The 56,463-nt window shown below is 54.5% G+C and carries 49 protein-coding genes and 2 tRNA genes; 27 read left to right on the top strand and 24 right to left on the bottom strand.

The features are described from left to right. The 4 genes from B2310_RS12690 to B2310_RS12675 form a co-directional block, all read left to right on the top strand. Positions 1-746, top strand: a 746-nt coding sequence (locus tag B2310_RS12690) for a hypothetical protein (RefSeq protein WP_290732212.1), incomplete at its 5' end; no start/stop codon positions are given. An 11-nt stretch (positions 747-757) separates the two neighbouring features. After that, positions 758-952, top strand: coding sequence for a hypothetical protein (locus tag B2310_RS12685; RefSeq protein ID WP_073056062.1), 195 nt, complete (start codon positions 758-760; stop codon positions 950-952). A gap of 26 nt (positions 953-978) precedes the next feature. Continuing rightward, positions 979-1,659 carry an HAD family hydrolase gene (locus B2310_RS12680; protein ID WP_290732206.1) on the top strand — a complete coding sequence of 227 codons (681 nt, stop codon included), beginning with the start codon at positions 979-981 and terminating at the stop codon, positions 1,657-1,659. 62 nt (positions 1,660-1,721) lie between these two features. Continuing rightward, on the top strand, positions 1,722-2,978 hold the full coding sequence (locus B2310_RS12675; RefSeq protein ID WP_290732204.1) for a tyrosine-protein phosphatase: 1,257 nt from the start codon (positions 1,722-1,724) through the stop codon (positions 2,976-2,978). 2 nt (positions 2,979-2,980) lie between these two features. Here the strand turns inward: B2310_RS12675 and B2310_RS12670 are convergent, their stop codons facing one another. After that, positions 2,981-3,805, bottom strand: coding sequence for a hypothetical protein (locus tag B2310_RS12670; protein ID WP_290732202.1), 825 nt, complete (start codon positions 3,803-3,805; stop codon positions 2,981-2,983). Positions 3,806-4,304: 499 nt separating this feature from the next. Between B2310_RS12670 and B2310_RS12665 the strand changes: the two genes are divergently transcribed. Together B2310_RS12665 and B2310_RS12660 are read left to right on the top strand one after the other, a co-directional pair. After that, the gene (locus B2310_RS12665) at positions 4,305-5,039 is read left to right on the top strand and encodes a hypothetical protein (RefSeq protein ID WP_290724158.1); all 735 of its coding nucleotides are present in this window, start codon (positions 4,305-4,307) and stop codon (positions 5,037-5,039) included. 98 nt (positions 5,040-5,137) lie between these two features. Beyond that, positions 5,138-5,211 (top strand) — tRNA-Pro (locus B2310_RS12660). A gap of 51 nt (positions 5,212-5,262) precedes the next feature. Here B2310_RS12660 and B2310_RS12655 read toward each other — a convergent pair. Together B2310_RS12655 and B2310_RS12650 are read right to left on the bottom strand one after the other, a co-directional pair. Continuing rightward, positions 5,263-6,990 (bottom strand): sensor domain-containing diguanylate cyclase, encoded by a 1,728-nt coding sequence (locus B2310_RS12655; protein WP_290732198.1) that lies wholly within the window; start codon positions 6,988-6,990, stop codon positions 5,263-5,265. Between the two features lie 24 nt (positions 6,991-7,014). After that, positions 7,015-8,514, bottom strand: a complete 1,500-nt coding sequence (locus B2310_RS12650) for an extracellular solute-binding protein (RefSeq protein ID WP_290732195.1) — start codon at positions 8,512-8,514, stop codon at positions 7,015-7,017. Between the two features lie 99 nt (positions 8,515-8,613). Here B2310_RS12650 and B2310_RS12645 point away from each other — a divergent pair, with 99 nt between their 5' ends. From B2310_RS12645 to B2310_RS12615, 7 genes are all read left to right on the top strand, one after another. After that, positions 8,614-9,024 carry an NUDIX domain-containing protein gene (locus B2310_RS12645; RefSeq protein ID WP_173380918.1) on the top strand — a complete coding sequence of 137 codons (411 nt, stop codon included), beginning with the start codon at positions 8,614-8,616 and terminating at the stop codon, positions 9,022-9,024. A gap of 70 nt (positions 9,025-9,094) precedes the next feature. Next, on the top strand, positions 9,095-9,532 hold the full coding sequence (locus B2310_RS12640) for a DUF3332 family protein (protein WP_173364955.1): 438 nt from the start codon (positions 9,095-9,097) through the stop codon (positions 9,530-9,532). A 143-nt stretch (positions 9,533-9,675) separates the two neighbouring features. Next, positions 9,676-10,383 carry a tetratricopeptide repeat protein gene (locus B2310_RS12635; RefSeq protein ID WP_290732190.1) on the top strand — a complete coding sequence of 236 codons (708 nt, stop codon included), beginning with the start codon at positions 9,676-9,678 and terminating at the stop codon, positions 10,381-10,383. Further along, positions 10,380-11,507, top strand: coding sequence for a serine/threonine protein kinase (locus B2310_RS12630; RefSeq protein ID WP_290732187.1), 1,128 nt, complete (start codon positions 10,380-10,382; stop codon positions 11,505-11,507). Before B2310_RS12635 ends, B2310_RS12630 begins: the two co-directional genes overlap by 4 nt. Before the next feature lie 13 nt (positions 11,508-11,520). Beyond that, positions 11,521-12,975 (top strand): sigma-54 interaction domain-containing protein, encoded by a 1,455-nt coding sequence (locus tag B2310_RS12625; RefSeq protein WP_290724145.1) that lies wholly within the window; start codon positions 11,521-11,523, stop codon positions 12,973-12,975. Between the two features lie 165 nt (positions 12,976-13,140). Next, positions 13,141-13,584: a hypothetical protein gene (locus B2310_RS12620; protein ID WP_290732184.1), complete on the top strand. Its 444-nt coding sequence runs from the start codon at positions 13,141-13,143 to the stop codon at positions 13,582-13,584. Continuing rightward, on the top strand, positions 13,581-14,891 hold the full coding sequence (locus B2310_RS12615) for a hypothetical protein (RefSeq protein WP_173380922.1): 1,311 nt from the start codon (positions 13,581-13,583) through the stop codon (positions 14,889-14,891). Before B2310_RS12620 ends, B2310_RS12615 begins: the two co-directional genes overlap by 4 nt. A gap of 62 nt (positions 14,892-14,953) precedes the next feature. On the opposite strand, the gene B2310_RS12610 is transcribed toward B2310_RS12615, so the two are convergent. Continuing rightward, positions 14,954-15,026: transfer RNA gene (locus B2310_RS12610), tRNA-Ala, on the bottom strand. A gap of 101 nt (positions 15,027-15,127) precedes the next feature. Beyond that, on the bottom strand, positions 15,128-18,526 hold the full coding sequence (locus tag B2310_RS12605; protein WP_290732179.1) for an MFS transporter: 3,399 nt from the start codon (positions 18,524-18,526) through the stop codon (positions 15,128-15,130). Between the two features lie 220 nt (positions 18,527-18,746). Here B2310_RS12605 and B2310_RS12600 point away from each other — a divergent pair, with 220 nt between their 5' ends. The 5 genes from B2310_RS12600 (at position 18,747) to B2310_RS12580 (ending at position 29,063) form a co-directional block, all read left to right on the top strand. Continuing rightward, positions 18,747-19,790: a T9SS type A sorting domain-containing protein gene (locus B2310_RS12600; protein ID WP_290732177.1), complete on the top strand. Its 1,044-nt coding sequence runs from the start codon at positions 18,747-18,749 to the stop codon at positions 19,788-19,790. Positions 19,791-19,940: 150 nt separating this feature from the next. Then, positions 19,941-20,726 carry a hypothetical protein gene (locus B2310_RS12595; RefSeq protein WP_290732174.1) on the top strand — a complete coding sequence of 262 codons (786 nt, stop codon included), beginning with the start codon at positions 19,941-19,943 and terminating at the stop codon, positions 20,724-20,726. A gap of 73 nt (positions 20,727-20,799) precedes the next feature. Beyond that, entirely contained in the window at positions 20,800-26,112 is a 5,313-nt protein-coding gene (uvrA, locus tag B2310_RS12590) for an excinuclease ABC subunit UvrA (RefSeq protein WP_290732172.1), read from the top strand. Between the two features lie 90 nt (positions 26,113-26,202). After that, positions 26,203-28,482, top strand: a complete 2,280-nt coding sequence (locus B2310_RS12585) for a formylglycine-generating enzyme family protein (RefSeq protein ID WP_290732169.1) — start codon at positions 26,203-26,205, stop codon at positions 28,480-28,482. Then, positions 28,482-29,063, top strand: coding sequence for a hypothetical protein (locus B2310_RS12580; protein WP_173364944.1), 582 nt, complete (start codon positions 28,482-28,484; stop codon positions 29,061-29,063). The genes B2310_RS12585 and B2310_RS12580 overlap by 1 nt, the downstream gene beginning before the upstream one ends. Positions 29,064-29,177: 114 nt before the next feature. On the opposite strand, the gene ychF is transcribed toward B2310_RS12580, so the two are convergent. The 4 genes from ychF to B2310_RS12560 form a co-directional block, all read right to left on the bottom strand. Beyond that, positions 29,178-30,275, bottom strand: a complete 1,098-nt coding sequence (gene ychF, locus B2310_RS12575; RefSeq protein ID WP_073113791.1) for a redox-regulated ATPase YchF — start codon at positions 30,273-30,275, stop codon at positions 29,178-29,180. Positions 30,276-30,360: 85 nt separating this feature from the next. Next, on the bottom strand, positions 30,361-30,864 hold the full coding sequence (locus tag B2310_RS12570) for a hypothetical protein (protein ID WP_290732163.1): 504 nt from the start codon (positions 30,862-30,864) through the stop codon (positions 30,361-30,363). A 103-nt stretch (positions 30,865-30,967) separates the two neighbouring features. Continuing rightward, a complete protein-coding gene (locus tag B2310_RS12565; protein ID WP_290732160.1) occupies positions 30,968-32,527 on the bottom strand; it encodes a hypothetical protein in 1,560 nt (519 codons plus the stop codon). Beyond that, positions 32,527-33,351, bottom strand: a complete 825-nt coding sequence (locus B2310_RS12560; RefSeq protein ID WP_290732157.1) for a TIGR02147 family protein — start codon at positions 33,349-33,351, stop codon at positions 32,527-32,529. Before B2310_RS12560 ends, B2310_RS12565 begins: the two co-directional genes overlap by 1 nt. Positions 33,352-33,455: 104 nt before the next feature. Here B2310_RS12560 and B2310_RS12555 point away from each other — a divergent pair, with 104 nt between their 5' ends. The 7 genes from B2310_RS12555 to B2310_RS12525 are packed head-to-tail and all read left to right on the top strand — an operon-like array spanning position 33,456 to position 39,141. After that, a complete protein-coding gene (locus tag B2310_RS12555) occupies positions 33,456-34,412 on the top strand; it encodes a hypothetical protein (protein ID WP_290724127.1) in 957 nt (318 codons plus the stop codon). Then, positions 34,412-35,356, top strand: a complete 945-nt coding sequence (locus B2310_RS12550) for an asparaginase (protein ID WP_290732155.1) — start codon at positions 34,412-34,414, stop codon at positions 35,354-35,356. The genes B2310_RS12555 and B2310_RS12550 overlap by 1 nt, the downstream gene beginning before the upstream one ends. Positions 35,357-35,379: 23 nt before the next feature. Further along, positions 35,380-36,216 carry a hypothetical protein gene (locus B2310_RS12545; RefSeq protein WP_290724123.1) on the top strand — a complete coding sequence of 279 codons (837 nt, stop codon included), beginning with the start codon at positions 35,380-35,382 and terminating at the stop codon, positions 36,214-36,216. A 24-nt stretch (positions 36,217-36,240) separates the two neighbouring features. Further along, positions 36,241-37,092, top strand: a complete 852-nt coding sequence (gene asd, locus B2310_RS12540; RefSeq protein WP_173380934.1) for an archaetidylserine decarboxylase — start codon at positions 36,241-36,243, stop codon at positions 37,090-37,092. Continuing rightward, on the top strand, positions 37,092-37,916 hold the full coding sequence (locus tag B2310_RS12535) for a hypothetical protein (protein ID WP_290732152.1): 825 nt from the start codon (positions 37,092-37,094) through the stop codon (positions 37,914-37,916). Before asd ends, B2310_RS12535 begins: the two co-directional genes overlap by 1 nt. A 25-nt stretch (positions 37,917-37,941) precedes the next feature. Continuing rightward, positions 37,942-38,787, top strand: a complete 846-nt coding sequence (locus B2310_RS12530) for a hypothetical protein (RefSeq protein ID WP_290732149.1) — start codon at positions 37,942-37,944, stop codon at positions 38,785-38,787. A 21-nt stretch (positions 38,788-38,808) separates the two neighbouring features. Continuing rightward, positions 38,809-39,141 carry a GerW family sporulation protein gene (locus B2310_RS12525; protein WP_290724119.1) on the top strand — a complete coding sequence of 111 codons (333 nt, stop codon included), beginning with the start codon at positions 38,809-38,811 and terminating at the stop codon, positions 39,139-39,141. Positions 39,142-39,212: 71 nt separating this feature from the next. Here B2310_RS12525 and serC read toward each other — a convergent pair whose 3' ends face one another. The 11 genes from serC to B2310_RS12470 form a co-directional block, all read right to left on the bottom strand. After that, positions 39,213-40,319, bottom strand: a complete 1,107-nt coding sequence (serC, locus tag B2310_RS12520; protein ID WP_290732146.1) for a 3-phosphoserine/phosphohydroxythreonine transaminase — start codon at positions 40,317-40,319, stop codon at positions 39,213-39,215. A gap of 107 nt (positions 40,320-40,426) precedes the next feature. Next, positions 40,427-41,191, bottom strand: coding sequence for an EI24 domain-containing protein (locus B2310_RS12515; protein WP_290732143.1), 765 nt, complete (start codon positions 41,189-41,191; stop codon positions 40,427-40,429). Between the two features lie 63 nt (positions 41,192-41,254). After that, positions 41,255-41,779, bottom strand: coding sequence for a hypothetical protein (locus tag B2310_RS12510; protein ID WP_290724113.1), 525 nt, complete (start codon positions 41,777-41,779; stop codon positions 41,255-41,257). A 106-nt stretch (positions 41,780-41,885) separates the two neighbouring features. Further along, positions 41,886-42,194 (bottom strand): hypothetical protein, encoded by a 309-nt coding sequence (locus B2310_RS12505; protein ID WP_173380940.1) that lies wholly within the window; start codon positions 42,192-42,194, stop codon positions 41,886-41,888. 67 nt (positions 42,195-42,261) lie between these two features. After that, complete coding sequence (gene metF / locus B2310_RS12500; protein ID WP_173380941.1) at positions 42,262-43,149, bottom strand: methylenetetrahydrofolate reductase [NAD(P)H]; 888 nt, start codon at positions 43,147-43,149, stop codon at positions 42,262-42,264. 113 nt (positions 43,150-43,262) lie between these two features. Further along, positions 43,263-43,655, bottom strand: coding sequence for an ExbD/TolR family protein (locus B2310_RS12495; protein ID WP_290732140.1), 393 nt, complete (start codon positions 43,653-43,655; stop codon positions 43,263-43,265). Next, positions 43,656-44,237 (bottom strand): MotA/TolQ/ExbB proton channel family protein, encoded by a 582-nt coding sequence (locus B2310_RS12490; protein ID WP_290732137.1) that lies wholly within the window; start codon positions 44,235-44,237, stop codon positions 43,656-43,658. An 11-nt stretch (positions 44,238-44,248) separates the two neighbouring features. Continuing rightward, positions 44,249-44,959: an energy transducer TonB gene (locus B2310_RS12485; RefSeq protein WP_290732134.1), complete on the bottom strand. Its 711-nt coding sequence runs from the start codon at positions 44,957-44,959 to the stop codon at positions 44,249-44,251. A 9-nt stretch (positions 44,960-44,968) separates the two neighbouring features. Then, positions 44,969-46,180, bottom strand: coding sequence for a DUF1302 family protein (locus tag B2310_RS12480; RefSeq protein ID WP_290732131.1), 1,212 nt, complete (start codon positions 46,178-46,180; stop codon positions 44,969-44,971). Positions 46,181-46,182: 2 nt separating this feature from the next. Further along, the gene (locus tag B2310_RS12475; RefSeq protein WP_290724102.1) at positions 46,183-46,965 is read right to left on the bottom strand and encodes an outer membrane lipoprotein-sorting protein; all 783 of its coding nucleotides are present in this window, start codon (positions 46,963-46,965) and stop codon (positions 46,183-46,185) included. A 9-nt stretch (positions 46,966-46,974) separates the two neighbouring features. Continuing rightward, on the bottom strand, positions 46,975-49,350 hold the full coding sequence (locus B2310_RS12470) for an efflux RND transporter permease subunit (RefSeq protein WP_290732128.1): 2,376 nt from the start codon (positions 49,348-49,350) through the stop codon (positions 46,975-46,977). A gap of 158 nt (positions 49,351-49,508) precedes the next feature. Between B2310_RS12470 and B2310_RS12465 the strand changes: the two genes are divergently transcribed. Both B2310_RS12465 and feoB read left to right on the top strand, forming a co-directional pair. Then, positions 49,509-49,760: a FeoA family protein gene (locus tag B2310_RS12465; RefSeq protein ID WP_254794039.1), complete on the top strand. Its 252-nt coding sequence runs from the start codon at positions 49,509-49,511 to the stop codon at positions 49,758-49,760. 2 nt (positions 49,761-49,762) lie between these two features. Further along, complete coding sequence (gene feoB / locus B2310_RS12460; RefSeq protein WP_290732123.1) at positions 49,763-51,811, top strand: ferrous iron transport protein B; 2,049 nt, start codon at positions 49,763-49,765, stop codon at positions 51,809-51,811. An 8-nt stretch (positions 51,812-51,819) separates the two neighbouring features. Here the strand turns inward: feoB and B2310_RS12455 are convergent, their stop codons facing one another. From B2310_RS12455 to B2310_RS12440, 4 genes are all read right to left on the bottom strand, one after another. Then, the gene (locus B2310_RS12455; RefSeq protein ID WP_290732120.1) at positions 51,820-52,608 is read right to left on the bottom strand and encodes a ZIP family metal transporter; all 789 of its coding nucleotides are present in this window, start codon (positions 52,606-52,608) and stop codon (positions 51,820-51,822) included. Positions 52,609-52,621: 13 nt separating this feature from the next. After that, positions 52,622-53,296 carry an outer membrane beta-barrel protein gene (locus B2310_RS12450; RefSeq protein WP_290732117.1) on the bottom strand — a complete coding sequence of 225 codons (675 nt, stop codon included), beginning with the start codon at positions 53,294-53,296 and terminating at the stop codon, positions 52,622-52,624. A 205-nt stretch (positions 53,297-53,501) separates the two neighbouring features. Then, positions 53,502-55,856: an efflux RND transporter permease subunit gene (locus tag B2310_RS12445; protein ID WP_290732114.1), complete on the bottom strand. Its 2,355-nt coding sequence runs from the start codon at positions 55,854-55,856 to the stop codon at positions 53,502-53,504. 84 nt (positions 55,857-55,940) lie between these two features. Further along, positions 55,941-56,463 (bottom strand): tRNA lysidine(34) synthetase (locus tag B2310_RS12440; RefSeq protein WP_290732111.1); only part of this gene is annotated, 523 nt, incomplete at its 5' end.

The raw sequence follows: 56,463 nt of genomic DNA, 5'->3' as shown, positions 1-56,463 counted from the left end.
TTGGCGATGTCTATACGCATGCGCTCGACCTCGGCATTACCAAGCGCGACGACGGGTTCATCGGCATTCCCGGCAGGCCCGATACCTTGCTGCGGGCATACAACGCGAACCTCCCGACTATCGCCGAGAATATCGCCGGTTACAAGACGATGCTGACCTACGACGACCTGATTCCCGGAGGTAGCCAGAAGTGGACTGCGGAACGCTGGGTGGATGCGATTACCACGGCGCACCTGACCTATTATGTGCTGGACCAGGATAACGACTGTGGCTACTATTTCTATAAGGACAACAAGGCACTCGCGGATTCCATGAGCAAGGTCATCGGCTACAACTTTACCGTGACGCGTGCGGAACTGCAGACGGTTACGGCCGCCGACACCGCCGCAGGCGATGTTGCGACGAACACATTGAACATTACCGTCAAGAACACCGGCGTGGCGCCCTGTTTCTTCGATGTGTATCTAGTGGCGGAATTCGTCGATAGCACGGGAGCGTCCATCGCGCAGTTGGGCAAAACCATCCGCATTCCCAAGGGAACGTTCAAAGACGGCGCTTCGCAGCAGTTCTCGTTTGGTGGCGCGGTTCCGGCAGGCGAGAAAAATCTCGCGACGCAGCCTGGCGTTTCTGTAGCCCATTCCCTCTACGAAAGCGAAGATGCCTACAAGAGCGGCAAAAATCCCACCGTCCGCTTCGACAACGACGGCCTTCAAGGGAATAACAAGCTACTATTGATGTCCCGATAACGCGTAATTCAATGTCCCTTCTGCTAGCACTAATCTTCTTGGCGCTTTTCATCAGTGCGATTGTTCGCGGGCAGTTCTCTTACGGCAAGGCGGATTACAGTTTCCGGGAGCACCCGGTGCAGTTCGTAATCGTGCTTGTGTTCATCTTGGGCGTGTCGGCGCTTTGCTTTTACCGTTTTCTTGTGGAAATGGAATTCTTGCGGTAAAAAAGATTCCTAAATTTGGCTCCGCCATGCTTCACCACAAATCCCTGATTGTTTTTGACCTGGACGGCACGCTGTTCAACACCCTCGGCGACCTTGCTGTGGCGGTGAATTTTGCGCTGCGCCACTTTGGCCTGCCGGAACATGACGAGCAGCGCGTACGGACCTTTATCGGGAACGGCTCCATGAAGCTGATCGAGCGGAGCATGGGGGAGGCGGCCCTCCCGGAAAACATTGCCCGCACGGGCGTTACAGTCGAAATGGTTCACAAGGTCTATTCGGATTTTTACTGGGAACACTGCACCGAGCGCACGCTTCCGAATCCGGGCGTTGTCGAATTCCTGCGTAATACGACTGCCCGCGTGGCCATGCTTACCAACAAGCCGGAGCGTCCGACATTCAAGTTGCTGGAACATTTCCACCTTCGCGATCGCTTTGAATTCGTGCTCTGCGGCGACACCACGCCCGAACGCAAGCCTAGTCCCGCGGGCCTGTTGAAAATCATGGAATCCGCAGGGGTTTCTCCCGCCGAAACCGTGATGGTGGGCGATGACCAACCGGATATTCTTGCTGCCCGCAACGCCGGTGTCGACTGCGTTACGCTCCTCTGCGGGTTCGGAAAGCCGGTAAACTTGCTCCCGCTTGCCCCGGAGAATGTGGTCGAAAGCTACGCCGAAATGTGTGAATTACTTTGTTCTTTAACGCGTTGACGCTCTTGTTTTGGGGCGCGCCTTCGCACAGCCTTGTAAAAAATTGTATAGTTGTGCTTGGTATGCTCTATAAGTTTTTACGCCTCGTGACATTCGTATTGGTGATGGCTCTCGGCCTTGTCGCCTGTAGCAATTCTTATAGTTCCCTTGCCGATGTTTCGGAAGAAAATTCTTCGTCAGAAACCTTTTCGAGTTCATCGTTTGTAGTTTCGTCAAGTTCTTCAATAAAATTCTCGAGTTCTTCAGATGCCTCGGAAACCGTGTCGGTTGTTGCTCTGGTAACGGATACTTTCGAGGTGTTTGCCTTTGGGTCGTTGAATATCGATATTGTCGCGGATTCGTTCTTGACCAAGTTCGATTACGGGGACGTTGTTTCAGTAATGGTGCCTGGGTACGATACGCTGGACGTTCCCGTGGTTGCGAGCTATGGCGATGTGTTTCCGGGCGAATTCTTTTTGTATGTTTCCTCGGGACTGAATTATCTCAAGCTTGAAGCCCGTTATGGACAGATGGCGGAGGTCATTGGTCTCGGGCGTGGTGCAGAATTCCCGATAGAAGTTGCCATCCGGATGAAGGAGAAGGGCGGATATGCGGAACATTTGGGAAACTTGAACTCACTTGCAATTTCCTATTCCATTGAGGCGTATCCGGAGCTTTCCGTCGCGGACTTTGCGAATTTCAGGATGGTGCGTACGACGGGAATGGGCGAGGGTCGGCTTTACCGCTCGTCGAGCCCGGTGGACCCCTCGATTGGGCGCAACAAGTATGCGGATTCACTTGCGGCGGTCGCGGGAGTCAAGACCTTCGTGAATCTTGCTAATAGCGAGGAATATGCGGAATCGTACAACGGCTTTGCGCAGTCCTATTATGCGACGCGGAACATTGTTTACCTTGATGTGCTGCCGGGCTTTGCAAACACGCCGTTCAAGGAGGGCTTCGTGAAGGGGCTCCGTTACATGATAGAGCATGATAGCCCGTACCTGTGGCACTGCACGTACGGCATGGACCGCACCGGGTTCTCGATAGCCGTGCTAGAGGCCCTGATGGGAGCGACCGCCGAAGAAATCAAGGCAGATTACGTTGCAACGCACAGGAATTTCTATAGCGTGAGTGGCGGCAGGCAGGTTGCCTTGACCGCGAAGCAGGCGGAACTCATTCAGGCGATAATCGTGAGGCTCATGCGGAATGCGTATAAGGTGGAGGGAGTCGACATCTCCGATTTCGAGAATGCTGATTTGGCGGCCGCCACCGAGAAGTACCTGCTTTCGCTTGGCCTGGAACAGGCCGAAATTGATTCGCTCAGGGCGCGGCTGAAGTGAAACTACTTCAGGAATTTTCGAATGACGTTCCTTACATGTTTCGCGTTAAGCGGGGTGGTCGATGTTTCGAATGTTGCGATGAGTTTCTCGCCGAGCGTATAGCCGGATTTGTCGTAGAGTTCGATTTTTTTGACGGCGTTGGACGCGTATTCCGGATTGTCCATCAGTCCGAAGTGTTCCCATACAAGTTCCTTGCGGGAGCGAATGTTCAAGCAATAGAAATCCGGATGCAGTGTGCCCATGCCCTTGACTGTAAGTGGGAATTCGTACCGGAAGGGAATTCCTTCACTATCTAGAGAATCGGCGATGATGACCTCGGACTTCGACCGGACTCTCACGCCTCTTGAGGTATAAATTTCCGGAGTGTCTTCTGCGAAGGATTTTGCCTTGTATGGGAGGTTCCGCCAGAGTTCGGCGTATTTTGCATCGGGCAATATCGCCGGAGCGACTAGTCTCTTGCGGGCTGGATTTAGGGCGTTGTAGATGTCCTCAATCTCGGTGCCGTTGTATTTCTGGGCAAATTTTTCCAGCAATTCGATTTCACGTATGGTTGCCGATAGAATAGCCTTGTTATAATCCCTTTGGGCGACAGCCTGAACCTTGCGGAGTTCTTTTTCGGGAACGTAAACTCCGTTGAGGTTGCTGTTGCTTACAAGGTAAAAATGCGAATGGCCGCTCTTGCTTGTTGAAATTCTAAGCCGCCCTTTGGGTGCATTTCTTAGGGCCTTTTGTTTTTCGCTGCGGAGGGCTTGCAACTCCTGCAGGCGCGCGGCCATCTGGAGCGAAAGCGATTCCCTGGAAATCAGCTCGGGTATATGATAGTCCATTTTTTCCCCTCAGATTAATGGTGTTGGGTGTAATGTATAAAATATGGAGCCCGCAGACCAGTGGTTGGGCCGTTACCTGGAAAAATAGGACTAAACGGGGGTGAAATTGTGGTTTAGTCCTATTTCCGGGCGCTCCTCCCTCCATTTTCGTATGCAGAATCCCCGCAATCCTCTGATTTTTTGCTGAAAGAGGTTGAAAATTTTTTTGAAGTTGCAGGTTGGTAGGACTAAACGGGGGTGAAATTGTGGTTTAGTCCTACCGAGGTCGTCGCAGTCAAAGTGGCGATAGGACTAAATGGGCGAAAAGATGCCGTTTAGTCCTATTTTCAGCCCTCCGGCGGCTATTTTCAGCCCTCCGGCGGCTATTTTCGAGCCCCGTGGCTATTTCCAGACTCCTCGTGGCTATTTCGAAAGTCGCGTTCCCCTCCCAATCTCCACCCGCAAAAGCCTGCTTCTCCGCACGGGCAGCCCCTGCGTTGAATTTGCTATATTCTTGCCCATGACATCAAAGATTTTGAAATCCGCATTCATCGCGGCGCTCGCTTTTGCCGCAGCCTCCTTTGCCGACGAGGCCATCCGCTTTGTTCCCGAGGTTTACCCGATGGGCGAGGTTGCCCAGGGCGACCAGAAACACTACGTGCTGCAGGGCGCGAACACCACGGGTGCAGAGATTGTGCTCGAAAACGTGTTCGGACAGGGCATCGGCATGTCGAATTTCAAGTTCCCGCAGAAAATTGCCCCGAAAGCGGCTGTCACTATCGAATTCGACATGGATTTTGCCGGCATGGACGGAAAAATTGATCCGACGGTCGTACTGGTGACTGCGGGAGGCAAACCTTACACGGCAAAGCTCTCCGGCGTGGTGAAGGCTCCCGTGTTCTTCGGCGAGAAACTTTTCGATGCCGGTTTCTACAAGGCAGGCGAGAAGCGCGAGTGGACGTTTTACGTGTGGGAGACCGACAAGAAGGCCCGCCCTGACATAGAACTTTCGCCCGAATCGGCGAAGCAGTTCGCAATGAAGTCGAAACCCGTGATGCTCAATGTCGACAAGCTCGACAAGATCAAGGAAGGCGGCAAGGTTCCCGGAATCAAGGTGACTCTCTCGACGAAGGGGCTCACTCGCGAGGGCTGGGAATTAAAGCAGAAGAGCATCAGGAAGATTGTTTCATTCAAGAGCAAGAAGTATCCGAAGGCGACTCCGGAAGTGCTTATCGTGGGCTACTGGAACGAGTAGTCCGGCCCCGAATTGGCGATAATTTCGCTTTTTTCGCTGTTTTGCCTTGAAAAAATGCCGAGGTTTAACTAACTTTGGCATACTCTTACGAGAGACCTCGGGATGTAGCTCAGCCTGGTAGAGCGCTTGAATGGGGTTCAAGAGGTCGCTGATTCGAATTCAGTCATCCCGATGAAAAGCCCGCTAGTTTTGAACTGGCGGGCTTTTTTGTTGCTTTTTTGCTTTAGGCGTTTTGCTCGTGTTGCTTGGCGGCGTTTGCTGCGTCTTTTTCGGGTTGCCAGAGCACCACCCTGTTGCGGCCGCTCTCCTTGCCTTCGTACAGGGCCTTGTCTGCCATCTGGATGCTCTTGTCGGCGCCGAGGGCTGCGTCGAACTGCGCGACTCCGAGCGTGATGGTCACCTTGATGGAGAGTTTCCCGTATTCGACGGTCATGTTCTCTATTTTCTTGCGGAAGCGTTCGGCAACGATGGCCGCTCCGGCAAGGTCGGTCTCGGGAAGCAGCGTGAGGAATTCCTCGCCTCCGTAGCGCGCGATGACGTCGTACTTGCGGAGCATCCCGCGGATGGTGTGCGATACGGCTTTTAGCACTTCGTCGCCACAGGCGTGCCCGTAAGTGTCGTTCACCTCCTTGAAGTGGTCTATGTCGATAAAGATGAAGCAGAACGACTTGCGGGTTCTTGCCACGCGTCCTATTTCGTTGTCGATGGTTCGCAGCATGTCGCGCCGGTTCGGAAGCCCGGTGAGTTCGTCGGTCCTCGAAATCAGGTCGAGTTTCTTGTTCGCCTCTTCCAGTTCCTTGGTCCGGGCCTGGACCTCCTGTTCGAGCAGTTCGCGGTGAGCGTTCAGTTCGTGAATTTGGCGGTTGATGGTCCGGCTCATGTCGTTGAAATGCTTGGTGAGGATGCCGATTTCGTCTTGCCGGTTGCCGAGGTCGATGTCCTCGCTAGAAAGGTCGCCGTTCGCAATCTTGATGGTGTGGACGATGAGCTTTTTCATCGGGACGGCGAGTGTCCGGTACATCCAGAAGGCGATGAGCAAGATTGCGATGAAGCTTGCGGCGAGGATGATGAGGCTCGAAAGCCTGATGGATGTCACCTGCGCGTCGATTTCAGCCTTGGGTAGCAGAGAAAGAAGCCCGATGTCGTAGGTGGCGTCGTAGTGGTATGTCGAAAGGTAGGACTCGCCGTCCTTGAGCCTGAGGAACGTGGCTGTCGATATCTCGAAGGTCTTCGGGTCGAAAGCCTCGATTCCGAGCTCCGAAATCTTGTGGTGCCCGTCAAGCCAGGTTTCGAGGTCGGGATGGTAAAGGATTTCGCCCTGGCCGTTGATGGCGACGAAGTAGCCATTCTTGCCGACCTTGTTTTCGGCAAGTAGCTTCCAGAGCCTTTGCGCCGAGAAACTGGCGACGAGGCTGCCGTTTCCCTTGGCGGCATCGGCGACGACGGTCGCGAAGGCGCACTTGGGCTTCATGTTGTCGGGGTCGCGGTACCAGCGGGACACGTGGATGCGGTGCGGGGTGAGCTTCGAAAGATCGACAGGGTATTTGGCGACGGCGGTTGCGCCCACCATGGAATTGTCGCTGATGAGGCTGTCCTTGCGGTCGAACAGCGAAACGCGCTCGCCCGAAGTGAACAGCGGCGAGATGTTGTAGCTCTTGAGGTAGCCGGCCGATACAGTCGGATCCATGCTGCGGATTTCGGATGTCTTTGCGAGCAGCGAAAGCTGGTTGCCGAACTGCAGGAGTTCGTTGTGGACAACGGTCGCCATCTGCTGGAGCTGCACGTAGTTTGTCTCGAATGCGCCTGCGAGGGTCGATTGCATTTGCCTGCTCGAGGAAATGTAGGTGCCGCCAGTGATGATGAGCACCATCGCAAAAGTCAAGAGCAAGATGCTCTTGAGAATGATACTCTTCGAGAACTTGGTTACTTTCGCTGTCTTCGTCTTGCTCATAGGCCTAATCCATGCGGAAATCGGTTATTGCTTCCTTTTTCGCGTGTACGAGAACAGGAAACTGATGACCAGGACGAAAAAGAAAATGAACACCGTGGGATTGAATCCGCTTCCGTCTTTCGCGTCGTTCTTTGGGGATACCTGCTTTTTGCCGGCTTGCTTGGCCCTTTTCCAGATTTCCTGGAATTCGGCGAAAGTCATCGTTTTCGTGGGCGTGTAGCCTAGGCGGTTGTTGATGTTGTCGGTGTAGTCCTTGAATGTCTGGTAGAGCTTTTCCTCGGAGAAGAGGGCGGGAATCTCGAGCAGTTCCCACACGGCGCTGAACATGGAGACGAGCGCCTGCTCGATGTCGCCCCATTCGGGAATGGCGGTGTAGGTGCGACCGTTTTCGAGGAGGTGGACCAGTTCGCCGTAGGCTTCGTCGTCGGCCCAGGATTCTAGGACCGTCTTGGATGGGGGCAAAAACCCGATTTGCTTGGTGTAGGCATCGAGGTTTGCGTCATTGGTGAGGTACAGGAGTAGCTTGAGTGCGTTTGGATTGCTGTTCTTTGCCGGGATGGCGAGGTTCGATCCGCCGACAAAGCTGATGCTTCCGGCAGCTCCCTTCGGGATGGGGAATACGGTGACGCTGTCCGCTCCGATACGCGCATTCGAAAGGCCTCCCATGGAACCGTTGAACCGTGTCTGCATCACGATTTCGGCGGTGTTCACGATGAAGGCGAGTTCGCCGTTGTTGAACTGCTGGGCGATTTGAGCCGTGTTGAGTTGCAGTGTTTCGCTAGAGACTAGAGTGTCGAGGATGAAGTTCAGGTACTTGGCGATACCCTTCAGCGTGGGCTCGGTGAGGATGTTCGCCTGCCACTTGCCGTCGTTGTCTTTGGCGATGAAGTCTCCGCCTTCGCTCCAGACCCAGGGCGCGAAGTTGTGCGGAATGTTCCAGTCGCTCTTGCCGGGGAAGGCGTAGCCGCGGACCTTGGCTCCGTCTTCGAGCAGTTCCCTGCCCTGGTTCACCTTGGCGATCGCCGCAGAAAAGCCTTCGTAGGTGGCGATGTCATCTTTCCCGATGCCGTATTTCTTGAGGATCCGCTTGTTGGCGAGGACGGGGCGGATGTCGATGAACCAGGGAACGGAATAGATGGTGGTGTCGGCATCGATGTGCGTGGTGCCCCAGCTTGCCGCGACAAACCTGTCGGGCATAATCTTGCCCAGGTAAGGGTTGAGGGGCTTGATTTCGCCTCGGGAGGCAAAATAGGGAATCCACGAGGTGCCGAGCTGCAGCACGTCGGGCGCGCCCTTGCCTGTCTCGAGGGTGGATGCGATTCGGTTCCAGGCTTCGCCCCAGTCGAGAACCTGGACTTGGACGGGGATGTGCGTCTCCTCGGTGAACTTGGCGAGCTGCTGTTCCAGCTTTTCTTGCGGGGAGGCGCCGTTGGGCATGATCCATACCGAGAGTGTGTCGGTGGCAAAAGCGGCGGATGCGGAAAGAGCTGCCGCGATGGCGAGCGTCCTTGTGAAAAATGACATAAAAACTCCTTGACTGTACCCCAAAAAGACAAAAAAAGTGATTTTGAATAAAAGTCCTTTTCAAAATAACAAATAATTTGTATTTTCCTTGGCAAAAAATTGAAAAAAGGGGAGCAGATGCATGTTGCTTGTGGAATAGCCGTGTCCGGCGAAAATATCCTTATCTGTAAGAGGGTTCAAGGGGGGCCCTATGCGGGTCGCTGGGAGTTCCCGACTGCGGTTCTCGATGCCGGGGAGACCCTCGAAGAGAGCCTCGAAAGGTCGTTTTTTGAGCGACTTTCGCTGAATTTGGAAAAATTTGGCTGTTTGGGGGCCTTTGATTCGGTTTGCGCCCGGGGCGTCCGGGTGCACGCCTTTAGGGTAAAATGCCCCGATTTTTCCATGGTGCTTTCGGGCTACGATGATGCTAAATGGGTTCATATCAAGAAGTTGGAGCGTTTTCCGCTCATTCCGGACGCTGTGACGCTTGTCAAAGTGTTGCAAAAAAATATCGTATTTTTCCCGCAATAAGATGTTTTTTTAGTTATATTTTCCCATAGTCGTAAAAAACGATGAACTCAATCCTTAAGGAGTAAATAAAATGAAAAAAGGTATCGCTACCCTCATTTGCGCAAGCCTCATCACCCTCACCGGCTGCTATGGCAGCAACGCTTGCTTCGAAAAGCTTCACAAGTGGAACGGCACGCTTGGTAACAAGTGGCTCAATTCCATCGTTCACTTCATCCTCAACATCTTCGGTGTTTACTGGATTTGCTTGGGCCTCATCGACGGCCTCGTCCTCAACACTGTCGAATTCTGGACTGGCTCCAACCCGCTCGCTGCTGGTGACTCCTACTTCGAGCAGGATGCTCAGGGCAACTCCATCGCCGCTGTGAAGAACGCCGATGGCACGATGTCTGTCGAAGTGACCACCGCTGCTGGCGAAAAGGCTAACCTCACGCTCCAGCGCGACGAAAACGTCGTCCGCGCTCTCGACGCTGAAGGCAACCTCGTTGCTCAGTACGACATCGAAAAGTAATTCTACTTTGAAAATGTTTCGGAATCCCTGCCTTTTGCGGCGGGGATTTCTTTTTTTCTATGGAATTGCCGAAAAACTTTGTTTACGGGCGTTTTTTTTTAGAAAAATCGAAAAAATCCGAAATTTTAATGTATTTTGGGGGTATGACAGGGCGTTTTCTACAGTTGGGACGTCTGATTGCGGTATTGGCTATCGCAGTCTGTTTTTGTGCATGCGTCGAAGATGACGTGAAGCGCGGGAATGAGGCGCTCCGCATCGGCGACTATGACCGTGCCGTCCTGAACTTTTCGAAGGCGCTCGACGTGCAACCCGCCGACCGCGATGCCCGCTACGGCCTGGCCCTTGCGTACTACGCTATCGCCGAGGACAAGGAGAGGCTCAAGGGATCGACCCGCGACCTCTGGGAACGTACCGTGAACGAGTTCCGCATCCTCTCGAAGGTGGATAGCAGCGGCCGCATTGACGCCGCTTACTCGACGGGACTCTTCTACCTTGCCCGTGCGACCCTTGCCGAGGATTCCCGCACGAACGTGCTGCCGCTGTTGGACCATTCCATCCTGCTCGATACGGCGAACTACTTCAGCTATAACCTCAAGGCTCTGATTCTTGCAAACCAGGGCCGCGTGGAGGAAGCCAAAAAGATTTACGTTTACATCGTGACGAAGGAACCGAAATTCGCGTCTGCGTACCTGAACCTCGGAAATATCTACTGGGAAGAGCACGATGTGGAATCGGCCTGGGATATCTGGTCGATGGGGCACGAGGCCCTGCCTAAGGATGCCGCTCTTGCACGCTGGACGCGTGTCGCCGAGGATTCCCTCAAGGCCATGGTCCAATCCGGGGAACTATGAGCGTACTCGACGATGCTTGCGGATGCACCCTCCTGCACGAAGGCGGCGAGGCCCGGATTTACAAGTTTAATTCCGGCGGACGTTCTTTTGTCCTGAAGTGGTATGCGGAAGGCGTCCGCATCGACAGTCGCTCGGTCGAAGTCCTGCTGCGTGGCCGTTTCCCCGGTGCCTACAGGATTTTTGAATCGGGGGTGCGCGAGGGTCGAGCCTACCTGGTCTACGAATTTATCGAAGGCGCGGAATCGGATGCCGTCGCGCCGCTGCCGCCTGCGGTCGCGCTCTATTCCTTGCGGAAGGTGACGCGGACCCTTTCGGACCTTGCAAGGCAGGGTGTCCATCATGGCGACCTGAACCCCTCGAACGTGATTTTCGGTCGCGACGGCGAACCCGTCGTTATCGACTGCGGAATAGTCGGTCCCGGTGCTCCCGCCTTTGCCGCTCCGGAACGCTTTCAGGGGAAGCCCGCCACGGAAAAGAGCGACCTCTACAGCCTGGGCATGCTCCTGTATTGCTGGCTCGCGGGGGAACCGCTGCTTTCGGCGGAAAAATTCGACGCGTATGCGGCTGCCGCGAATTCTGCGGATGGTCTCGACCCGACGACTTTGCTTTATGCGAAGGGCGTGGGCGCAGAAACATTAGCGAGGCTCGAACCTCTGTGGAAGGGACTGCTCCGTTCTAGTCCCGAAGACCGCGTGGAAGATTTCGACGAACTCGACGAACTTCTCGAAATCGCTTTCGATGCCGAATGCGGCGGCGAGGTTGTCTGGAATTCTACCCGCAAGGCGTTCATGGCTTCGGTCGAATCAAAAATCGGAACGAATTGTTGCAATAGAGGTGAAACGTGCGATTTGCCTGTAGCGTTTGCCGTGACCAAACGCACAGGGCGTCGGCGAGTTGCGCTGCTTCTTGCTGCGATTGTTCTTATATTGTCTGTAATGGCTCTGTTCTTGCTGCTGTTGCCTGCGGGTAATTCCGTAGACGAAACGGGCAAGCGGATGCTTGAAAAGTCGAGGGCTCTTGAGACCGAGGTTCCGGAAGCGGAATCCCCGGAACCTTTCGAAAAGATGCCCGAGGCTGTCCTGGAATCCTTGCCGGTTCCGGGAACGAATGACGGCGAAGAATAAGGAAAGGATGTTTATGAAATCGGAATCGATGCTTGCAACAGAGAAAATGCTGGATGTGGTGAAGACGCTTCTCGACGAGGACAAGCCGGAAGAGCTCTTCCCGAAGATACTTTCGGTCGCGAAGGGTGTGCTGCATGCGGATGCCGGTGTCCTTGATATCGCCGGCGATTCTCCGCTCCACTTCTCGAATCCGGAACAGGTATCCATTTCTATCTCGGCGGTGAAACAGGCCAAAAGCGAAGGCAAGGCGGTGGTGTGGAACCAGCTCGACGACGATGGGGCGGACCTCTCGAAGTCGATTGTGCAAAACCAGCTCACGAGCATCATGGTGTCGCCTTTCCGCACTCCCGATAGCGAATCGGGCTACCTCTACTTGCAGCGCGCCGCCCGCAAGGAACCCTTTACCGATGAAGACAGCGAACTGTTTGATTCGTTTGTCGCTGTCTGCGAAAAGTTTGCGTTTGCGGCCTACGACCGCCTGCGCGACAAGGAATCCCTAGACGTTTTGAAGAACGTTGTCCGCAAGGATGGAATCGTGTATTCGAGCCCGGCGATGTCCGAACTTGTCGCCTTGGCCGAAAAGCTCGCACCGCTCCCGCTCCCGGTGATTATCCGTGGCGAGACGGGTACGGGCAAGGAAGTTTTCGCGAGGTTCATCCACAGGCAGAGCCCGCGCGCCGAACGCCCGTTCATTGCGGTGAATTGCGGCGCCATCCCGGAACACCTGATCGAATCGCTCCTGTTTGGGCATGCGAAGGGCTCGTTCACGGGTGCCATCGATTCTCGCAAGGGCTTTTTCGAGGAAGCCGACGGCGGCACCATATTCCTCGACGAAATCGGCGACCTGCCGCTGAACATGCAGGTGAAACTGTTGCGCGTGCTGCAGGAAAAGCATATCACGCGCGTGGGCGATAACCGCGAAATCCCGGTGAACGTGCGCGTCATCTCCGCGACACATGTGGACCTGGAAGAGGCCGTGCGCGAAAAGAAGTTCCGCGAGGACCTCTACTTCCGTATCCAGGTGATGCCCCTCTCGATTCCGCCCCTGCGTGAACGCGGACAGGACGTGGTTCTCCTGGCCGAAGAATTTATTCGCAGGTATGGCGCTGAATACGGTCGCGGAAAGTTCAAGCTAAGCCGCAATTCCGAGAAGGCGCTGCTCGGCTACCATTGGCCGGGAAACGTCCGCGAACTCGAGAACCGCATCCAGAAGGCGCTTGTCCAGGCGGTCCACGGGGTCATCCAGCCCAAGGATCTGGGACTCGACGACCTGCAGGAGCAGACGAAGGAAAGCCCCCGCACGCTCAAGGAAGCCCGCGAGGCCGTGGAACGCGACGTCATTTCTAGGGCCCTGCGGGACAGCAACGCGAACCTCACGCTGGCGGCCACGATCCTCGGGATTGACCGCAAGGTGCTTCGCGAGGTGATGGAGCGCCTGGGTATCAAGAAAGAGGATTTCCGGAACTGATGCGTAATTTGGAAAAACGGGACTTTTGAACCCGGTGGGACAATGGGTATCAATTTTTACTTTGCTTTTGGATGCATTTTATCTATATTATTGACGATAGGTGGCTAAAAAACCTAGAAAGAAAGCCTAAAGGGATGTTGGCACGGTTTTTGCAGTAGAAAGAGTATGAAACGCTTGACTTTCATATCAATGGTTCTCGTCGCGGCGGCGCTCTCGTTCGCCCGTGATGGCCTTGCTGCTCCGGAGTCCAGCATTCCGACCCCTGCCGAAAGGACGGAAGTTTCGCAAGGAACCCCGGATTTGGGCGCTAAGGAAAGTGCAGACTGGCAAAAGCTACGTGCAGAAAGAAAGCAGGCGAGGGAACAGATCCTCTCCAGGTTGAGGGAAAGTTCCAACGTCGAGAAGCAGGATATACGTCAGAAGGTTTCGAAAAATCGGAACGAAGAGTCTCACTTCGAAGGGAAAAAGCATCAAAAAGAGCCTCGCGAGCGTCGTCCGGAGGCTGAACGTCCGGAACGCGCTGATTCTCCCGAAATGAATCCGATGCGGGGCAATCCCGGCTTCATGCCATTTCCTTGGTGGGGCTGGGGTCCGATGCCTCCGAAATGAATAAAATCGCAGTAGTTCTGTTGCTATTGCTTTCGTCTGTCCTCTTGGCCGAGACCCAGGAGGAGGTTTATTATCAGGCGTTGAAGGCAGAAGAAGCCGGGGATGTTTCCGGCTCCCTTTCGTTGTTTGAACGCGCCATCGATATCGGCGGAGAATATACCGACGAAATCCGCGAAATTGTGAACGAATACTACGATGCCCTGGGAATCTCCCGTGACGGCAGTTCGGTCTCGTTCCGTCTTCAGGGCGATGTGGGCGGCTATGCCCTGCGCTACGATGATTTTTCCGCTTCGGATTCGAGCGCCCGATATGGCGGAGATGCTTACCTGACGCTGAACGCGTTCCTGGACTGGAACGTGGGCGACTGGATCCACTCCTTTGGCCTCTCTTTTGCGATGGACCGCATTTTTGCGGACAACGTCCCCGTGCTGGACACTTGTACCTGGATGCTGGTGCCCGGGATTGAGTATTCCCTTGTTGGGGAAAGCCTCATGCTCGATGTTGGCATGGAATACAACATCTACGACATGGATAAGTTTGAACCCGCCGCGTTCCTATGGTTCGAGTTCGATGCGAAACGCTTCGAGAAACAGCGTATCGGAGCCGCGATTTGGGGCTATACCCGTTGGGGCGGGAATACGACTGCGGCCGTCTATGCGACGTGGCACCGGACTGTGCCGCTGGGTCTGAACGGCCAGGTCTATGCGGGTGTTAAGTACGAGGCCGATTCCCTCGCCGATGTCATCGGCTATGTCGACAAGCTCTCGGAAGATTGCGAGCGGAACGAATTCGGAATGTGCGTCGACGGAAGCATGCCTCCCGGGACGATGCCCCCCTTTACGGATTTCTGGGGGGAGTGCGTCAGGGACCATGGCGAGGAAGTCTGCGCCGATTCCAGGAATGGCATCCTGCAATCGTATATGGATGCTGCCTACGCCGACTGGCTAGAACAGATGGCGCAGGCGGAAACTTCCGATGTGGAAATGGAATACCGTATGAGCCGTTGGATTGGCCCTACGGTCCGCTCGAAGATTTCGTACCGGTTCCGGAACAGGCTTTCCCTGGAATCCAAGATGAACCTTCTGTACGCGTTCCTGGTGGATGGCGCGTCTAGCGAATACGAGAAAATGCGCAAGTTCTCTGTCTCGTGGGGCCTTTCGCTCGGATGGAACCCGAACATTTTCACGTTTTACGTTGGCTTCGAGCAGCTCTACCTGCATTACTGGCTTCCCAACAGCCTCAAGAACTATTTCCCCGACAACAGCCTCGTGAACGAAGTGAAACTCGGGGTGAAATTCGACATCTAGCGCAGCATTTGATGCTGATTTTGGGGAAAAGAAAAGAGGGCGGATGAACCGTCCTCTTTTCATGGAGATAGTGGGAGTCGAACCCATGACCTACAGATTGCGAACCTGTCGCTCTACCAACTGAGCTATATCCCCGTAAGTGATGCCAAATATATCTTATAAGTGCGCTTCCGTCAAGTGTGGATGCCTCAAAAATCGCATTTTGATGCAGATTTGGCGATAGATTCGTCTACTGGCTATTTGTTCCTGTTTTCCACGAGCTCGGTGGCGAGTTTCTTCATGCCGTTGAAATCCCACTTGCCGCTCCCGAGCTTGGGGATGCTTTCGACATTGAATACGGAACCCGGCAGCATCAGCGGGGGAATTCCGGACTTGCGCAGCCTGCGCGAGATTTCCTCGACGTCGCAGTCGCCATTCACGAGCAGCACGATGCGTTCGCCCTTCACCGAATCGGGGACGGCGGTCACGGCGAATTCCATGTTGTCGAGGATTTTCGATTCGGCAATGCGGAGCTCCACGGCGGTAAGCGAAATCATTTCGCCGCCGAGTTTCGCGAACCGGCTGTAGCGGCCGAGAATCTGGACGAACCCGTCGGGGGTGAGCTTGCACTTGTCGCCCGTCTTGTACCAGCGTCTGCCGTCGATCTCGATGACGACGGAATCCGTCTTTTCCGGATCCTTGAGGTAGCCCTTCATTACCTGCGGGCCGGACACGACAAGCATGCCCTCTTCGCCTTGCGGCATGAACTCGTTGGTCTCGGGGTCGATGATTGCCGCGATGGAACCCGGGACTCCCATGCCGATGCTCGACAGGTCGCAGCACTTTTCGAGGGTGAGGAAGTCGTCGAGCAGTGCGTTCGGGGCATTGAGCGTGGCAAGCGGCGTGAGTTCCGTGCAGCCGTAGCCTTCGTAGATATCCTTTCCGAACTTGAGCTTGAATGTCTCGCGCATCTCGGGACGGAGCTTTTCGGCACCTGCGATGATGTAGCGGAGCGAATCGAGGCACATGGGGTGGACCCAGCGGCTCACGACGATGGCGCGCAGGAATGTGGGGGTTCCCATCAGGATGGTCGTCTTGTACTGGGCGCACACGCGGGCGAGCGTCTTGATGTCGGTCGGGTCGGGGCAGAGCACCATGGGAACGCCGTCCAGAAGCGGCATCATGAACGTGAGCGTGAAGCCGAAGGAATGGAACAGGGGCAGGAGCGCCGTCATTACGTCGGTGCGGCGGAGCTTGATGATGTGGTCGCCCTGCTGCGCGTTCGAGATGACATTCTTGTGCGTGAGCTCCACGCCCTTCGGCGAACCTTCGGAACCGGAACTGAAGAGGATGACTGCATCGTCGGAAAGCTTGGCGGAAGTGAACCAGAGCCTGCGGAGGATGGGCTTGGGAGTCGCGATGACTATGAACGTTGAGAAGATACGGTCGAACGTGGTAATCTTCGCTTCTTCCTCGTCGAGGTAGATCATTTTGCATTTCCCGGCAATTTGCCCGAACGCGGGGTTCCTGCCGCAGATTTTCTCGTAGAACGCGCGTGTCGTGACGACCGTGGAAACATCGGCCTTCTCGATGCAGCCGAGGATGGTGTCGACGGGGGAGGAATAGTTGAGGTTCACGCTGGTCTTTCCGGCGCCCAGGATGGACATGATGCCGAGTGCCGCGTCGCGGCTGGTCGCGAGCATGAATCCCACGTTCTGGTCGTTCCTTGCGACGGAGCGGATTTTCTTGCCGAAGTAGTGGCAGAGGCGAATCATTCCGTAGCCGCTCACGTGGTTGCCTGCGGGGTCGATAAGGATGACTCGGCTGCGGCGTTTGCGCATGGCCTTGAACCAGAGCGGGACAATCGATTCGGAGTGGTCCATCGCCATGTTCCAGATGTCGGTGGCGAGGAACTGCAGGTCTTTGCGGATTTGCTTCTCGCTGGCGTCTGTGGGGAGCGGCTTCCCGAATCCGACGCTGATGACGCGGTTGAAGGATTGCGGACGGTTGACGCATTCGGAGGCTTGGCTGTAGCGGCTGCCCCAGAGCCCTTGGATGTAGAACGGCACAATCTGGGCGCCTGTACCCTCGATTGCCTTGGAGTAGTCGAGGGAGAATGTCGAAACGAAGGGAGTTTTCGAGACTTCGCCCTCGGGGAAGATGACGACAGCTTCGCCATTCAGGAGCGCCTTGCGGATTTCTTCCATGGCGGGGGCCGGGTCGCGCCTGTTGATGTCGATGACGAATTTTCCGTGCGAAAGCCAGCGCAGGTACCAGTCGGCGAACGTGTTTCTGTTGCTTGCGATGCGGAGCGGCCTTGGGCTCGACATCTGGAGTACGGCCCAGTCGATAAAACTGAAGTGCGGCCCCACCAGGAGGAGGGGGCCCGTCTCGGGGATGTTCTGCACGCCCATCACCTTGACGCGGTAGCGGAATACGAAAGCGAATGCGAATCGCAGTGCCGCGCGCAGCAGGGCCATCGGGGTCTGCCTGAGGTTCGTGATGAAGGTCAGCGCCAGGATGACCGCGAGGATCATGAAGCAGTGGTCGACCGTTATTGGCGTAAAGATGAGTAATAGTGTCTGCCCGCCCATGATGAGCACGAGGAACGCCATCTGGATGCAGTTGGCGACGGCATGGATGCGGCCTGCTGTGTCGGGACGCGTGAAACTCTGGATGACCGTGCGGAGGATGACGAATGCGGAGCCGGCGCAGAATCCGATGATGCCGTAGAGGATGCCCTGGAGCCAGTCGTTGTGTACGAAGGGTAGTGCGACCATCGTGCCAGCCGATACGGCGGCCGAGAAGGGGATGAATCCGGTCTCGACGAATCCCTTGGATGCCCAGCTTGCCGACAGGGCGCCGATGACGTAGCCCAGCGTGACGATGAACATCGAGATGGGAATGACCGCCGTGTTGAGCATGTCGGTCATGTTCTGGATGAGGATGAGGAATATCTGCGTCACGCCCCAGAACGCGGAAAGCCCGAGGATGGAAAGGCGCACGATGGGGTGGCTCCAGGTGGCGGAGAAGTTGCGCATCGGGGAACGAAGCTTGAGCGAATCGTGGTGTGCTCCGACGCGGATGCAGAACCCGGCGATGGTCGCGACGACGCTGAGTCCAAGGTAAATCCAGAGAGTAAGGTCAATGCTTACGGGGGAATCGGGCCTGCCCGAAAGCCCCATGGCGAAGAACGCCGCGCCCGCCGTGCCGAGGACGGAGAGCACCATGTACCAGGAGTTGATTTTTACGAGGTCTTCGCTTTCGACCATCTCCTTCATGATGCCGAGCTTTGCGGGGCTCAGTACCGCGAGGAAAATGCCGTAGAGGCCGAGAAGACCGTAGGCGACCCATTCGGCGCCGGCCACGTAGCACACGACAATGGCAATGACGGAGGCCAGCATCCCCACGGATGACCATGCCATCACGCGACCCTTGTGGAAGTGGCCTGCGAAGTAGCTTGCCGCGGGCATCATGAATATGCTCGGGGCAAAAATGGCGACCTGGAGTAACATACTGCGCCACCAGAACGCGGACCCCTCGAATGAGAATGACAGCCAGCGCTGGAAGTGGACGAACAGGCCCATCTGCACAAAAATGCTGCAAAAGACGAACAACAGGAACGCGAAGACGCTGGGGTACTTGCTCAGTTTCATAGATCCTCGAAAAGATGCTTAATAATAGAATTATGTAGAATATAGGGAAGTGTTCGCTTAAGGTCAAAAAACTTACAATTTTATTACTTTTGGCCGGTCGCCGGGCATGTTCCAAGTCGGAAAGTTTTTTTTGAAAAAATTTTTCTTTTATTCGAAAAGAAAGTTATATTTTCGGCAAGGATGGTATTGGGATCACCAATCCTTAGAGACGGAGGAGTCTATGAAAGCAAAAGTTCTTGCTGTTGGTATGGCCGTTGTAGCGTCGTTTGCGTTTGCAGAGTATGTGAATCCTGAAATCTGGTTCGATGGAACTGATGCAGAATTGTGGATAAGTACCCCTAATCCAGAAAATCTTTCGCATGACCCAGGAATACTTGGCAGTTATTGGTATGATCTTGATGACCGCAAGAATGACCATGGTGGGTCTTATATCGCGTATCCGTACGACACCACGGGTTATAACGGCTCGTTGATTGCTCCGATGATTGACAGTCTCGGCTACTTGGCTGTCAAGTACCGTCTGGAAGACCCGACAACTACGGGGCAAACAGAAGAATATCCTTACAACTTCGTCAAGTTCGGCTTCAATATAGTTCAAATGGGCGACCCTGGGCTCGACATTTCGTCGATCGGGGGGCTTTGTGCTACTTATACCTCAGATATGGAAGTATGGCTTGAGGTCATTACAGACAAAACCGGCAACACCCCATGTTTTGCGAAGCTTCCCAAGGCTTTAGAGCCGACGACGGTTGACAAGGCAATCGAGGATTTTGCTCAGCCGACGTGGGCTGCTGATTCTAACAAAGTTGCCAGTTGCATGGAGGCGTTCATGGCGGCTCGGTCGGTCATGTTTACAATCAATGGCGGTGCGTCTGTGATGGATGGCGAACTTCGTATTTTCGAGGTCGGTCCCAAAGGGACTTGTAAGGGCGGAAAGACAGTTAAGGATTATTGGCCCGGATCCGGATGCAAGTCCGATGGCGATGGACATGCGCAATGTCCGCCGTGTGGTGGTCCTGGATGTTTCACCAAACTTAGTGGATTGAAAACCGTTTCGTCTGCATCGATTTCTGTGTTGGGCCGATTGGTGACCTTGAACGGACTTGGGCAGAACGTGCAGTACAAACTTTTCGACATGCAGGGCAACGTGGTCCGTAGTGGCTATGCCGCTGGACGCATCGATTTCGGCGGGGTAAAGTCCGGTAGCTACCTGCTCAAGGTCAAGGGCAATCTGGAATTGACCGAGAAGATTGTGCTGAAGTGATTTCCCCAAGGGGGCGACAGATTCACTTTGCGAAGTGAGCCTGGTGAAAGGTGTGCGGAAACGCACCCCTTTGGTCTTTTATGCCTGTTTTGTTGACTTTTGTTTACAAAATAGATTATATTACTTCTGATTTCAACAGGAGTAAATTTTATGCGAAATATTGGAAGAAAATGGTGGGGTTTGGCTGCGGCGCTTCCTGTTGCGGCCCTTATCGCATGCTCTTCGGATTCCCCTATTCAGGTGATTACTCCTGATGGGCAGGTCTATAGCCAGGACGAGTATGACGATCTCGTGGGCCAGGGCCTGGTGGATGACCAGGGTAACGTGATAGACGAAGAGGTTTCTCAGGGTGTTTCCTCGGATGCCAAGGTCTCTTCGGCCTCGAAGCCGGTTTCTTCCAGCAGCGTCAAGGTTTCTTCGGATTCCGGTTCTGGCAAGTCGTTGTCTAGCGCTGCAGGTGGTGTATCTAGTTCCGCAGGTTCGGATGTCGCAAGTTCTGAAGGTGGAGCCGGCGATGTTGCTGAGTCCTCGTCCAGTGCGGTGGACGACGAATCCAGTTCCTCGAGTGGCATAAGAACGGCAACGGTCGATGACGGTTCCGGAAACTTTTCTGTTGGAACGGATGTCATGGAGGTTGTCGACAGTTCTGAAAAGACGGAACTCGACAGCCTGAAGGAAGTTATCGACAATGGCGGTAGCGTCAGTGGTTTTGAGGATGTGGGCGCAAACCTTGATGAAGAATCCATGACGTATGAATCGTTTGAAGAGGGTGACTATTTCTGCTTTATCGGCGAAGGGGAATGGATGCACATTACCAGAGAGTTGCTCGGCAAGTACATTCCTCATTACAAGAATGGTCAGGCCTGGGGCAACCTAAGTCATTTCGATATTAAGTTCATGGATGCGTGTCAGGGAGTCTACTTCCGTCGCAAGTAAGTCGATTGGCGGAAAATACACATTTGTTCACTATTTTTTAGACGGCTAGGCCGTCTTTTTTTATATTTGGGGCATGACCAAGTCTATCGAAATCCGCGATGCGCACGAACATAACCTCCGCCATGTGAACCTTTCCATTCCCCGCGATTCCATCGTGGTGGTAACCGGCGTTTCCGGTTCGGGCAAGTCGAGCCTCGCCTTCGATACGGTGTTCCAGGAAGGCCAGCGCCGTTTCGTGGAATCGCTCTCGGCGTATGCGCGCCAGTTCATCGGCCGCATGAAACACCCCGAGGTGGAGAGCGTGCGCGGCATTTCGCCGACGATTTCGATTGACCAGAAGACGGTGAACCGAAACCCGCGTTCGACGGTGGGTACGGTGGTTGAAATTTTGGACCATTACCGCTTGCTTTTTGCGCGCTTGGGCGTGCCGCATTGCCCCGATTGCGGGCGCGTGATCCAGGCGCAGACGGTGGACCAGATTGTCGATAATTTGTATGTGAGCGACGAGGGCAAGCAGATTACGGTGATGGCCCCGATTGTGCAGGAGCGCAAGGGCGAATACCGCAAGGAACTGGCCGAACTCAAGGAAAACGGATTTGTGCGTGCCCGCGTGGACGGCACAATTTACAGGCTTGAAGATGTCCCGGCGCTCGTGCGTTACGAGAAGCACACGATTGAAGCGGTGATTGACCGCTTGACGCTTGAACGCAAGAATATGAGCCGCCTGCGCGAGGCGCTGGAAGGCGCGCTGAAATTGACCGACGGAAAGTTGGTGAGTTTCTTGCTGTCGGCGGGCGGTTCTGCAGGTGCGGGGGATGCGTCGCAGTCTGGAAATGCGTCGGCCAAGGAAGAATATCGCTTGCAGGGAACGCTGCTCGCTTGCCCCAAGTGCGGCATCTCCATCCCGGAACTGGAACCTCGGTTCTTCAGCTTTAACGACCCGAAGGGCCGCTGCCCCGCCTGTAAGGGTATGGGCGAAAGTTACAAGTTCGACCTGGACTTGATTATCCCAGACAAGACGAAGTCCATCAAGGAAGGCTGCATCGCGACCATCAAGAAGGATGACGGTACGCTGATTTTCAGCGACTTCGGTCGCCGCAACTTGAGGAACATCGCGAACGAGATGCATTTTTCGCTGGATACGCCGTGGAACAAGCTCAAGAAGGCGCAACAGGATGCCGTGCTTTACGGAACGCCGAGCGAATCGGAACGCGGGATTATCCCGATTATGCAGGAACTGTGGGACATGTGGCACATTTATCACTTCCGCAAGTACATGCAGATTGGCGTTTGCCCCGAATGCCACGGCACGCGTATCAACCGCACGGCGAATGCGGTCACGTTCCACGGGCATAACCTGACCGAGATGACGGAATGGTCCGTCGAGAAGTCGGTGGAATTTTTCAACAAGCTCGACTTGTCCGAGAAGGAAAAGCGAATCGGCAAGGAAATTCTGAAGGAAATCCGTGGGCGACTTTCTTTCTTGAATGCGGTGGGGCTCGGTTATTTGACGATTAACCGTAAGGCTTCTACTTTGAGTGGCGGCGAGGCGCAGCGAATCAGGCTTGCAAGCGCCGTGGGCGCCGGCCTGCAGGGCGTGCTTTACGTACTTGACGAGCCGAGCATCGGGCTCCACCCGCGCGATAACGATAAGTTGCTCGGGATGCTGGAGCATTTGCGCGCGCAGGGCAACTCCTTGATTATCGTGGAACACGACGAAGACACCATGCGCCATGCGGACTGCGTGATTGACGTGGGGCCGGGTGCCGGCGTGGAAGGCGGTCGCGTGATTGCGGCTGGAACCGTCGAGGAACTCGAGAAAAACAAGGCGTCGCTGACGGGCGCTTATTTGAGTGGCCGTAAGGCAATCGAGATTCCCGAGAAGCGAAAGAAGATTGACAAGAATACGCCGAAACTCAAGATTTGCGGTGCCGCCGAAAACAACCTGAAGAACATTGATGTTGAAATCCCGCTCGATGGTGCGCTCACGGTGGTGACGGGCGTTTCGGGCTCCGGCAAGAGTACGCTGATTAATCAGATTTTGCGCCGCGAACTGGCCCGCGTGTTCTACAATTCCGAAGAACCGGTAGGCAAGTTCGACCATCTGGAAGGCCTCGAAAACATCGACAAGGTGATTGAAATCGACCAGACGCCCATTGGCCGCACGCCGCGAAGCAATCCGGCGACGTATACCAAGATTTGGGACGATATCCGCGACCTTTTCGCGAGCATGGAGGAAAGCAAAATTCGCGGTTACAGCAAGAGCCGATTCAGTTTTAACGTGAAGGGCGGCCGCTGCGATGCCTGCGAAGGCGCGGGCGTGAAAATTGTGGATATGCACATTTTGCCCAGCGTGCAGGTGACTTGCGATGTGTGCGGCGGCAAGCGCTTTAACGATGCAACGCGCGAAGTCTATTATAAGGGCAAGAACGTCTCCGAAATTTTGGACATGAGCATTGCCGATGCAGCGGAATTCTTCAAGGACATCCCGAAGATTGCAGAACCGCTGAATTTGCTTGTGGAAGTGGGCCTCGGCTACCTTACCTTGGGCCAGCCTTCGACAACGCTCAGCGGCGGTGAAGCGCAGCGCATTAAAATTGCTTCTGAACTGCGTCGCCCGGGTACAGGCAAGACGCTTTACCTGCTCGACGAACCGACGACGGGCTTGCATTTCGAAGATATCCGCAAGCTCATGGATTGCCTGAATCGTCTGCGTAGCCTCGGCAACAGCGTCGTGATTATCGAACATAACCTGGACGTGATCAAGTGTGCCGACTGGATTATCGACTTGGGCCCGGATGCGGGTATCCACGGTGGGCGAGTGATTGCGACAGGTACGCCGGAACAGATTGCCAAGAGCAAGAAGTCCGAGACGGGTAAGTATCTCGCGCCGGTGCTTGCGAAAAAGCACGGCGAAAATCAGCATTTTGACCGTACGCTCAAGGGCGGCGAAGATTTGTCGCTGGATATCGAGGTGCATGGCGCCCGCAAGCATAACCTGAAGAACATCGACGTGACGATTCCGCGCCACAAGCTTACGGTCGTGACGGGCGTTTCGGGCTCCGGCAAGTCGAGCCTCGCGTTCCATACGCTCTTTAGCGAAGGCCAGCGACGCTTTGTGGAAACCTTGAGCACGTATGCCCGCCGATTCCTCGGACGTCCCGATCATGGAAGCATCGATTCCATTTCGGGCTTGGCGCCGGCGATCGCCATCGACCAGAAGAGTGCGAGCAAGAGCCCGCGCAGTACGGTCGCGACCCTCACCGAAATTTATGACTACTTCCGCATTTTCTGGGCGAGGGTCGGCACCCCGCATTGTTTGAAATGCGGAAAGCCCGTGTCTTCGTACAGCGCGGGCGACCTGATGCAATACGCCTTCGATCGCGACCTGAACAAGAAGGTCACGGTTCTTGCCCCGTTCGAAATCAAGGACGTGCTGAAGTTTTCCAAGATTCTCACGGAAAAAGGCTACCGCAAGGTTTACCTCGGCGATAAGCTGGTGGAACTCCCGCTGCCGAAAATTCCGACCCGTGAAAAGCAACTGTTTGCCGTCGTCGATACGGTGGTGGTCAAGGAAGAAAACCGCGCACGCCTGGTAGAAGCCTTTGAACGCGGCTACCGCGACGGTAACGGAATCCTGTATGTGGAAGACGAGAAGGGCGGTCGCTTGGCCTGCTCCGAAAAGCCGGGTTGCCCCAATTGCGGCTGGTACATGGATTCGGCGTTGAACCCGAAACACTTCAGTTTCAACACGCACTGGGGCGCTTGCGAAACCTGCCTTGGCCTCGGTCACTTTAAGGATGGCGAAGTCTGCCCCGATTGCCATGGCGAACGTTTGAAACCGGAATATCTGGCGGTCCGCATCGGCGACAAGAACATCATGGACGTGAACCACATGAGCATCGCTCAGGCGCTCGAATGGTTCAGCAACGAGAATTTCAAGCGCGATAATTTCAAGGGCGACAAGAATGCCGACGGCAAGATGACGGTCGCCGAACCTTTGCTCCGCGAAATTGTCGGGCGTCTCAACTTCTTGAAGGGAGTGGGCCTCGGCTACATCGGCCTTGACCGCGCGGGCGATACGCTCAGCGGTGGTGAATCCCAGCGAATCCGCTTGGCTAGCCAGATTGGTAGCGGCCTCGAAGGTGTGCTCTATGTGCTTGACGAACCCACGGTGGGCTTGCATGAAAGCGATACCGCCATGCTGCTCGATACGCTTTACCGCCTGCGCGATTTGGGTAACACGCTCGTGGTGGTGGAACACGACATGAAGATGATGCAGGCGGCGGACCATATTATCGATATGGGTCCGGCGGCGGGCGAGTTCGGCGGTGAAGTCGTCGCCGAGGGTTCTCCGGAACAGCTTTCCAAGCCGTATGCCTTGCAGCAGTTCCCGCGCAGCGAAACGGTCAAGTACCTGACGCACACCATCCCGATGGCGAACGAGATTGCGGCAAAGCCCATTACCGATTCCACGGAATTCTACGAATTCGAAAAGTTGAATCACAACAACCTGAAGAATTTGTCTGTAAAGTTCCCGAAGGGCGCGATTAGCGTTGTCTGCGGCGTGTCTGGCTCGGGCAAGAGTTCCATGGTCATGGACGAAATTTACCCGCGCCTCAAGAAGAAGTTCCAGGCCCGTGGACGCAAAAAGCAGAGCGGCGAAGTGTTGCTGGTGGACCAGAGCCCGATTTCGGGGACGCCTCGCAGCACGCCCGCGAGCTTCACGGGCGTGTTTGACGAAATCCGTAGGCTTTTCGCCAAACTGCCGCAAGCCAAGTTGAAGGGCTTCGACTATGGCCGCTTCAGTTACAACTTGGCTCGCGGTCGCTGCGAGGCCTGCGAAGGCCGCGGTGCCATTTCGGTGGAAATGCACTTCCTTTCGGATGTGTGGGAAGTCTGCGATGTCTGCGGTGGCAAACGCTACAACCAGGAAACCCTCACCGTTACTTTCAAGGGCAAGAATATCGCCGATGTGCTCGACATGCGCGTTGCCGAAGCCTGCGAATTCTTCAAGGACCAGCCTAAAATTCTTCCGAAGCTGGAATGCCTGCGCGATGTGGGTCTCCCGTACGTGAAACTCGGCCAGTCCGTCACCACGCTCAGCGGCGGCGAATCCCAGCGCCTCAAGTTGGCGGCGGAACTTGCCCGCAAGCCTGCCCAGGAAATGGTCTACCTGCTCGACGAACCGACTACAGGGCTCCACCTCAAGGACATTCAGATCCTCTGGAACATGTTGCGCAAGCTTTCGGCCCGTGGCGATACCATTATTGTCATCGAACACCACCCGGACATTATCCGCCTCGCCGACTGGAAGGTGGAACTCGGGCCCGTCGGTGGCGAAAAGGGCGGATATTTGCTCGAAATGGGCAAAAACAACCAATAATCACGAACAAAGTCCTTACAAAGATGTTATCTTTAAATATGGTTGGGCTATGGTTTTTTCTGTAGCCGTGAGTAATTAACAGGAGAAGTTATGTCCTTTGCCCGTTTGCTGCCTCTATTGCTGTTGGTCCCGGCGCTTTCTTTTGCCGATGCCGACAAGAATTTCAAGGTCGCACCGAACCAGTTTACGACCGGAAGCGTGGTTGATCCCATTGCGAACATGGCTGTCGAGATGAAGGGGCCGTCCCTCGTTTCGCAGAAGCCGGTCTTCCCGCTGAAGACAAATACCCTCTACTGGAGGCACAAGAAGGGTCCGAAGGAATACCAGTGGGTTCCGGGGCAGCTGAACTACAACAATTTCAAGAAACTTCACGCCTTTAGCCTCGAGGATGCGCATTTGAACTCCTTCGAAGTTGCCCAGATGCGTTTCTACGCTTCGCAGAACAAGAAGGCTTTCCAGGACGAGGACGATCTCTACTTCGACAAGTATTTCATTTATTCTCCCCGCGTGCCGAAGCTCCTGTTCATCAAGAACGGCAAGTGGCAGATTCTGAATGAGACTGCCTTGCCCGGTGTCGTGGTCTTCAAGAGCGATGTGAAGGGGCTCGAGTCCGCATTCGAAGAGGCTCCGTTGAAAAAGCTTCCGAAGGCAATTTATCCGCTCAAGGAAGGCGCCTACGTGTTCGAATTCTCTGCCCCGGGTTTTCTTCCGTTGGTGGATATCGGATCGGTCAAGTCCGGCGAAATTCTCGTGATGCAGCCCAAGCTGATGAAGATTGATTCCTCCAAGGCCGACAAGAAGGTCGAACTTTCGATGGATGAAGCTTCTGTCAAGGCGGCCAAGAACCTCGAAGAAACGGAAATCCTCTATGACAAGTTCATCGCCGAACTGCAGAAGGTCGTGGATATCCTGGATACGAACGCTTTTGCGAAGGGCTATCCCCAGGTCAAGCCTGCTGTGGCGGTTGGCCTCTACGAAGGCGATGCTACTTATGAAAATTACAGGTCCGCTTATGAAGGCGTGCGTCTTAGGGCGAAAGAAGCGTGGCGCAATTCCCACATGAAGGGCGTTAGCGAAATCAATACGGCCTTCAAGAAAAAGCTCGACAGCTTGCAGGCGCTCCCGCTCCGTGGAACGATGGCTCCTGTTTCCTTTGAGCCCGTCCGTGAAAGGGTGGTCGAAGGGGAAGGCGTCGATTCTGCGTCGGCACCCATGAAAGAAGTCAAGTTCAAGTTCGGCCAGGATGGCCAGCGCTTCGACGTGATGTGGAAGGGAACGGCCAAGGGCATGAATGCTGACAGTCTCTATTCCCTCTTCCAGAACCATGCGGGCGAAGTCAAGGTGTTTATAAGCCTCAAGCAGAACAAGCCGGTGTGGATCCGTAAGGACGGCGTGATTACTGGCCGCCACCATTACCGCTACACTCGCATCGAGTTCGAATACAATGGCCAGAACCTGGTGGGACTGGGCGACTTCATCTTGCCGGAATATATCGTGGACGAACCGGAGGTGCAGGAATGGCTGAACCAGTATGATGCGGACGATATTGCTCTCCAGCAGAAGACCGCCGCCGAAGCGAAGGCGAAGGCTGTCGCCGCGCAGCAGAAGAACGATACCGTCTATGCGAAGGATGTCGATATGCCGGGCTTCAGCAAGATGAGCATTCCGCGCATTATCCGCGACAACACCTACGGCGCAGTCGCTCTGATTGATTCGGGTTCCTTCCGCTATAAGGGCCGCGTAGTCAAGATGTCCCCGTTCGCTATCATGACGACCGAGATGAGCCAGCAGCTCTTTGACCAGACCATGCTCCGCGAACCGGATACGACCAAGCATATCAAGAACCGCTCTGTCTACAAGAATCCTTCGAAGCCGGTCCACAATATCACGTGGGATGATGCTCGTGCTACATGCAAGATGCTTGGCGGTGACCTGCCGACGGAAGCCCAGTGGGAATTTGCCGGCCGTGCCGACAATAACGAAGGCGCCATCTGGGTCCTGGACGAGGACGGCGATGTCGGCGATTACGCCGTCTACCGCGAGAATTCGTACAAGATGGGCAAGAAGAGCCCTGCCTACGGCCCGCAGCCTATCGCATCGAAGAAGCCGAACGCATGGGGCATCTACGACATGTCCGGAAACGTTGCCGAATGGACCCGCGACAAGTACTTCATGTTCTCGTTTTGGGTGGAATCCTCTAACCCGACAGGTGCGATGATGGGTTCGACCAAGGTCTACAAGGGCGGTTCCTGGAAGGACAAGGAATCGATGCAGAACCTGACGGAAAGCGATGACGAAGATCCGCGCTACTGGTCCGACGCCATCGGGTTCCGCTGCGTATTCCCGAAGAAACTTTTTGAGGGACGCTAATGGCGACTGCCGCTGAAGAACTCAAGAGCGACAAGCGATTCAAGCTATTCCGGAAGATTATCTCGGTTCCCTACCTGCTGGCCCTTCTCGGGTTGCTAATGCCGCTTATGACGGTATCGTGTGGCGACACGCAGGTCATTGCGGAACCGTCGTTCTACGAGATTGCTTCCGGACTCGACATGCATGAAGCGCTGAAGGAGCCTGCCAAGGGTTACCTTGAGAAGATGGAACAGAGCAACCCGAAGTCCCTGGAAAGGTTCAAGGAATCGCTCCCCGGTTTCCCGCAGCTGGAACCGGTTCCGCATCTGTTCGGGATAGTTGGCGCGTTGGTGCTCGCGGCTGCCTTTGCCTGGTTTACGGCGCTTGGCTCACTGACAATGGGCATGCTCTCGATGTTTGCGCTATGGGCGTTCTTCTCGCAGATAGGGCGCGCCTGTGTCAATATGGGCATGCAGGTGCTGCATGTGGAGCCGGGCGCTGGAATCTATGCTGCGTCCGTGCTGATTCTCATCGGAACGGCGATGAACCTCGCCGCAATCATCCGCCCGATTATCGTAGAATTCAAAGCGAAAAGAAAATAGGGAAGGCTCCGCCCTCCCTAAGACCCTCCTAAAACACGAAAAAAATTTCGGCAAGCAAGCTTACCTCACGCATACGAGAACGTATGCGAAAAAGCTTTGCGCGACTTATCTTAGTTACACGTTAAACAGGAAGTACATGATGTCGCCATCCTGTACCAGGTAGTCCTTGCCTTCGGTGCGGACGAGGCCCGCTTCCTTTGCGGCGTTCCAGCTGCCGTGCTTGAGGAAGTCCGCATAGCTGAGTGTTTCTGCACGGATGAAGCCGCGTTCGAAGTCGGTGTGGATGACGCCTGCGCACTGCGGGGCCTTGTAGCCCGCGTGGAACGTCCAGGCGCGGCATTCCTTTTCACCCGCGGTGAAGAACGTGCGGAGGCCCAAGATTTCGTAGCCCTTGCGCACCACGGCGTCGAGACCCGATTCCTTCATGCCGAGTTCCTTCAGGAATTCGGCCTTGTCGGCAGGTTCCATCGCAGAGAGTTCTTCTTCGATCTTGCCGCTAATCACGATGACTTCGTGACCGTTCTTGGCGGCGTAATCCTTGAGCTGGTCCACATAGGCGTTGCCGGTGAGGATGTCGTCTTCCTTCACGTTCGCGCAGTAGAACAGCGGCTTTGCGGTGAGGAGTGCAAGGTCCTTGACGATGAGCTCCATCTCTTCGCTGTCGTGCATCACGGTGCGGGCGGCCTTGCCCTCTTCCATGGTCTTCTTCAAAAGTTCGCAGGCGGCAAGGCGTGCCTTCGCTTCGGCATTGCCGGTGCGTGCGCTCTTCGCTTCGGTGGAAAGGCGCTTCTCGACGGTGTCGAGGTCCTTCAGGATGAGCTCGGTCTCGATGACTTCCACGTCACGCACCGGGTCCACGGAGCCGCTCACGTGCACGATGTTCTCGTCGTCGAAGCAGCGGATGACTTCCATGATGGCTTCGCACTCGCGGATGTGGGTGAGGAACTGGTTACCGAGGCCTTCGCCCTGGGCGGCGCCCTTCACGAGGCCGGCGATGTCCACGAATTCCGTAACGGCGGGGACGATGGACTTCGGGTTGTAGACCTTCACGAGTTCGTCGAGGCGGCTATCCGGCACGCTCACCATGCCCACGTTCGGCTCGATGGTGCAGAACGGGTAGTTCGCGGCCTCGGCTCCGGCGTTGGTGATTGCGTTAAAGATGGTGGACTTGCCTACGTTCGGGAGGCCTACGATACCGCATTTGAAACCCATGGTAAACTCCGATTGAAAATGCACGGAAAAACCCGCGCTCTTTGAACGCGGGTAAATTTAGAAAAAAGCGAGCTGCAGGGTGGCTCTAGAATGCAAGCGCCACGGCGATTCCGCCCTGTTCTGTGGGGACGAGCTTAAGGCGGAGCGATGTTTCCGAAATGCCGATTCCCTTGTTGTAGAGGTCGATGGCGTCGTGCATGTAGCCGTCTGCGATATGCGAGAGCAGAAGCGAGATTCCTATGACTCCGGCACCGCCGAGGGTGAGGTACATGCCGAGGTCTCCGTCTCCCCAGATCCATTCTACGACTCCGTATCCCAGTGCAGCGCCGCCTGCATAGGCAAGCACCAGACCCGGATAGTAGAATCCCATGGCAGTGCTGTAGGCACTTGAGGATTCTTCTTTCGACTTTATGGCGTTGATGGCGACATCGGCGTCGACAATCTGTTCGCCCATGAACCAATTCCTGTCATGGAAGGAAAGCTTCTTGCCTGCGATGGAGGGGGATAATTTGACATCTCCGTCATCTGCGAACGCATTGCCGAAGAGCGCGAAAATGAACAGAAATAGAGCCATGGATTTGAACTTCACGTTTTGTCTCCTTTTTTACCCCAATGAGGGTGTTTGTGCTTACAATATAGTAAACCCCGGGCGATTATGCCGAGGTTTTTGCGTTGCTTTATGTTGTTTGCTTTTATCGCAGGTCGTCGCGGTTGATACCGTAGACGCGGACGTTGTCGAGCCAGAGATTGGAACCGTTGTACATGAACACGGTAAAGTTCGTTATCTTGTTGCGCGTGATGTCCCAGCCGTGGTAATCGCGGAGCTTGTAGGTAAAGTCTTCGGGGTGCAGCACGAGCCTCTGCCAGTTCGATTTGGCTTCGCCCTTGTACGAGGCCTTGTAGTTGAGATCTTCGTCGAGGGATTCGAGGATGACTTCGAATTCACAGTCGCCGCGCAGCCATACGACCACGGAATCCATGCGGCTCCAGTCGTGCGGGTGGCGGGTGAGGCGTGTGCCGAAGACGACGATATCCGGGTATTCGACATCGTATTCGATATGCATCACCTTGCCGGAACGGCCCTTTGTATCGCTTTGGAGAACGCTCAGGGAGTTGAGGAACGAAGTCGTTACGGAATCGGTCAGCGAATCCTTCTTGTGGAATTGGATGTACCAGTTGTCCCTTGTCAGGGGGGCGGGAAGATCGCTGCGGATGGTCCCGCTGTCGAAATGGAATATCTCGACGGTATTGAGGTCGTACCACAGCGAATCGCTGATGTCCCTCCAGATATCGGCGGGCTCCCTGTCGCTCGGATCGGTGTTGCCCCATTCGAGCGTCCAGGTGTCGGAGGTGTCCTTCAGGTTCTCGAGACGGATGTTGACGGTCGCGCTCTTGATGGATGCATCCCAGCCGTCGACTTCCATTTCGACTTCGGCTCCGTTGCTTGCGTAAAGGCGCAGGTCGCTGCCGTCTTCGCTTGCTTCGGCAAACTTGAAGTTCGTGGAATCGAGTCGGAGGACAAGTACGTAGGGGGCTTTGATCGGGCGCATCCAGTCGGAGACGAGGTCGACGGGCTTGAACTTCATGGAATGGACGTAGCCCTTCTTTGCCGGGGAGAGCACATGGCCGACATGGGTTGTCTCGTCGGAGACGACGGATACGTTCGCGTCGGCGATGCATTCGTTGCTTTCTGGACTCCACGACTTGAGCGAAAGCTTGCCGGCAGGGAGCGAATCGAACTGGAAGAATCCGAGTGAATCCGTCTTCTGGATACGGCCGATGCCTTCCACGTTGACCCAGGCGTGAGTCGCGTTTTCAGGAAGCGAAATCCATCCCTTGATGGCGCCGCGCTTGCGGAGGTTCGCCTTGGAAAGGGTGTAGTTCTTGGTGAGGCTGTTCAGCGTGTACTGGAACACCGCGGCGGAATCGCCCTTCTCGATTTGGATGGTGTAGGAGCCTTCCTTGTGGTTTTCGATAAAAATCTTGCCGAGGTTGTCCGTCTCGCCGATGTAGGCGTAGTCTTCGGAATGGATGGTTTCCGTAGAATCGGTGACGAACCAGCTGGGTAGAACCTTGTAGGAGGCCTTTTCTGCCTTGTCCGTGCCGCTAAATACCTGGATGGAGACGGTGCCGCCTTCTTCCTTGGCTATTGCGTTTTCGGTTTCTGTCGTGCTGCCGGCGGTGCCGGAGTTCGTGCAGGCTGCGAAAAACGCAAGGGGAGCCGCTAATAATATTTTCGACGCGAACTTCATTATTTTGCTTTCTTCTTATTGAAGGCTACGGGGAACAGGGCGAGGTTCATCTGCAGCACGCGGGTTGGCTTGCCGCACTTGTCGACCCGGATCTGGACGTCCTTGCGGAATTCCTGGATCATGGCCTTGATGTCTTCGAACCCCTGTTGGTCCACAGCCATTGTAAGTGTAGAAATATCTCTGTCGGCCGGGTCGATGGTGTTGAGGGAACGGGCGCCAATTTGCATGACGTTGGCCTGGAACTGGCGTATGGCCTGCGCCCTCTGCTCTCCGGCGATGTTGATATGGGCGTCGGCGAGTTTCACGCGGCCGTTCCCGAGGTCCTGTATGAATCCGAGTTCGTTCAGGATATCGATGCTTTCCTGGACTTTATCCTCCTCGATGGAGGGTTCAAGGCTTTCGGAAATCTCCTTCGCGTCGACCTTGCCCTGGTTCACCTCGATGAGGGCGCGGATGACGGGGGTCCACCAGTCGCTCAGGTATTTCTGTTCCTTGTCGGCGAGGCTGTGCGTCTTGACATCGCGCAGCAGGAAGGCCTTTGCAAGGATTTCGGTCTTTGTCTTTTCGGATTTGGTGCGGGATGCGGCGAGGAGTAAGTCGAAGTAGCGTGCGGCACGGCCGGTAAGGCCCAAAATTCTCTTGACGGCGGGAACACAGCGGACGGGGAGGTTTCTCTTTTTTTCGACGATGCAGAAGACGTGGCTCGCGTTGAGGCCGATGGCCTGCCCGAGTACGCTATAGGAATACCGGCCGTTGCCGTTCTTCTTTTCGAGATAGAAATCCCGAATGATGTCACGGTAATCTGTGTAGTCGTATATGGTCATGTTGCTGTCCCAAGGCCACGGGAAGTGGCCGTTTGTAAAAAAATATATATTTTGGACAGGGCGGTTTTCCCGAAATGAAAAATTTAATCGTTACCTTTTTGTCAATGCTTTTGCTCTATGCGGGCTGGCGTTTTTTTGAGGCGCAGAGGGCCGAGAAATTCGAGTTCGAGCGTAGGGAAGCTCTCGTCCGTAACGCCACGGAATGCCTGGAATCGGAGAATTGGGAATGTGCGGAGAAGAGCGTCCGAGCCCTTTTGTGTGATGATCCTCACGATTCGAACCTGCAACTCCACCTGGCGGGCATCCTGTACGAGCAGGAAAGGTACGAGGAATGTATCCGCTATGTCGACAGCATCGGGACAAAAACCCCCGATTTCGATTTCCTGAAGAAAAAGTCGGCGCAGCTCATACGCGAAATGGAAGAACTTGGAATAGAGCGCTCGATGCATTTCCGCGTAGAATTCGAGGGTCATCCTTCGAAAAGCGATGTGATGGAAGCGCTTGCGGTTCTCGAAGTCGCCTATGATTCCCTCTGCCGCCTGTTTGATTTTAGGCCCCAGAACAAGATGAGCCTCGTGCTTTACAGGTCGAACGAGTACCAGGGCATGGGGCCGCGGCCCGAATGGGTTGGCGCGGTTTACGATGGAAAGCTCCGTGTACCCGTAGAGATGATGCGTTACCGCGAAATATACCGTCCGGTTCTTTTCCATGAACTCACGCATTCCTTTGTGCGGGCGATGACGCATGCCAAGGTGCCCTTGTGGATCAACGAGGGCATAGCGCAGGTTATAGACGGCTCGCGGACGGGGAATCCACGTCCGGCTGGGGGGATTCCTTCGAAGGAAGCCCTCACGGAACCGTTTGTCAAGGAGCCGAATGCCGACGTGGCCAATCGTCTGTACTGGTATTCGCAAAAAATGGTGGAACGCATGCTTTCGCGGAATGCGGACTTCTCGCATTTCAAGATGTTTGTCAAGAGCCTGCGCACGATGAGTGTCGACGAGGCCCTGCAAAAGTTCTACGGCGTTGATACGGACTTGCTGATAAAAGAGGTGATGTGATGGCGAAGAAGAGGATAGTTGTCCTTACGACGGGCGGAACGATTGCGGGCGTCGGCGAGAGCGGCAAGGATACGGGATACGTTTCTGGCCAGATTCCGGGCGAAACCCTGGTGACCTCCGTGCCGGAACTTTTGGAATATGCGGACGTGCGGGTCGAAGAAATCTGCAATATCAATTCCGACGATATTACAGACAAAATATGGATTTCGCTTGCAAACCGCGTGAAGGAGCTGCAGGAAGACGAGTCGGTCGATGGAATCGTGATAACGCATGGGACCGACACGATGGACGAGACGGCCTATTTCCTGAGTCTCACCGTCAAGTGCGAAAAGGCGGTTGTCCTGACGGGCGCGATGAAACCTTCGACTGCGAAGAATCCGGATGGCCCTGCGAATCTCCTTGGTGCCGTGCGTGCTGCAGCCGGTTTTGCCGTGGATGACGACCCTCCCGAAAACAAGGTGTGGGTCTATTTCGGTGGCGAACTTTTCGATGCCCGCAGCGTGCAGAAGTGCAGCGCGAGCGCCATGAATCCCATGGGCGTGAACTATCCCGGCGAAGGCTCCAACTGGAATGCGCTCAAGGAACAGAATTTTTTCGATGTCTCCGGGCTCGATTCGCTCCCGCGCGTGAACGTCGTGTATTTCTCTGTGGATGCGAACCCGAAAATCCTCCTGTATGCATCTAGCGTTTCGGACGGGCTCGTGATTGCGGGTGCTGGGTCGGGCGAGTTCAGCCGTGGCTGGGCGGAAGCCCTGTCCGGCATCGATATCCCCGTGGTGGTCTCGACGAGGATCCACCACGGGCTCGTTACGCTTAACGAGCGCCTGGCCCCAGGCCGGATATGTGCCGGACGGCTCCCACCGCAAAAGGCCGCAGTCCTTTTGCGCCTCGCCCTGACTGTGACGGACAGGGTGAGTGACTTGCGGCGGATTTTCTCCCTGTAGCTTTTTTTGTTATTTTGATGAAGATGAAACGTTTTTTTGCTTTGTTTGTTATCTGTTCGCTTGTGGGTTGTGCCGGCCTTCGCGACGATGCCCGCGGCGGCTCCGGTGACGGAGATTCCGGCATGCGGGATGCGCCGTGCGAGGAATGCGGGACCCGTGGCGAAATCGAACTCAAGATCAGCGACGAAAAGTCGTATCGCGAATGGAACGGCATTGCCTATTCGCGCCTGGATTCTTCGGCGGTCGTGGGGGTGCTCCCGACGCTCAAGGTGGTGGCGAAACGTCCGGATGATTGCCGCATGTGCCACAGCTTTAGCGCGGATGCTCTCGATTTCGACCTTGCGCATGTCGAGGATTCCCTGTTCGCGAAAGCGTTCCCTAAAATGCGGCGAGAACTACTGCTTCCGGGGATGAGGCTGCCCGATGCCGACTCTCTCTATCTGGACACGTTGTCGTTCCGCTTGCTGAAAAGCGTCTTCGCCGATGGGAAGCCGCTTTCGGATATGGCTCCCTGGGTGTCGCGAGACAGCGTAGAGCAGGATTTGCAGCGCGAGGTCCCTGCCAAGCTCAAAAACCTGTTGAACGATATCGCATCCCGCTACGAAATCAGGTATGTCACCATGCCGATTTACCTCAAGGTTGAAATGCTTCCCGATTTGGGCAAGAAGGGCGGCTTTACCTGGGAAATCCTCTGGACCATGTGGGATGTGCGGTATGGGGAGCTTGTTTTCTTGACGTATTCGCAATTTACGGCGGCAACGACAAGCCGGGTCGCTCCCGAGAAGGAATGGTCTCGCCCCTTTGCACCTCGCCTGTGGAAGATGTTCAGCACGGATGTAGGCAAACTCGAAAATCACTAGCGACTTTTTTCTATCTTGCAAATTATGAATACCGCTTTTTACGTTTTCATGAAGCTTTTGCCGAAGAACGCCGCGAGCCGCGCCTTCGGTGTCTTTACGCGCCTCCGCATTCCCGTTTTCTCGAAGCTTGCGCGCAACGCCTTTGCCGCTTACTACAAGCTGAACATGGAGGAATCGGAATACCCGATTTCGCATTACAGGAATATTGGCGAACTTTTCATCCGCAGGCTCAAACCCGGCATGCGTCCGATTGCGGATTCCGAGATTGTCTCGCCTGTCGATGGCGTCCTTTCGCAGACCGCCACTTTCGATGAGAAACAGGAACTGATTCAGGCGAAGGGCAAGACCTATACGCTCAAGGATTTGCTCCGCGACGAAGAAATGGCGAAACGTTTTGAGGGCGGCGCCTTTGCTACGATTTACCTCGCTCCGTTCAACTACCACCGCATCCATAGTCCCGTGAAGGGGGAAGTGGTGGGGGCGAGCTACTGTCCCGGGACGCTCTGGCCGGTGAATGTCGGGAGCGTGGAACGAGTGGAAGGCCTCTTCTGCATCAACGAACGCCTCACGAGCCACATCCGCCTGGACGACGGTTCCGAGATGCTTGTGGTGAAGGTGGGTGCAACCAACGTGGGCCGCATCGGGGTCGCCTATACTGACGACCTCCTGGTGAATGCGGGCAAGCTTCCCAGGGACTGCAAACGCTACGACTGGAATCCGCCTCAAAAAATTGAGGTGGAAAAAGGTGGCGAGTTGGGCCGATTCGAGATGGGTAGCACCGTGATTCTCGTGGTGGACAAGAAAATCCGCGAAAGGAACCCGGGCCTTTTCCAGAGCCGCGTGGGTATGGCGGTCAAGGTGGGCGAGGCCCTCTAATGGTTTCGGCGAGGCGGTTTGCAAGCGACGAGCCTGCGCTTTTCAAGTCGACCGTCGATTTTATACGACATTTCAGCAAAGTCCCCGATCCGGTTGTCGCCGTTTCGTCTAGGGAATCCGATGTCTCGGCCAAAATTGCGTGGACGCTTTTGGGGACGACTTTGTTCCAGGGAATCGATTATCCGGCGTTTGTCTCGGTTCTCTCGGCGCTACAGAAGCAGTTCCCGGGCGACCGCCTTTGGAATCTCCCTGTGCCGAGTGTCAAGGAAATTCAGTCGTGCGCGGAATCTGCCCTCGAAGGCTACGAATGGAAACTCTTGCCGGATATTCCCGGAATTTTCTGGAGTGTCGGGCTCTTTGTGCGTCGTCACGGCAACATGCTGGAGTGGCTCAATTCCAGAACCCCCGAGGGAATATGGCGCGATCTCGGTGAAATTTATTTTGTTGGAAAAGGAAACCCGAGGCCGAAGGCCTGTGCCGCCATCTATCGTCTGCTGATTCCCGCTCCGATTGGCCTGGGGCTCGATTGCGCATCTCCCAAACGTCCGGCGCCCCTCCCCTTGACGATGGGGGCGAGGCGTTTCCTTGCGATGCTGGGGCCTGCTCGGGACGATTCTTTTGCGGACCTGGAACCGGAAAAAAAGCAGAAGATGCTGGACGATTATTGCAAGATCCTTAGTCCGGATTGCCCCTATGTGGCAGCGCATGCGCTCCAGTTCTACCTGGAATGGGGAAAAAACGACTTTATTTGTCGCGAGTCGACGTGCCGGTGCGCAAAATGCCCTCTCTATGAACATTGCAACAATGCGGTTCGGCATGACTAGATTCTTCAATTCTAAATTTAACGTCATGAATTGCCGGGTCGCACGCCTTTGCCTGCTTGCCGCTTTCGCCTTCGTGGCGATGGCTGTTTGCGCATGCAAGGAAAAGGAAGTCCCGCCGCTGGACCATGCCTCGATTCTTTATAAGAACATTCGTCCGTCGCATGTGAACGTGAACGAAAATCCGGTGGGTGAGAACATCCCTTCGCTTGTGAAGCGGGTGGACTTTAGCTATCCGGTAATGCCGGGCGATACGCTCGATGTGTCTATTCTTGAATTCAAGAGCGATGTCTATGCGATGGATTATTACACCAACAGCGGTCGTTTCCAGGGGATTGTTCCAATCCTCCGCGGCTCGTTCTTGGAACAAAGTATTCGCTCCGACGCTCGCATTTTCATATTCCGTCACGATAGCTTCCGCCGGTACGAAAGGAGCGACCTCGAACAGTATGTCCGCAATTTCCCCGGCTATCGCGGCGGGTTCCCGCAGGAATTCCTGAGCCTGCCCTTCGAACATCGCGAGGCGGGACGGACTTCGATCCAGACGCAGAATTTCTTGGGCGTCAAGTCGTATTTCCCGGTTCTGGTGCAGAGTTATCGCGATGCGAATTTGCAGTGGAACGTTGCGCGAAGCTGGGAACAGGTGGATTCCGATACCTATGACCGGTGGGCTGCGCAACTGAAAAAGGTTGAACCCAAGGGCGTTGTCCGCGATGTGGAAAATACTTACTTCAACGCCGGCGAAGGAGTGAACGGCATCGCATCGCGTCTACCTGGTGGGCGAATCGTTGTCGTGTGGGGCTACCTTGGCTGGTTTGACCTGGAACGTCGCTTTTTCACGGCGAGCGACCGCATTTATGAAGCCAGGTTCTAATCTTTAATCTATATTAAAAATATGGCTATTGAAAAACTTGCAGAAACTCTTTTGGAAAAGCTCCGTTTCATCACTAAGGCAGAAACGGTTATCGGTAACCCCATCCAGGCCGGTGAATCTACCGTTGTGCCCGTGAGCCGCGTGTCCGTGGGCTTCGGTTTTGGCGGTCACCAGTCCAAGGGCGATACGTCCGCTTCCGGCGGTGGCGCTTCGGTCGAACCGGTCGCCTTCCTCGTCATCAAGGGCGACGATGTGCGCGTGATGCCCATCAGCAAGGACAGCTCGCTTGTGTCGAAGGTCATGGACATCGTTCCCGACGTCGTGAACAAATTCAAGAAGTCTGACGCAGAATAAAAAAGACCCTCGCTTTTGCGAGGGTGACGATTAAAACAGCTTGTCATCCCCGTTTGCACGGGGATCTTTTTTTAGCCGAGCACCTTTTTCTCGAAGTCACCGAGGCAGTCGACGAGAGCCTGCACGCCTTCGACCGGCATCGCGTTGTAGATTGATGCGCGGAAGCCGCCCACGGAGCGGTGACCCTTGAGCTGTTGGAGGCCGCGTTCCTTTGCGAATTCGAGGAATTCCTTGGCGAGGTCATCGGCCTTGTCGGCAGCGACCACGTCCTTGTTGAACACGAACGGGACGTTCATGATGGAACGGTCTTCCTTGGCAGCGGTACCGACGAACACCTTGGAGTTGTCGAGGGCGCTGTAGAGGAGGGCGGCCTTGGAACGGTTCACCTTTTCGATAGCTTCGACACCACCGAATTCCTTGAGCCACTTGAGGGTGCGGTTCATCACGTACACGGCGAATACCGGAGGCGTGTTGAACATGTTGGCAGCGTCGATGTGGGTCTGGAAGTTGAGCATCGTCGGGATGGTGCGGTTCACCTTGCCGAGGAGGCCCTTCTTGATAATCGTCACGGTCACGCCAGCACAGCTGATGTTCTTCTGGGCGCCGCCGTACACAACGCCGAAGTCGGACACGTTGATCTTACGGGCGAGGAAGTCGGAACTCACGTCAGCCATGAGGAAGCCGGACTTCGGTTTCGGGAAGTTGTGCCATTCGGTACCGTAGATGGTGTTGTTTGCGGTAACGTGGAGGTAAGTCGCGTTGTCGCTGAGCTTCAGGTTCTTGTCGATGCGGCTGTAAGTTTCGGACTTGGTGTCGCAAGCGGCGAGAGCATTACCGAAAAGCTTCGCTTCCTTGTAAGCCTTGTTTGCCCAAACGCCAGTCAGAGCGTAGTCGGCCGTAGCGTCCTGGTTGAGGAAGTTCATCGGGAGCATGCAGAACAGAAGGGAGCAACCACCACCGAGGAAAACGATGTCGTAGTCTTCAGGGATGCCCATCAATTCACGGAGGTACTGTTCCGTTTGGGCGAACATGTTTTCAATCGGCTTTGAACGGTGACTCATGGAGAGAATGCTGATGCCGCTGTTTTCGAAGTCGATGCATGCAGCAGATGCTTCCTTGAGTGCCTGTTCGGGCAGGACAGACGGTCCTGCGCTAAAGTTATAGACTTTATTTGCCATGGTTGTGTTCCTTTTTGTTTTGCCCCGCATGGTTTACGGGGACTCTTAAATTACGCGCGTAAAAATAGCAAAATGCGCTATGCTCGGCAATGGTCTACGGGTGCTACCTATCGTCTCGTTTTTCCCTTTATCTCTATTTGCGAAATTGTCGCGGCGACTGCCGAAACGCCCCCGATAAAGGCTGCGATAAATGCCCCGCAGAACAGGTATAACGGTAGCGAATACACGGCCCCGTTCGCAATAGCCAGGTACTTCAGTTCGCTCGTGCCCTTGAGGCTTTCCTTGACGGAGTACCGCCAGCGCTCGAAGGTGTAGTCCATGAAGCCGCTCCCGAAGTAGTAGGCGTTGATGATGAAAATCAGGCAAATCGAGATTACGCTCCCGACGACGGGAATCAGGTTCAGGAGGAGGCAGAGTGCGGTCAGCAGCAGTTGCTTTGCCGTGTTCCGGAGGGCGATGAGCAGAGCCCTCCAGATATCCTTCAGGGTCTGCTTCGCGTCGAACGGGAACTCGTTGCCGGTGAGGATGGTTTCGGCCTTTTCCGAAAGCATCGTGTAGATGGGCGACATCAAGACGTTCACGATGGTGCCGCCGATGAAAATGAAGACGATGAAGAATATGATGGGGAGGACAATCTTGATGGCGACCATGCCGGCCTGTATCCAGCCGTTCATGTTCTCGGTGTGTCGTTCGATGGTGCCGTTGATCCAGTCGCCGATACCGAATCCCGCGAAAATGAGCGCGACAACCACAATGATGTTGAAAACGACGGGCAGCACCAGGTACTTGGTGAGCTTGTTTGTCCATATCAGGCGGAGCGCCTTGGGGTATGCAACGAGCCCGCTTACAATCTGTTCCTTTATTCGAATCATTCCTTGCTTTTTCCCTTACAAAAAATGCCCCGCAGTGCGGGGCGAAAAGGTGTCTTTTGTGGCCTACACGCCGAGGGCTTCGATGGCGGCCTTGTACTTCTTGAGGCGGAACTTCGTCTTGAGTTCGCGTCGTTCCTGCCTGTGGATGTACTTGTCTTCCATGAGCACGTTCAAGATGGCGCTCTTGGCTTTTGCTGCGACGGGATTGTCCTTGAGGGTTTCCACGAAGCGCACAAAGTCCTTCTCGCGGGCGTCGTAAGTCGCGTCTTCTGCGGGTACGCCCTTTTCCATGAGCCTGCAGCTGTACTCGTCAATCCAGCCCTGGTTCTTGTGGTAGGTCATCTTCTGGATAAGTTCGACCATGTCTGCCGGAACGCCCATCGCGATGACTTCTTCGGGGGTCTTCTTGGTGGCGCCCGTAATCAGGTCCTGCAGAATCGCAAGAACCTGCACGTCTTCGGATTCGCCCTTGTTCTTGAGGTAATCCGCAACGTTCTGGAGAAAGTCAATGTAGGGGCCGCCGGCCTTGTCCTTCTGGTCTTTGTGGACTTCGGCGGCAATCTTGTAGGCGTCTGCGTAAGAGAGCATGTTTGTTCCTTGTGATAAAAAACTTGTTTGCCCGGTGGGCTCTAGCACAATATATATAAAATGAACCGGAGAGTTTGTTGCGTTATCGTCCAAAATGGAATGATTGTCAGATTTCTTCCATTTTTAGCGGTTTGCCGGAGAACGTCTTCACGTAAATCTCGTTAGTGATGTTGCCCTTCCAGTTTTCGGGAACCTTGGATTCTTCGAGGAATTTGCCGATATCCTCGATAGCACCGGCAAGTCCGCCTTCTTCCTGGAGGGGAATGTTTTCGGTAGAACGGGTCTTGCTGAGACTGAGAGCCGTGTTCAAAACAAGGACGCTCTTGAGTTGTGCTAAAGCCTGGGTCTGGGCCTTGATGGCGTCTGTCTGGGCGTTTATCGCATCCAGGAAAAGGCGGAATTGTTCGTCGGTCATCTGATTGTCCTTTGGAGGGTATTTCCTTCCTTAATATAGCATAAAGGCAGGAAAAGAGGACAATTTTTTAGGCAAAATTCTTCCCGAGAATAGCGGAAACGTTCTTCAGGATGCCTTCGGCCACATCGGGCTTGTTCATCGAGTAAACGTGCACGTTTGTAATCCCGTTGGCATACAGGTCGATAATCTGGTCGCTCGCGTAGATGATGCCCGCCTGCTTCATGGCCTCGGGGTCGCTCCCGAACTTGTCGACCAGCGACTTGAAGCGCTGCGGCATGAAGGAGCCGGAAAGCTTGATGGCGCGTTCCACCTGGTTCGCGTTCGTGATGGGCATGATGCCGGGGAGCACGGGGCAGTTCACGCCCGCATCGCGCAGCTTGTAGAGGAAGCTGAAGAACAGGTTGTTGTCGAAAACCATCTGCGTGGTGAGAAAATCCGCGCCTGCGTCGACCTTTTCCTTGAGGTGCTTGATGTCTTCGGCCTGGTTTGCGCTTTCGGGGTGCTTTTCGGGGTAGCAGGCGGCACCGATGCAGAAGTCGGCGTCGGCAGCCTTGAGTTCGCGGATGAGTTCGACGGCGTAGTGGTAGTCGCAGTTGTCGCGGCCCTTCTCGATGAGTTCGGGAGTGAGGTCGCCGCGGAGCGCCATCACGTTCTTGATGCCCGCTGCCTTCATGTCCTCGATGCGCTGGTGGACCGTTTCCTTGCTGCTCGAGACGCATGTGAGGTGGGCGAGCATCGGGATGTTGAACTTTTCCTTGAGGTTCTTTGCGATGTCGAGGGTGAAATGGCTTACGCCACCGCCTGCGCCGTAGGTGACGCTCATGAATGCGGGGCCGAGGGCCGCGATGGATTCTGTTGCCGCCTTCACGTTTTCGAAGCTCGTCTCTTTCTTGGGCGGGAACACTTCAAACGAAAGGCTCATCTTGTCTTGCTTCAGAATGTCTATAATCTTCATCGTCTCTCCGTGGGGCGGGTCGGACCGGCACCCGAGGTTTATGCAAATATGTTAATACATGCATAAATATATATAGTTTCAATGAAGTTGGCAAGTGGGCGCGTGTAAGTAGGCTATTCTTTTTCTATCTCGTTAATCAGCTGGATATTGTACAGTTTTTGCACCTGTAAAATGTCGAGGATGACGGCGATGCGCTCGTAAGTTGTGCCCTTGTCGATCTTGATGGCGACAGGGGATTTCTTGTTCTGCACTGTTGCGGCCTTTTCGCGGAGTTCGTCGGGCGTGCCACGCTGGCCGTTAAATGCGAGTTCCGTTTCGGAAAGTTCGATGTACAGGCCTTCGGGAGTATCGCGCTTGGTTTCGGTCTGAGTTTCGGGCAGAATCAGCTTGAGCACTGATTCGTCTTGCTTGAAGACGGATGTCACCAGAAAGAACACCAGTAGCAAAAAGACGCAGTCGATGAGCGGCGTCATGTCGGGCCGGATTCGGCGTGTGCGCTTGGCCATTTATGCATCCTCGTTTGCGGAATCGGCGCTCTGAGAACGGATGTGGTCCTTTTCTTTGAGAATGCGGCCCAGCTGCAAAAGCACGTCGTTTTCCACGTTGTCCTGTTCCGATTCCATGCGGGCGTTCAGGTAGTTGAACGCAATGACGTGCGGAATGGCGACCACAAGGCCAATCACCGTCGTAATGAGAGCAAGTTTGATGCCTGTAGCGAACGCACCCGCATCAGAAAGGCCCGAAACAGCGATGACGCTGAAGGCGTTGAATATGCCGAACACGGTGCCCAAAAGGCCGAGCAGCGGAGAGATGCTCGCGATGTTTTCAATCGTAGTCATACCCTTCTGTAACGGCGAGAAGGCGAGCGCAATTTCGGTGCGGATGCTTTCGATAATGATGTGATGGTCGGTATTGTGCGTCACCACGCGATGCAGGATTTTCGCCGGAAGGCGCTTGCGGATGCTCCTGTTGAAGAGGATCAGCGAGATGATTTTCCATACGATGATGGAATAACCGACGAAGTTCATCGCCACGAGCACGTAGGCGATAACGCCGCCCTGTTGAATAAAGTCTAAGATGTAGTTCATTGTGTTCCTGTTTAATGAAGGTTATACTTGATTGGAATCTCCATTTTCCAGGTGTCCTTGCCAAGTACAGCTGGAATCGGGTCAAACTTGGGCACGGCCTGCACGGCGGCAAGCGCACTTTCGTTCAGTGAAGAATACGGACAGGGTTTTGCCACAACCGCACCGCTGATGCTTCCGTCTTTTGCAACCGTAAACTGCACGCGCACGGTGCCTTCTTGCTTTAGGCGGCGGGCTGTTGCCGGGTAGTCCTTCTGTTTTTCGAAAGCCTTGGAAAGCCCGATAAGGTAGGCTTTCGTCACCTTCATCAGCGAATCCTTCGAGGGCTTCGGCGGTGGCGGTGGGGGCGGTGCCACTGGCTCAGGCGGTGCTTCGACAACGGGTTCCGCGTCTGTAACCACAATGGGTTCCGGCTCTGGTTCAGGTTCAGGTTCCGGCACCGTATCTTGTACGATGTTCGGGATAATTTTCGCGCGAACCACCTTCTTCACGATTTTCTTGACTTCAGGTGGGGGCGGAGGCGGTTGCAAGAGCAAACGCTCCACATGAATCACCTCGGCATCTTCGCGGGTGGTAACCACTTGCGTCCGCTTCATGAATCCCCAGGCGTAAAAGCCTGCGTGCAGCAAAATGGCAACGACAATGCCGATGCAAAATACACGCCGCATCGTGAATGCAGAATAGGGATTGCGCGTGCGCGATGTCGGTTCAATTTCAAAGTTCATTAGATTTTATTAGAAGTAGTACTTCGCTTTCGCCCAGACTTCGCGGTTCTTGTCGTAGCCGGCGAGTTGCCCGCGCTTGCCGCCAAAGTGGTCGTAACCGAGCGAAATCATTACCTGGTCTGTAACGGAGTAATCGCCCGAAACGCGTGCGTAATAGGCAAGGTTGTCTATATCGAACATGCCGTAGAGCGAAAGCTTGAGCGTGTTGTTCAGCAGTTCCTTTGAAATGCGGAAAGTCATTTCTGAGGAATTCTTTTCGGCGGCTAATTTGTCCGAATAATCAGCGATGTACTTGTGTAAATACTGCACCATGAAAGTCCAGTTGTCGCCGGCGTACCAGTCGATTCCACCGAGCGCATTGAACGTGTTCTTGCGGGCGTAATCGAGGTTGTTGGCATAACCGAGCGCTTCACCAAAGTATTCTGCAATTTCGGCACGCAGCACGAATTCGCCGACAGGCATCGAGAGGTCGCCTCCGATCATGGTCATGGTCTCATGAATGCCGTGGATGACAATAGAATCCTTGACGGGATCGTAGCCTACGAGCGTAACGGGCGACTGGTTATGCGTATGGAGTGCCGAGATAGAGAAGTCTAGATTTGAGAGGAAAAACGAGACGCGCGTTCCGAAGTCGCCGTTCTTGAATTTGGCATCGGGACCATCCGGGAAATCGATGCTTGCTTTTTCGGGCAATTCAGGACGCCAGGGGTTTTCTTCTTGCATGGGCATCTGGAAGTATCGCGGTACGGGCACGTAAACGATTTCGGCATTCACGCGCTCGCCGGGGTACTTGATGCGGAAACCGTCAACAGCCATACGCATGTCATCGTAATCACTCGACATGAATTCGGTGTAATCTACAGGCGAAATCAAGTCGGTAACACGAAGCCCGTCGGCAACGCCCCACACCACAATCTGGCGGCCCGCACGGATTTCAAGAAAGTCGTTCTGGTAGTTGAAATACGCTTCTTGCAACTGCACTCCGGTGCGGTCTTCGAGAATGCCGTTGTGAATTCCATTTAGGCTGGCAAACAGGTAAGCGTTCTCGTAATCTACGCGGAGTTCCGCTCGCAGGCGCGTCCGCGAAGTGGTGAAGTCGTGCGGATGCTGCGTCTGGACGGCGTGATACGTGTCCACGAATCCGTTGAATTGAAACGGGCTTTCTTGGGCGACAGCGGCCGCCGCCGCCACCCCAATCGCTAACCACCAGATTTTAGACATTGTTACAATCCTCTTTCCAATCTCGGCACGGTGAATGTCTTCGCATCCAGCGGGATGTTGAACTTGATGTCGCCGAATTCAAGGAGCGTCTTGTGGTTGGTCTGAACGTTTTCCATGCTCATCTTGGCGATAGACCAGAATCCGTCTACCTGAACCACGTTTTCGACCTTCAGCGCGCGGTGCAACTTGCCGAGCTTGTCGTAGTATTCCACCTTGGCGGCAATCAGGCAGTCCTTGCGGATCCAGGAGATTTTCTTCGAGAAGATTTCGTCGCCCTTTTTCGGCACGGATTCAACCACCCAGCAATCGATTCCGTCCACTTTTTCTTCGCGGAGGAGCTTGTGGGTGTCTTCGTCGATGTTGCGCTGGCCCACGTCGTCGTAAGTGAAGTCGGAGCCCATGAAGTAATCCGTCTTGGAACTCTTTCCGCTAATGCGGCGCGTCTTTTTCATGGCGGGCAGGTAAAGCCACTTGTCGTCATCTTTGTTGATGTCGTCGTAATCGACGGTCAGGAATCCCGTACCCTTCACGTCGTTGGGGTAGCGGAAGAACATAATCTGCTTGGTGTCTTTGCCCACGTCCATTGCAAACGAGGTAATCTTGCGTTCGCGCTTTGCCCCGCTCTTGTTGATGAGAGTCATCGAGAGTTCGGAACTGCGGGTGTCGCCATCGGGGCGGTCATGCACTTTTTGCACGATGTCGCGGCCGGTCAAAGTTTCTGCGCTTACCATGGCGCTCAAGGCGACGATAATTGTCGCGGCTGTTTTTGCGAATTTCATATTCATAATTTTCTCCTATTTTCCAAAAATTTTGAATTTCTTGATTAAAAGCGGTGTCACGAACAGGTCGGCGAGCAGTGCCGAGACAAGCCCCACGAACACCACGAAACCGAAGTTGAACATCTGCGTTGCGGCTGAGGTGGTAAAGCCCGCAAAGGTCGCCACCATGATAATCGTCGTCATCACGAGAGCCGGGCCCGCCGTGCGGAATACGTTGAGAATCGATTCGCGGTAATCGTGGGTGCGATCAAATTCCACATGCCCATGGTTGATAAAGTGAATCGTGTCGTCAACGGAAAGGCCAATGATCATCGGGATGAGCGTCGCTGTCATCATGTCAAGCGGAATGTCCGTAAGCCCGAGGTAACCGCCCACGAAAATACCAGGCGCAATGTTTGGAATCATGCCGATAAGGCCCGTGCGAATGCTGCCGAAGACAATCATCAAAAGGACAGCCACAATGACTACAGAAATCAGGAACGAAGTCATCTGGCCCACTTCCAGGTACTGCTGCATGGCGGTGAATTGCGGCAAGTTGCCCACGGCAGTCACCTTCGCGTCCGGGAAAAGCTTGCTTGCGTATGCCTGCAAGTCTTCCAGTTCCTTCTGGAGCTCATTAGAGTTGTAGCTTGAAATTTCGACCATCAAACGGAGCTTTCTGTAATCGTAATCCATCCAGTAAGTTGCTTCGCTGCCGCCCGCGTTTTCGTAGAGCAAAAGCAACTGCGCGACTTCTTCTTCTGTTTCGGGAATAGCGTATTTTTCCTGACGGTTTTCGTTCAGCGTGCGGTCCAAATCCTTGACGATGTCAAGAATCGAGGTGGAACGCTTGGTGAGCGGGTAGTTGCCGGCGTGTTCCTGCAACTGTTCCAATTTTTTCAGATTCTCGACTTCCTTGGCCTTGTCGTTTGTACCAAAGTCAATCACCAAGTCGTACGAATAGAAGCTTCCGATTTCGGATTCTGCCACGTAGAGCATCTTGTTCACGTATTCGACCTTGCGGCCCATAGTGCGTTCCACGTCAAAGGCGGGTTCTATCTTGGTGAGCCCGAAAACAGAAATTGCAGTCACGACGGCGAATACAATCGCAATCGGCTTGCCGTGCCCGAGAACGAACTTGCCGATAGAATCGAGAATGATTCCCATGCGCGTGTCGCCACGTTCAAGCACCTTGGCGTTTGGCTTCTTGTCTTTACCGAAACTCAGAAGAATCGGCGAAATGGTCAACGCTACAAGCAAAATGAATCCGACCGCAATCGACGAAAGAATGCCCACGGAGCGAATCGGCTTGAGCATCACCGAAAGGAAACTGAGCAACGCGACAATCGTGGTAAGACCCGAGAACAGCACCGACCAGCCTGTTTCACGCATGGCGAAAAGCACAGATTCCTTGCGCTTGCCCGTAAGCATCATGTTCTTGCGGAAGAACGAGTTGATGTGAATGTTGTATGCAATTGAAACGGCGAAGGCCAAAATCACAGGCACCATGATGTTGGTCGCATCCATGTAAAGCCCGAGATAACCCACCAGGCCAAATGTCATGATGACGCCCGCAAAAGTCGTAATCAGCGGAGAGACAATTCCGCGGAGCGAACGCGTCACGAGGAACATCACGATGATGGCGCAGAGAATGGTCATGATGAAAATGCGGCCCATTTCCTGACCGATGTAAGTCATTTTCTCGAAGCTCAAGTAAGGCATGCCTGTTGCACGCGGGTTCAGCGGTGCATACTTTTCCTTCGCGATGATTACAGCCGTTTCTCGGCCCGTTTTCATGTCGGGAGCTTCAGCCTTTTCACCCTTCGCTTCGCCTTCGGCCTTCCATACGGAATCTTCGGGGAAGGGGCGCAGCTTGATGTTGATGAAGGCTTGCTTGCGGTCGCTCGAAATCAGCTTCTTCGCCAGTTCCGGCTTGTCGGCCAGGCGTTTTTCGATTTCAGCGAGGCCCGCCTCGTCCGTCGGGATTTCTTCGGGCACAATCTGCGTGATTTCCATGCCCTCTTCGGTGCCGAGCATGTATTCCAAATCGACAATCGAAGTTGCCTTGCCGTCGGAATACGAGAGGCTGTCGCGCAGTTCGTTCGAAAGCTCGCGCAAAAGCTTCAGGTTGTCCGGCGTCAAGATGGAATGGTCGCTCTCGACCAGCACGCCCACGAAATAGTCGTTACCGAAAGTTTCCTTGAACTTGTCCGTTTCGACAAGCATCGGGTCGCCCTCGATAAAGTAGCTGTCCCACGACGCCTCGACGTAGATTTTTTTCATGCCCACGATCGAAACCGCAAGCAAAACGACAAACGCCACCAGCATAATGGCGCGGTGACCGAGCAAAAATTCGCCAAAACGGCCGAATCGCTCGTTGATTTTTTCAATGTTGATTTTTGGAAGGCTCATTGTATCCTCTTTTTTTTGCGGTGCAAAAATAGGGATATGGGCCTAAAAATTCTACTCCAAATGGTTTTGCTTAAAACCGAACGGACTGTAAATCGTTCTGGATTCCCCGTAGTCTATTTGGAGCGGTTTTTTGAGCGCTTTTCGGCTACTTTTGGCGCATGAAAAATGCTGATTTTGTTGACCGATTGAGTCTCGCCGAAATGGGCGAGAATCGTTGCGGAACTGTCGCCCAGATCGAGGGCGATTCCCGCTTTATTTCAAGAATTGTTTCCATCGGGCTTACGCCGGGTTCCGCCTTTACGCTCCTCAAGAATGACGGGCGCTCGCCGGTGCTCGTTTTTTGCCGCGACACGGTCATTGCCATTAACCATAAGGAAAGTTCACAGATTTTTGTCAAGGTAGAATCGTAAAAATGAGCGAAATCAAGACTATTGCTTTGCTCGGGCAGCCCAATTCTGGTAAATCGACGCTTTTTAACAACCTTACGGGGCTTCACCAGCGTGTGGGCAACTGGCCCGGCAAAACGGTGGAACAGGCCGAAGGTGAATTTGTTTTTGACGGTACGACGTATAAAGTAATTGACCTTCCGGGCAGTTACGGGCTTTCGGCGAACTCCGAAGAAGAAGTCGTTACCCGCGACTACATTCAGAGCGGCAAGGCCGACCTCGTGTGCATTCTGGTAGATGCGTCGCAGCTGGAACGCAGCCTTTACATGCTGGCGGATTTTGTGGGCATTCGCATGCCCGTGATGCTAGTGCTCAACATGATGGATGTGGCCGAAGCGGCGGGCAAGAAGATTGACGTGAGTGCGATTGAAAAGCGCCTCGGCGTTCCGGTGCTCGGTTTCAGCGCGGCCGAAACGGAGCGTTATCCGGAATTCTTCAAGAAGATGGTTTCGGCCATCAAGACGCCTGTTTGCTTGGATAGCGGGAGCCTGCGCGAGGAACTCGTTAGCGGGGGAGAGCTTGGCGAAAAAACGGATGATATCATTAGCCGCATCGAAGCGGCTTTAGGCGACTTTGAGTATGGCGTGTGTGAAAAAATATGGATAGCGGAAAAACTCCTCGAAAAAGACAAGCTCATTTGCGGTGTCGTGCGCGAATCGCTTCCGTTCGCTAGGAAAAATGCGATTGATGCAATCCTCGATAGCGACGAAGGGCGCGACGGCGGAATTCTCACCGGCGAGGCCAAGTATCGCTGGGTTTCGAAGATTGTGCGTGAATCGGCGACGCCCAAGTCCATCGAGAAGGTCTTTAGCAAGTGGGACAGCATCGCCACGCACCATATCAAGGGCAAGTTCTTTGCGTTCGGCATCATGGTTGTCTCGCTGATTGCGTGCATGATTCTCGCTTTCCCGGGCATGGGAATCGGTTTTGGAATGCAGCCTGTATTGCAGTCGCTCATAGAACGCGCTGGCAATGCGCTTGGCGTTTGGCCTGTGGTGATTTCGTTCATCAATCTGGTGCTCGTCGGTGGAACTTGTATTACAATTTGTATGACAAGTTTCATTTTCTCCATCATTTTCGTATTCCGCATTCTCGAAGAAATCGGCTACATGGCGCGTTTCTCGTATGCGTTCGACAACTGGCTTTCGCGCCTCGGTTTGCAGGGCAAGGCGATTATGCCGCTGTTCTCCGGAATTGGCTGCACGGCGGGTGCGGTTTGCGGTACGCGCGTACTCGATACCCGCGGACAACGCCTGCTTGCGCTCGTCCTGTTGTGGGCGATTCCGTGCGGAAGCAAGGTGGCGGTGGTGCTGTTCCTGGCGTCTACATTCTTCGGGTCGGCCGCACCGCTGTTCGGTATCGGCTACGTGGCGCTGATTTTTGCAAGCTTCTACCTGTCTTCGCGCTTGTTCGGCAAAAAGCTTGTCCCGCAGAATGAACGCGTGGGCATGATTATGGAACTGCCGCCGTATCACAAGCCGCATTGGAAGATGATTGCTGCGATGGTGGGGCGCAGCACCTGGGGCATTTTCAAGAAGGCGTTGAAGATGATTCTGATGGTGGCGGCCCTTTTCTGGGCGCTCTCTTACGCGGGCGACGGGAATGTGGAAAATACGCTCCTGTACAAGATTGGCAATGCGATTGAGCCGGTGACGATGTTCTTTGGCATGCGCTGGGAGCTGTTCGTCTCTTATCTGGGCGGCATGTTCAGTAAGGAAGCTTCGCTTGGCATCATGAGTACGCTCTTCAACCATACTGGCGAGGCGTTTTCACTGGTGACCCGCGTGGCTGCAAGCGAAAACTTGGGCGAGGCGCTTGCAAGTACCATCAGCAAGCCCGAAGCGCTCGCATTCCTGTTTGCATCGATGTTCAACGTTCCCTGCGTGCTGGCGATGGGCACCACCTACCGCGAGGCAGGCTCGTTCAAGTGGCTAGCCACCATCATGGGCTACTACTTGGCACTTTCGCTGGGCTTGGCCTTTATCGGCTACCACATCGGATTGCTGATTTTCTAAGTGAAATTTTATAGCGCGCTGTCGAGCACCATCATGAGCGTGAAGCCCACGGCAAAAAGGATGGTGCCGGCATCAAAATGCTCTCCTTCGCTGACTTCGGGGAGCATTTCTTCGATTACGACATAAATCATAGCGCCTGCCGCAAGCGAGAGCAGGTAAGGCATGAACGGCGAGAGCGCTTCAGCCGCAAGCAGCGTGATTAACGCGCCTACGGGTTCTACGGCTCCAGAGAGTGCGCCCAGGGCAAAAGCTTTTTTGCGGGAAGCCCCTTCGGCACGGAGCGGGAGCGAGACAACCGCCCCTTCAGGGAAATTCTGGATGGCGATGCCTATGGCAAACGCAAACGCACCTGAAAGCGTGATGGCCACATTCCCCGAAAGCCAACCCGCGAAAACGATGCCGACGGCCATGCCCTCGGGCAAGTTATGCAATGTCACCGCCAGTGTGAGCATGGTCGTGCGCTTGAGTTTTGCCTTGGGGCCTTCGGGCGTGGCGCTACCCAGATGCAAGTGCGGTGTTATTTTGTCTAAAATGTACAGGAACAGGATGCCGGCCCAGAATCCGACCGTCGCTGGGATGAAAGCGAGTTTACCCATCGATTCGCTCGCACTGATTGCGGGCAAAAGCAGGCTCCATACAGAAGCCGCCACCATGACTCCCGCCGCAAACGAGAGTAGACCCCGCTTGAGGTTTTGGCTCATCTGCTTGCGCATAAAGAACACGCATGCGGCTCCGAGAACCGTCCCTAAAAACGGAATGGCAAGACCTTGGGCAATTTGTAAGACAGGCTCGTTCATGATTAACGCGTTGCTAAATGAAATAGAAACCGAGAGCTACGCTTAATGATAACAGGTGTACGCTAATATCGTCATACCGCTTGTTTATTTCACTTGCGTCCAAAACAGTTGTCAGGCCGAATAATGTTTGTAAGCCCAATTCAAAGCGGTTCCCAAGCATGATTCCCGTTCCAGCAGTGAGCTGTACGTCGCAGAAGGAAAGGCCCTCGTCATCCCACTTTGTTAAAAATCCGTAGGTGCTGTTTTTTCTCCAGCTGTAGGCCTCTTTCGCATTTATGATAAAAGCGAAAGTCAAACCAGCATCAAAATAGAACAGATGTTGTGTTTGAAAATGAGCAAGAACGGGGATTCCGAAACTGACCGTCTCATATCGTACGTAGGTGTCGCGATCAAGCTTTTCGTCTGCGAAGCCGACGTTGTTCTCAAGTGAACGGACATTATACGTCAGCCCCGTACGGAGTGCCGGGAGATCGTGGAAGTTAAAGATGGTATTGATTGCAAGTAGAAACCCCGGGCCATTGAAATCCATGGGATTCATCAGGTTTCCATCTTTTCCCACCAAAAAATCGTAGGAAAGACCGATGCTAGTACCGAATCTAAAAAAACGATTAGAAACATCACTGGCGTGGCAAAAAGCGGCCAAGATAGATATGACCAACGCTAATTTTACGAACATGCTTTTTTTCATCTTCGACTGAAATATAATTTATTTAATAGAATCATTTTTATATGAAGATGTTTTGCGTTAGGGATAGTCACCCGTAAGGGCCGAGACTACAGGCTCGGCGAGCGAAGCGAGTATAGCCCGACCCGGCCCACCCTTCGGCAGGCTCAGGGAACTTGGGCCGGGGAACGCCCTAAATCCTTCGACTACGAACCTTTCGGTTTTTTGCTTAGGATGGCGTGCGTCCATACGGCTTGCTTAGGTAAACAAGCGCCGTGGTGAGCGTGTAGTCGGCAAGGAGTGCGGCACCTAGGCCCACGATGGAGAGCAGGCCCACGTTGTGGAGGGCCCCCATGGGGCTGAAGATGAATACGAAGAACATCGCGCAAAGGATGAATGTGGTCATGCCCATGGTCTTTCCGATTTCGCGGTAAGAGAGCAGTAGCGCGTGCCTGTAGCTGCCCGTGCGCTCGTAACCGTATTTGATGTGATTGTTCATGTGGATGGTGTCGTCGACGGCGATGCCCAAAATCATAGGCATCACGATCATCGTGATCATGTCGAGCGACATGCCCGAATAGCCCATGACGCCGCCTATCAGGAGTACCGGCGCGACATTTGGAATCATCCCGATAAGGCCCGCCTTGATGCTCCCGAATGCAAGAATCATCATGATGGCGATAATCACGAACGACCCGCCGAACGAGCGCAAAAGCCCGCCGACCAGTTTGCCGTTCATTTCGGCGTAATTCACGACTTCGCCCACGACAGAAACTTTTGCGTCGGGGAAAATCTGTGCGCCGTAGCTTTGGGCCGAATCCAGGTCCTCGACGATTTTGTTGGCGTCGTAGCCCGAAAGTTCTATATGGATGAACGAGGTCTTGTAATCTTCGTCCATATATTCGAAAAGCGCTTCCGGGTCCGAAATCTCATACAAGAAAAGCAATTGCGTGAGCATGTCCTGTGCATCGGGAATCTTGTAATACTCGATGCTGTCGGCGTTCAGCGTGCGGTTCATCTCTTTCACGAGACGCGTCACCGATTGCACGCGCGGCTTGTCGCCCGAAATTTTGGTGAGCTGGAGCGTTCCGAGTTTCTGTTCAAGTTGCTCGATGCGTTTCATGTTGGCGGGATTCTTGAGCGCGTCCGCGTCATCGAATTCCACCATCACGTTAAAGTCGTAGAGGCTCCCGAGCTTTCCGCTGAGCATGTCCTTGAGCCGCACCACGAAGGGAATCTTTTCACCCATGGTTTCGGTGTAGTCCATATTCACGTCAATACGCATCATTCCCGGAATCTGCAGCAACATTACCGCCGCCGAAATCACCGCGATAACAATGCTGTGCCTGCACACCTTGCGTCCAAAGAATTCAAAGAGAATGTCCGCTTTGGTGGCACCTGCCGACTTTACTTGCGTCGGGTCGGGTTTTGCATTCTTGCCGAAGCTCATGAGAACCGGAATCAGGATGATGACGTACAGATAAACCATCGTGACGATGCCTGCCGAAATGCCGCCGATCCAGCGGATGGGGCGGATTCCCGCGAACAGGAACGAAATCAACGATGCGACCGTAGTCATGACGGTAAAGAGAATGGGCCAGCCCGTTTCCTCGACGGCGCAAATCACGGATTCGCGACGGTTGCCCGTGCGCCTAAAATGCATGCGGAATGAATTGATGTAGTGGATGGAATAGCCCACCGAAAGCGCCATTCCCAAAAGCACCGGGAGCGCGACCATGCTCTCGTCGCCGACAACACCGAGCCACGCATTGATGCCGAGCACCGAGGCGATGCCGCCAACTGTTGCAATTGCGGGCACCACCACGCCGCGCAGCGAACGAACAAACAGGATAAGACATACGAGCATCACCAGGAATCCGAAACCGATGCGCATGGCACATTCCCGCGAAATGACCTCGTTTTCTTCCATCTCCGTGTAGCTCATGCCCGTCGGGAGCATTTCGAACTTGTCGCTCTTGAATTCGTCGGAATAGATGATGTCGCGTGCAAAAGGCGCAATGCTGTCTTTGCCAAAATTGATGCCGCCCTCGTATGATTTTAGCGCGAGAATAATCCAGGTTTCTTTCGCGTCGTCCGAGACGATGTTGTTTACGAGGGATTCGCGGGAAAGAATCAACTGTTTTTTCGATTCCAGTTCCTGCGGGTCGTTGGGAACGCCTTCCTCAAACGGATCGATGACTTCAAAACCTTCGTCATTTGCGACCGGAATCGACAAATTGTGCGTCAGCGAAACCACACGGTCGGCATACGGGACCTCGCTTTCGAGCCTACGCGAAAGCCTGTCGATTGCCTGCAACACCTCTGGCGCAAAAACGTCGGCGGCGCGGACCATCACCATGTAGCCATCGTCGCTACCGAATTTTTCGTTGAAATGCGCCTGGTCAATCTTCACCTTATCCCAGTCATCGAACCAGTCCTCTTCACTGCTACTCATCTGCAGATGCGGGAGCCCGAGACTCGCCAAAACCGTCACGACGGCTGTTACCAGCAGAATCAACCAGCGAAACTTGACCTGAAAACGCCCCAATCGGGCAAAAACCTTGTTGACACGAGAAACTTGCATAAAACCCTCAAATTTTGAGGGAAAAATAGAGCCTTAGCGCCGTTTTTTCTACTCCAAACGGACGGGTTCAAAAACACGATTCGTTTACCCTTTCTGCGGTAGGCGTTCCTCGTAATCGTCCAAGAACGAATGCAGCTCGCCGTCGGCCTTGTAGCCGGGGAACGTCTCGATGCAGACGGAGTGCAGGCTGTTGAAGATGCTCTTTTCGATGTTCGGGTTTTCGCGCTTGAGGCGCTTGATGAGCATCTTGATTTCTTGACGCTTGCTACCGCCACCGCCGTTGTCACAGACGGTGCAACTTTCGGTAAAGCGGCAGGCGCACTGGATAAACTGCAGCCCGTTGTAATTTTTCCAGTTGATAATGTCTTGCTCGTTGATGCAATACATAGGGCGGATGAGTTCCATGCCGCCGAAATTCAGGCTGTGGAGTTTGGGCATCATGCCCTGCAGTTGCGAACCGTAGAACATCGCCATGACGGTGGTCTCGATGACGTCGGAAAGGTGGTGGCCCAGCGCAATCTTGTTGCAGCCTAGGTCTTTTGCCTTGTGGTAGAGGTGCCCGCGGCGCATCTTGGCGCAAACGTAGCAGGGGGAACGTTCGGTGTTG

Source organism: Fibrobacter sp. UBA3629 (assembly GCF_002374005.1).
Taxonomy (GTDB): Bacteria; Fibrobacterota; Fibrobacteria; order Fibrobacterales; family Fibrobacteraceae; genus Fibrobacter.
The sequence above is the reverse complement of the archived record's forward strand: the minus strand, read 5'-3'. Positions and strand labels throughout refer to the sequence as shown.

What these genes read in the sequence shown, in the direction of transcription:
- B2310_RS12685 (WP_073056062.1), top strand. Translation starts at nt 758, where the DNA reads ATGTCCCTTCTGCTAGCACTAATCTTCTTGGCGCTTTTCATCAGTGCG.
- B2310_RS12680 (WP_290732206.1), top strand. Translation starts at nt 979, where the DNA reads ATGCTTCACCACAAATCCCTGATTGTTTTTGACCTGGACGGCACGCTG.
- B2310_RS12675 (WP_290732204.1), top strand. Translation starts at nt 1,722, where the DNA reads ATGCTCTATAAGTTTTTACGCCTCGTGACATTCGTATTGGTGATGGCT.
- B2310_RS12670 (WP_290732202.1), bottom strand. Translation starts at nt 3,805, where the DNA reads ATGGACTATCATATACCCGAGCTGATTTCCAGGGAATCGCTTTCGCTC.
- B2310_RS12665 (WP_290724158.1), top strand. Translation starts at nt 4,305, where the DNA reads ATGACATCAAAGATTTTGAAATCCGCATTCATCGCGGCGCTCGCTTTT.
- B2310_RS12655 (WP_290732198.1), bottom strand. Translation starts at nt 6,990, where the DNA reads ATGAGCAAGACGAAGACAGCGAAAGTAACCAAGTTCTCGAAGAGTATC.
- B2310_RS12650 (WP_290732195.1), bottom strand. Translation starts at nt 8,514, where the DNA reads ATGTCATTTTTCACAAGGACGCTCGCCATCGCGGCAGCTCTTTCCGCA.
- B2310_RS12640 (WP_173364955.1), top strand. Translation starts at nt 9,095, where the DNA reads ATGAAAAAAGGTATCGCTACCCTCATTTGCGCAAGCCTCATCACCCTC.
- B2310_RS12635 (WP_290732190.1), top strand. Translation starts at nt 9,676, where the DNA reads ATGACAGGGCGTTTTCTACAGTTGGGACGTCTGATTGCGGTATTGGCT.
- B2310_RS12630 (WP_290732187.1), top strand. Translation starts at nt 10,380, where the DNA reads ATGAGCGTACTCGACGATGCTTGCGGATGCACCCTCCTGCACGAAGGC.
- B2310_RS12625 (WP_290724145.1), top strand. Translation starts at nt 11,521, where the DNA reads ATGAAATCGGAATCGATGCTTGCAACAGAGAAAATGCTGGATGTGGTG.
- B2310_RS12620 (WP_290732184.1), top strand. Translation starts at nt 13,141, where the DNA reads ATGAAACGCTTGACTTTCATATCAATGGTTCTCGTCGCGGCGGCGCTC.
- B2310_RS12615 (WP_173380922.1), top strand. Translation starts at nt 13,581, where the DNA reads ATGAATAAAATCGCAGTAGTTCTGTTGCTATTGCTTTCGTCTGTCCTC.
- B2310_RS12605 (WP_290732179.1), bottom strand. Translation starts at nt 18,526, where the DNA reads ATGAAACTGAGCAAGTACCCCAGCGTCTTCGCGTTCCTGTTGTTCGTC.
- B2310_RS12600 (WP_290732177.1), top strand. Translation starts at nt 18,747, where the DNA reads ATGAAAGCAAAAGTTCTTGCTGTTGGTATGGCCGTTGTAGCGTCGTTT.
- B2310_RS12595 (WP_290732174.1), top strand. Translation starts at nt 19,941, where the DNA reads ATGCGAAATATTGGAAGAAAATGGTGGGGTTTGGCTGCGGCGCTTCCT.
- uvrA (WP_290732172.1), top strand. Translation starts at nt 20,800, where the DNA reads ATGACCAAGTCTATCGAAATCCGCGATGCGCACGAACATAACCTCCGC.
- B2310_RS12585 (WP_290732169.1), top strand. Translation starts at nt 26,203, where the DNA reads ATGTCCTTTGCCCGTTTGCTGCCTCTATTGCTGTTGGTCCCGGCGCTT.
- B2310_RS12580 (WP_173364944.1), top strand. Translation starts at nt 28,482, where the DNA reads ATGGCGACTGCCGCTGAAGAACTCAAGAGCGACAAGCGATTCAAGCTA.
- ychF (WP_073113791.1), bottom strand. Translation starts at nt 30,275, where the DNA reads ATGGGTTTCAAATGCGGTATCGTAGGCCTCCCGAACGTAGGCAAGTCC.
- B2310_RS12565 (WP_290732160.1), bottom strand. Translation starts at nt 32,527, where the DNA reads ATGAAGTTCGCGTCGAAAATATTATTAGCGGCTCCCCTTGCGTTTTTC.
- B2310_RS12560 (WP_290732157.1), bottom strand. Translation starts at nt 33,351, where the DNA reads ATGACCATATACGACTACACAGATTACCGTGACATCATTCGGGATTTC.
- B2310_RS12555 (WP_290724127.1), top strand. Translation starts at nt 33,456, where the DNA reads ATGCTTTTGCTCTATGCGGGCTGGCGTTTTTTTGAGGCGCAGAGGGCC.
- B2310_RS12550 (WP_290732155.1), top strand. Translation starts at nt 34,412, where the DNA reads ATGGCGAAGAAGAGGATAGTTGTCCTTACGACGGGCGGAACGATTGCG.
- B2310_RS12545 (WP_290724123.1), top strand. Translation starts at nt 35,380, where the DNA reads ATGAAACGTTTTTTTGCTTTGTTTGTTATCTGTTCGCTTGTGGGTTGT.
- asd (WP_173380934.1), top strand. Translation starts at nt 36,241, where the DNA reads ATGAATACCGCTTTTTACGTTTTCATGAAGCTTTTGCCGAAGAACGCC.
- B2310_RS12535 (WP_290732152.1), top strand. Translation starts at nt 37,092, where the DNA reads ATGGTTTCGGCGAGGCGGTTTGCAAGCGACGAGCCTGCGCTTTTCAAG.
- B2310_RS12530 (WP_290732149.1), top strand. Translation starts at nt 37,942, where the DNA reads ATGAATTGCCGGGTCGCACGCCTTTGCCTGCTTGCCGCTTTCGCCTTC.
- B2310_RS12525 (WP_290724119.1), top strand. Translation starts at nt 38,809, where the DNA reads ATGGCTATTGAAAAACTTGCAGAAACTCTTTTGGAAAAGCTCCGTTTC.
- serC (WP_290732146.1), bottom strand. Translation starts at nt 40,319, where the DNA reads ATGGCAAATAAAGTCTATAACTTTAGCGCAGGACCGTCTGTCCTGCCC.
- B2310_RS12515 (WP_290732143.1), bottom strand. Translation starts at nt 41,191, where the DNA reads ATGATTCGAATAAAGGAACAGATTGTAAGCGGGCTCGTTGCATACCCC.
- B2310_RS12510 (WP_290724113.1), bottom strand. Translation starts at nt 41,779, where the DNA reads ATGCTCTCTTACGCAGACGCCTACAAGATTGCCGCCGAAGTCCACAAA.
- B2310_RS12505 (WP_173380940.1), bottom strand. Translation starts at nt 42,194, where the DNA reads ATGACCGACGAACAATTCCGCCTTTTCCTGGATGCGATAAACGCCCAG.
- metF (WP_173380941.1), bottom strand. Translation starts at nt 43,149, where the DNA reads ATGAAGATTATAGACATTCTGAAGCAAGACAAGATGAGCCTTTCGTTT.
- B2310_RS12495 (WP_290732140.1), bottom strand. Translation starts at nt 43,655, where the DNA reads ATGGCCAAGCGCACACGCCGAATCCGGCCCGACATGACGCCGCTCATC.
- B2310_RS12490 (WP_290732137.1), bottom strand. Translation starts at nt 44,237, where the DNA reads ATGAACTACATCTTAGACTTTATTCAACAGGGCGGCGTTATCGCCTAC.
- B2310_RS12485 (WP_290732134.1), bottom strand. Translation starts at nt 44,959, where the DNA reads ATGAACTTTGAAATTGAACCGACATCGCGCACGCGCAATCCCTATTCT.
- B2310_RS12480 (WP_290732131.1), bottom strand. Translation starts at nt 46,180, where the DNA reads ATGTCTAAAATCTGGTGGTTAGCGATTGGGGTGGCGGCGGCGGCCGCT.
- B2310_RS12475 (WP_290724102.1), bottom strand. Translation starts at nt 46,965, where the DNA reads ATGAATATGAAATTCGCAAAAACAGCCGCGACAATTATCGTCGCCTTG.
- B2310_RS12470 (WP_290732128.1), bottom strand. Translation starts at nt 49,350, where the DNA reads ATGAGCCTTCCAAAAATCAACATTGAAAAAATCAACGAGCGATTCGGC.
- B2310_RS12465 (WP_254794039.1), top strand. Translation starts at nt 49,509, where the DNA reads ATGAAAAATGCTGATTTTGTTGACCGATTGAGTCTCGCCGAAATGGGC.
- feoB (WP_290732123.1), top strand. Translation starts at nt 49,763, where the DNA reads ATGAGCGAAATCAAGACTATTGCTTTGCTCGGGCAGCCCAATTCTGGT.
- B2310_RS12455 (WP_290732120.1), bottom strand. Translation starts at nt 52,608, where the DNA reads ATGAACGAGCCTGTCTTACAAATTGCCCAAGGTCTTGCCATTCCGTTT.
- B2310_RS12450 (WP_290732117.1), bottom strand. Translation starts at nt 53,296, where the DNA reads ATGAAAAAAAGCATGTTCGTAAAATTAGCGTTGGTCATATCTATCTTG.
- B2310_RS12445 (WP_290732114.1), bottom strand. Translation starts at nt 55,856, where the DNA reads ATGCAAGTTTCTCGTGTCAACAAGGTTTTTGCCCGATTGGGGCGTTTT.